General features: G+C 71.5%; 49 protein-coding genes, 1 tRNA gene and 1 other RNA gene (2 of these 51 cut by a window edge). 12 read left to right on the forward strand and 39 right to left on the reverse strand.

Annotation, left to right across the window (positions count from 1 at the left end; translation table 11 throughout):
- Positions 1-301 carry the 3' portion of an SsgA family sporulation/cell division regulator gene (locus ACZ52C_RS24470; RefSeq protein ID WP_469076743.1) on the forward strand. The gene continues 113 nt to the left of window position 1, outside the view, so only the last 301 of its 414 coding nucleotides appear in the window; the start codon falls outside the window, past its left edge; the stop codon is at positions 299-301.
- A 10-nt stretch (positions 302-311) separates the two neighbouring features.
- Here the strand turns inward: ACZ52C_RS24470 and ACZ52C_RS24475 are convergent, their stop codons facing one another.
- Positions 312-1,718 (reverse strand): FAD-binding oxidoreductase, encoded by a 1,407-nt coding sequence (locus ACZ52C_RS24475; RefSeq protein WP_469076744.1) that lies wholly within the window; start codon positions 1,716-1,718, stop codon positions 312-314.
- 89 nt (positions 1,719-1,807) lie between these two features.
- Here ACZ52C_RS24475 and ACZ52C_RS24480 point away from each other — a divergent pair, with 89 nt between their 5' ends.
- Complete coding sequence (locus tag ACZ52C_RS24480) at positions 1,808-3,223, forward strand: tetratricopeptide repeat protein (protein ID WP_469076745.1); 1,416 nt, start codon at positions 1,808-1,810, stop codon at positions 3,221-3,223.
- Between the two features lie 158 nt (positions 3,224-3,381).
- Here the strand turns inward: ACZ52C_RS24480 and hppD are convergent, their stop codons facing one another.
- Positions 3,382-4,554 carry a 4-hydroxyphenylpyruvate dioxygenase gene (gene hppD / locus ACZ52C_RS24485; protein ID WP_469076746.1) on the reverse strand — a complete coding sequence of 391 codons (1,173 nt, stop codon included), beginning with the start codon at positions 4,552-4,554 and terminating at the stop codon, positions 3,382-3,384.
- A 122-nt stretch (positions 4,555-4,676) separates the two neighbouring features.
- Between hppD and ACZ52C_RS24490 the strand changes: the two genes are divergently transcribed.
- Positions 4,677-5,159, forward strand: a complete 483-nt coding sequence (locus ACZ52C_RS24490; RefSeq protein WP_179202737.1) for an Lrp/AsnC family transcriptional regulator — start codon at positions 4,677-4,679, stop codon at positions 5,157-5,159.
- 75 nt (positions 5,160-5,234) lie between these two features.
- Here ACZ52C_RS24490 and ACZ52C_RS24495 read toward each other — a convergent pair whose 3' ends face one another.
- Complete coding sequence (locus ACZ52C_RS24495) at positions 5,235-6,035, reverse strand: S16 family serine protease (RefSeq protein ID WP_469076747.1); 801 nt, start codon at positions 6,033-6,035, stop codon at positions 5,235-5,237.
- Positions 6,036-6,092: 57 nt separating this feature from the next.
- A complete protein-coding gene (locus ACZ52C_RS24500) occupies positions 6,093-6,569 on the reverse strand; it encodes a MarR family winged helix-turn-helix transcriptional regulator (protein ID WP_469076748.1) in 477 nt (158 codons plus the stop codon).
- A gap of 91 nt (positions 6,570-6,660) precedes the next feature.
- Here ACZ52C_RS24500 and ACZ52C_RS24505 point away from each other — a divergent pair, with 91 nt between their 5' ends.
- On the forward strand, positions 6,661-7,509 hold the full coding sequence (locus ACZ52C_RS24505; protein ID WP_469076749.1) for an alpha/beta fold hydrolase: 849 nt from the start codon (positions 6,661-6,663) through the stop codon (positions 7,507-7,509).
- 75 nt (positions 7,510-7,584) lie between these two features.
- On the opposite strand, the gene ACZ52C_RS24510 is transcribed toward ACZ52C_RS24505, so the two are convergent.
- From ACZ52C_RS24510 to ACZ52C_RS24530, 5 genes are all read right to left on the reverse strand, one after another.
- Positions 7,585-8,226, reverse strand: coding sequence for an IclR family transcriptional regulator (locus ACZ52C_RS24510; RefSeq protein ID WP_013003228.1), 642 nt, complete (start codon positions 8,224-8,226; stop codon positions 7,585-7,587).
- A gap of 335 nt (positions 8,227-8,561) precedes the next feature.
- The gene (locus ACZ52C_RS24515) at positions 8,562-10,358 is read right to left on the reverse strand and encodes a DEAD/DEAH box helicase (RefSeq protein ID WP_469076750.1); all 1,797 of its coding nucleotides are present in this window, start codon (positions 10,356-10,358) and stop codon (positions 8,562-8,564) included.
- A 183-nt stretch (positions 10,359-10,541) separates the two neighbouring features.
- Positions 10,542-10,910: a type II toxin-antitoxin system death-on-curing family toxin gene (locus ACZ52C_RS24520; protein ID WP_469076751.1), complete on the reverse strand. Its 369-nt coding sequence runs from the start codon at positions 10,908-10,910 to the stop codon at positions 10,542-10,544.
- On the reverse strand, positions 10,910-11,107 hold the full coding sequence (locus tag ACZ52C_RS24525) for a hypothetical protein (protein WP_188290937.1): 198 nt from the start codon (positions 11,105-11,107) through the stop codon (positions 10,910-10,912). Before ACZ52C_RS24525 ends, ACZ52C_RS24520 begins: the two co-directional genes overlap by 1 nt.
- 32 nt (positions 11,108-11,139) lie before the next feature.
- On the reverse strand, positions 11,140-12,660 hold the full coding sequence (locus tag ACZ52C_RS24530; protein WP_469076752.1) for an MFS transporter: 1,521 nt from the start codon (positions 12,658-12,660) through the stop codon (positions 11,140-11,142).
- A gap of 235 nt (positions 12,661-12,895) precedes the next feature.
- On the opposite strand from ACZ52C_RS24530, the gene ACZ52C_RS24535 reads away from it, so the two are divergent.
- A tRNA-Cys gene (locus tag ACZ52C_RS24535) sits at positions 12,896-12,970 on the forward strand.
- A 78-nt stretch (positions 12,971-13,048) separates the two neighbouring features.
- On the opposite strand, the gene ACZ52C_RS24540 is transcribed toward ACZ52C_RS24535, so the two are convergent.
- From ACZ52C_RS24540 to ACZ52C_RS24595, 12 genes are all read right to left on the reverse strand, one after another.
- Positions 13,049-13,537 carry a DUF6083 domain-containing protein gene (locus ACZ52C_RS24540; RefSeq protein WP_469076753.1) on the reverse strand — a complete coding sequence of 163 codons (489 nt, stop codon included), beginning with the start codon at positions 13,535-13,537 and terminating at the stop codon, positions 13,049-13,051.
- A gap of 133 nt (positions 13,538-13,670) precedes the next feature.
- Positions 13,671-14,087 (reverse strand): hypothetical protein, encoded by a 417-nt coding sequence (locus tag ACZ52C_RS24545; protein ID WP_469076754.1) that lies wholly within the window; start codon positions 14,085-14,087, stop codon positions 13,671-13,673.
- A 92-nt stretch (positions 14,088-14,179) separates the two neighbouring features.
- Complete coding sequence (locus tag ACZ52C_RS24550; RefSeq protein ID WP_469076755.1) at positions 14,180-14,785, reverse strand: SUKH-4 family immunity protein; 606 nt, start codon at positions 14,783-14,785, stop codon at positions 14,180-14,182.
- A 178-nt stretch (positions 14,786-14,963) separates the two neighbouring features.
- Positions 14,964-17,279 carry a xanthine dehydrogenase family protein molybdopterin-binding subunit gene (locus ACZ52C_RS24555; RefSeq protein ID WP_469076756.1) on the reverse strand — a complete coding sequence of 772 codons (2,316 nt, stop codon included), beginning with the start codon at positions 17,277-17,279 and terminating at the stop codon, positions 14,964-14,966.
- Complete coding sequence (locus tag ACZ52C_RS24560; RefSeq protein ID WP_469076757.1) at positions 17,276-19,306, reverse strand: (2Fe-2S)-binding protein; 2,031 nt, start codon at positions 19,304-19,306, stop codon at positions 17,276-17,278. The genes ACZ52C_RS24555 and ACZ52C_RS24560 overlap by 4 nt, the downstream gene beginning before the upstream one ends.
- On the reverse strand, positions 19,303-20,196 hold the full coding sequence (locus tag ACZ52C_RS24565; protein WP_184893457.1) for an FAD binding domain-containing protein: 894 nt from the start codon (positions 20,194-20,196) through the stop codon (positions 19,303-19,305). The genes ACZ52C_RS24560 and ACZ52C_RS24565 overlap by 4 nt, the downstream gene beginning before the upstream one ends.
- Positions 20,197-20,486: 290 nt before the next feature.
- Positions 20,487-22,190, reverse strand: coding sequence for a beta-N-acetylhexosaminidase (locus ACZ52C_RS24570; RefSeq protein ID WP_469076758.1), 1,704 nt, complete (start codon positions 22,188-22,190; stop codon positions 20,487-20,489).
- A 1-nt stretch (position 22,191) separates the two neighbouring features.
- Positions 22,192-23,034, reverse strand: a complete 843-nt coding sequence (locus tag ACZ52C_RS24575) for a carbohydrate ABC transporter permease (protein ID WP_469076759.1) — start codon at positions 23,032-23,034, stop codon at positions 22,192-22,194.
- Positions 23,031-24,011, reverse strand: a complete 981-nt coding sequence (locus ACZ52C_RS24580) for a carbohydrate ABC transporter permease (protein ID WP_469076760.1) — start codon at positions 24,009-24,011, stop codon at positions 23,031-23,033. The genes ACZ52C_RS24575 and ACZ52C_RS24580 overlap by 4 nt, the downstream gene beginning before the upstream one ends.
- Entirely contained in the window at positions 23,989-25,290 is a 1,302-nt protein-coding gene (locus ACZ52C_RS24585) for an extracellular solute-binding protein (protein WP_469076761.1), read from the reverse strand. The genes ACZ52C_RS24580 and ACZ52C_RS24585 overlap by 23 nt, the downstream gene beginning before the upstream one ends.
- A gap of 226 nt (positions 25,291-25,516) precedes the next feature.
- Positions 25,517-25,798 carry a DUF3039 domain-containing protein gene (locus tag ACZ52C_RS24590; RefSeq protein WP_005486786.1) on the reverse strand — a complete coding sequence of 94 codons (282 nt, stop codon included), beginning with the start codon at positions 25,796-25,798 and terminating at the stop codon, positions 25,517-25,519.
- Between the two features lie 29 nt (positions 25,799-25,827).
- The gene (locus ACZ52C_RS24595; protein ID WP_469076762.1) at positions 25,828-26,400 is read right to left on the reverse strand and encodes a YqgE/AlgH family protein; all 573 of its coding nucleotides are present in this window, start codon (positions 26,398-26,400) and stop codon (positions 25,828-25,830) included.
- Positions 26,401-26,711: 311 nt separating this feature from the next.
- Between ACZ52C_RS24595 and murA the strand changes: the two genes are divergently transcribed.
- The gene (gene murA, locus ACZ52C_RS24600; protein WP_045560689.1) at positions 26,712-28,058 is read left to right on the forward strand and encodes a UDP-N-acetylglucosamine 1-carboxyvinyltransferase; all 1,347 of its coding nucleotides are present in this window, start codon (positions 26,712-26,714) and stop codon (positions 28,056-28,058) included.
- Between the two features lie 112 nt (positions 28,059-28,170).
- Here the strand turns inward: murA and ACZ52C_RS24605 are convergent, their stop codons facing one another.
- The 15 genes from ACZ52C_RS24605 to ACZ52C_RS24675 all read right to left on the reverse strand — a co-directional run bounded on the left by ACZ52C_RS24605 (position 28,171) and on the right by ACZ52C_RS24675 (position 47,264).
- On the reverse strand, positions 28,171-28,452 hold the full coding sequence (locus tag ACZ52C_RS24605; protein ID WP_005486790.1) for an HU family DNA-binding protein: 282 nt from the start codon (positions 28,450-28,452) through the stop codon (positions 28,171-28,173).
- A gap of 269 nt (positions 28,453-28,721) precedes the next feature.
- Entirely contained in the window at positions 28,722-30,134 is a 1,413-nt protein-coding gene (locus ACZ52C_RS24610) for an NAD-dependent malic enzyme (RefSeq protein WP_469076763.1), read from the reverse strand.
- A gap of 390 nt (positions 30,135-30,524) precedes the next feature.
- Entirely contained in the window at positions 30,525-32,822 is a 2,298-nt protein-coding gene (locus tag ACZ52C_RS24615) for a HelD family protein (RefSeq protein WP_469076764.1), read from the reverse strand.
- Between the two features lie 124 nt (positions 32,823-32,946).
- Complete coding sequence (locus ACZ52C_RS24620; RefSeq protein ID WP_469076765.1) at positions 32,947-33,735, reverse strand: anti-sigma factor family protein; 789 nt, start codon at positions 33,733-33,735, stop codon at positions 32,947-32,949.
- 29 nt (positions 33,736-33,764) lie between these two features.
- On the reverse strand, positions 33,765-34,340 hold the full coding sequence (locus tag ACZ52C_RS24625) for a sigma-70 family RNA polymerase sigma factor (RefSeq protein WP_013003188.1): 576 nt from the start codon (positions 34,338-34,340) through the stop codon (positions 33,765-33,767).
- Between the two features lie 290 nt (positions 34,341-34,630).
- Positions 34,631-35,221 (reverse strand): CGNR zinc finger domain-containing protein, encoded by a 591-nt coding sequence (locus ACZ52C_RS24630; protein ID WP_469076766.1) that lies wholly within the window; start codon positions 35,219-35,221, stop codon positions 34,631-34,633.
- A 301-nt stretch (positions 35,222-35,522) separates the two neighbouring features.
- Positions 35,523-36,701, reverse strand: coding sequence for a uroporphyrinogen-III synthase (locus ACZ52C_RS24635; protein ID WP_469076767.1), 1,179 nt, complete (start codon positions 36,699-36,701; stop codon positions 35,523-35,525).
- A 233-nt stretch (positions 36,702-36,934) separates the two neighbouring features.
- On the reverse strand, positions 36,935-38,317 hold the full coding sequence (locus tag ACZ52C_RS24640; RefSeq protein ID WP_469076768.1) for a nitrate/nitrite transporter: 1,383 nt from the start codon (positions 38,315-38,317) through the stop codon (positions 36,935-36,937).
- Between the two features lie 202 nt (positions 38,318-38,519).
- Complete coding sequence (locus ACZ52C_RS24645; protein ID WP_469076769.1) at positions 38,520-39,908, reverse strand: serine hydrolase domain-containing protein; 1,389 nt, start codon at positions 39,906-39,908, stop codon at positions 38,520-38,522.
- A 187-nt stretch (positions 39,909-40,095) separates the two neighbouring features.
- The gene (locus ACZ52C_RS24650) at positions 40,096-40,509 is read right to left on the reverse strand and encodes a helix-turn-helix transcriptional regulator (protein ID WP_469076770.1); all 414 of its coding nucleotides are present in this window, start codon (positions 40,507-40,509) and stop codon (positions 40,096-40,098) included.
- 136 nt (positions 40,510-40,645) lie between these two features.
- Entirely contained in the window at positions 40,646-41,503 is an 858-nt protein-coding gene (locus ACZ52C_RS24655; RefSeq protein ID WP_469076771.1) for a hypothetical protein, read from the reverse strand.
- Between the two features lie 118 nt (positions 41,504-41,621).
- Entirely contained in the window at positions 41,622-42,848 is a 1,227-nt protein-coding gene (locus tag ACZ52C_RS24660) for an acyltransferase family protein (protein WP_469076772.1), read from the reverse strand.
- A complete protein-coding gene (locus ACZ52C_RS24665) occupies positions 42,845-45,151 on the reverse strand; it encodes a glycosyltransferase (RefSeq protein ID WP_469076773.1) in 2,307 nt (768 codons plus the stop codon). The genes ACZ52C_RS24660 and ACZ52C_RS24665 overlap by 4 nt, the downstream gene beginning before the upstream one ends.
- The gene (locus ACZ52C_RS24670; protein ID WP_469076774.1) at positions 45,151-46,128 is read right to left on the reverse strand and encodes a hypothetical protein; all 978 of its coding nucleotides are present in this window, start codon (positions 46,126-46,128) and stop codon (positions 45,151-45,153) included. The genes ACZ52C_RS24665 and ACZ52C_RS24670 overlap by 1 nt, the downstream gene beginning before the upstream one ends.
- A gap of 161 nt (positions 46,129-46,289) precedes the next feature.
- Positions 46,290-47,264, reverse strand: a complete 975-nt coding sequence (locus ACZ52C_RS24675) for a LysR family transcriptional regulator (RefSeq protein ID WP_469076775.1) — start codon at positions 47,262-47,264, stop codon at positions 46,290-46,292.
- A gap of 83 nt (positions 47,265-47,347) precedes the next feature.
- Between ACZ52C_RS24675 and ACZ52C_RS24680 the strand changes: the two genes are divergently transcribed.
- Genes ACZ52C_RS24680 through ACZ52C_RS24705 form a run of 6 tightly spaced genes read left to right on the forward strand, consistent with a single transcriptional unit; the run spans position 47,348 to position 55,251 of the window.
- Positions 47,348-48,907, forward strand: a complete 1,560-nt coding sequence (locus ACZ52C_RS24680; RefSeq protein ID WP_469076776.1) for an MFS transporter — start codon at positions 47,348-47,350, stop codon at positions 48,905-48,907.
- Complete coding sequence (locus ACZ52C_RS24685; protein WP_469076777.1) at positions 48,859-50,157, forward strand: ABC transporter substrate-binding protein; 1,299 nt, start codon at positions 48,859-48,861, stop codon at positions 50,155-50,157. The genes ACZ52C_RS24680 and ACZ52C_RS24685 overlap by 49 nt, the downstream gene beginning before the upstream one ends.
- A complete protein-coding gene (locus ACZ52C_RS24690; protein WP_469076778.1) occupies positions 50,154-51,107 on the forward strand; it encodes a carbohydrate ABC transporter permease in 954 nt (317 codons plus the stop codon). Before ACZ52C_RS24685 ends, ACZ52C_RS24690 begins: the two co-directional genes overlap by 4 nt.
- On the forward strand, positions 51,104-51,928 hold the full coding sequence (locus ACZ52C_RS24695; protein ID WP_469076779.1) for a carbohydrate ABC transporter permease: 825 nt from the start codon (positions 51,104-51,106) through the stop codon (positions 51,926-51,928). The genes ACZ52C_RS24690 and ACZ52C_RS24695 overlap by 4 nt, the downstream gene beginning before the upstream one ends.
- Before the next feature lie 27 nt (positions 51,929-51,955).
- A complete protein-coding gene (yicI, locus tag ACZ52C_RS24700; protein ID WP_469076780.1) occupies positions 51,956-54,241 on the forward strand; it encodes an alpha-xylosidase in 2,286 nt (761 codons plus the stop codon).
- Complete coding sequence (locus ACZ52C_RS24705; protein ID WP_469076781.1) at positions 54,238-55,251, forward strand: LacI family DNA-binding transcriptional regulator; 1,014 nt, start codon at positions 54,238-54,240, stop codon at positions 55,249-55,251. Before yicI ends, ACZ52C_RS24705 begins: the two co-directional genes overlap by 4 nt.
- A 74-nt stretch (positions 55,252-55,325) precedes the next feature.
- Here the strand turns inward: ACZ52C_RS24705 and ssrA are convergent.
- From ssrA to ACZ52C_RS24720, 3 genes are all read right to left on the reverse strand, one after another.
- Positions 55,326-55,712, reverse strand: a transfer-messenger RNA (tmRNA) gene (gene ssrA / locus ACZ52C_RS24710).
- A gap of 110 nt (positions 55,713-55,822) precedes the next feature.
- Positions 55,823-56,365, reverse strand: coding sequence for an SsrA-binding protein SmpB (gene smpB / locus ACZ52C_RS24715; RefSeq protein ID WP_045560707.1), 543 nt, complete (start codon positions 56,363-56,365; stop codon positions 55,823-55,825).
- A 72-nt stretch (positions 56,366-56,437) separates the two neighbouring features.
- Positions 56,438-57,039: the 3' portion of a S41 family peptidase gene (locus ACZ52C_RS24720; RefSeq protein ID WP_469076782.1), read on the reverse strand. Its footprint extends 598 nt past the window's final position; only the last 602 of its 1,200 coding nucleotides appear in the window; the start codon falls outside the window, past its right edge; it ends in the stop codon at positions 56,438-56,440.

Below are 57,039 nucleotides of genomic sequence, written 5' to 3' on the forward strand. Positions count from 1 at the left end.
CCACATCACCTTCCACGTCAACTCCGACCGGCCGGTGCACTGGACGTTCGCGCGGGAGCTGCTCGTCGAGGGGGTGTTCCGGCCGTGCGGGCACGGGGACGTGCGGGTGTGGCCGACGAAGGTGTCGGGCCGCAGCGTCGTCCTGATGGCGCTCAGCTCACCGGACGGGGACGCGCTGCTCGAGGCGCCCGCCGCCGCGGTGTCGGCCTGGCTGGAGCGGACCCTGCGGCTGGTCCCGCCGGGCGCGGAGTTCGACATGCTGGGCATCGACGACGGCCTGGCCCAACTGCTCGCCCAGTGAGGGGAGGGCGTCAGAACAGCTTGCCCGGGTTGAGGATGCCCAACGGGTCGAAGACGGACTTCACCGCCCGCTGCATCTCCATGCCCACCGGGCCGATCTCCCGGGCCAGCCACTCCTTCTTCAGGATGCCCACCCCGTGCTCGCCGGTGATCGTGCCGCCGAGTTCCAGACCGAGGGCCATGATCTCGTCGAAGGACTCGCGGGCGCGCCGGGACTCGTCGGGGTCCGCCGCGTCGAAGCAGACCGTGGGGTGCGTGTTGCCGTCGCCGGCGTGTGCGCAGACCCCGATGGTCAGGTCGTACTTCTCGGCGATGCGGTCGACGCCGTCGAGCAGCTCGCCGAGCCTGGAGCGCGGCACGCACACGTCGTCGATCATCGTCGTGCCCTTCACCGCCTCCAGCGCGGTGAGCGACAACCGCCGTGCCTGGAGCAGCAGTTCGGACTCGGCCGCGTCGTCCGCCGGGACGACCTGGGTGGCGCCCGCCGCCTCGCAGAGCGCGCCGACGGCGGCGAGGTCGGCGGCCGGGTCCGGGGTGTCGAAGGCGGCGAGCAGCAGCGCCTCGGTGGTCTCCGGCAGCCCCATGTGCGCGAGGTCGTTGACGGCCTTCACCGTCGTACGGTCCATGAGTTCGAGCAGCGACGGGACGTGCCCGCCGGCCATGATCCGGCACACCGCGTCGCAGGCGGCGGCCGCCGACGCGAACTCCGCCGCCAGCACCAGCTGCTGGGGCGGCTGCGGCTTGAGGGCGAGGGTCGCGCGGACGACGATGCCGAGCGAGCCCTCCGAGCCGACGAAGAGCCGGGTGAGGTCGTAGCCGGCGACGCCCTTCGCGGTGCGCCTGCCGGTGGACATCAGCCGGCCGTCGGCGAGCACGACGTCCAGGCCGAGGACGTACTCGGCGGTCACCCCGTACTTCACGCAGCACAGGCCGCCGGAGGCCGTGCCGATGTTGCCGCCGATCGTGCACATCTCCCAGCTGGAGGGGTCCGGCGGGTAGCAGAGGCCGTGTTCGTTGACCGCCCGGGAGAGGGCGGCGTTGACGACGCCGGGTTCGACGACGGCGATGCGGTCGACCGGGTTGATCTCGAGGATCCGGTCCATCTTCGTCAGGGACAGCACGATGCAGCCCTCGGAGGCGTTGGCGCCGCCGGAGAGGCCGGTGCGGGCGCCCTGCGGGACCACCGGGACGCGTAGTGCGGTGGCGGTCCGCATGACGTGCTGCACCTGTTCGACGGTCCGGGGCAGGACGACGACCGCGGGGACACCGGCCTCGCAGAAGCTCGCCATGTCGTTGGCGTAGGAGGTGGTGACGTCCTGATCGACGAGGACCGCCTCCGGCGGCAGGCCGCTGAGCAGTCGGTCGACGAGGTTGCCGGTCGTCTCGTCGGACGGGGCTTGGATACGGCTCATGATCACAGGTTCGCACTCGCGGCCATCGGTGTGAACCCGTCGGCGCGAGCGTTCGGGTGCGGGATGTGGTCGTCGTATTGACGCACAGTGACGGCATGTCTGTGGAGAACGAGCAGCGGGCGGTGCGGCGGTGGCCCGCCGGGTGGCGGGCCACCGGGCAGGGGTGGCGGGTGGTCTGGGCCGTCGTCGGGTGTTTCGTGCTCGGGGGTGTGCTGATGGTGGTGCCGCCGGACGGGGGTGACGACGGGGGCGGCGGGCGAGAGGCGCGGGTGGTGGGCGTGGCCGGGCCCGAGGGGCGGCGGGCGGGGGCCGTTCCGGCTGCCCGGCTGCTCCCCGGGGTGCCTGCCGCGCTGCCCGACGTGGCGGCGACCGTGCGGGAGCGGGAGGCGCGGGTGCGGGCCCGGCCGCGTGACCATGTCTCGTGGGCGGTGCTCGGCGTGGCGTACGTCGAACGGGCCCGCCGGACCGGTGGCGTCATGGACCACCCCCGGGCCGAACGCGCCCTGCGGACCTCGCTGCGGCTCCGGCCGAGCGGCAACGCGGACGCCCTCGAAGGCCTCACCGCCCTCGCGGTCGCCCGCCGGGACTTCCGGGCGGCGAAACGCCTGGGCGAGGAGGCCGTACGGGTGGCGCCGGGGCGCTGGACCGCGTACGCCCTGCTCATCGACGCGTACGACGGGCTCGGCCGGTACAAGGCCGCCCGCGCGACCGCCGACCGGATGCTCGCCGTCGACTCCGGGCCGGCGGCCAGGGCGCGGGCGGCGCGGGTGCACTGGGACCAGGGGGCGCGCGAGGACGCGGCCGCGGCGCTCTCGGACGCGGCGGCCACGGAGACGTCGGCCGCGGGGCCGTCGGCCGCGGGTGCGGCGTGGTGGGTCCGGGCCGGGGAGCTGGCCTGGGAGCGGGGGGAGGGGGAGCAGTCGTTGCGGTACTGCGAGGCCGGCGGCTCCGGCGCCGCCGGGGGTGAGCCGGAGGCCGACGCGTGCCGGGGGCGTGCGCTGGCGGCGCTGGGGCGGACGGCGGAGGCGGTGCGGGCGTACCGGGTGGCGCTGTCGCGGCGGCCGTCAGCCGAAGTGGCGTTGCGGCTGGGCGAGTTGTACGAGTCGCTGGGGCGGGCGAAGGAGGCGCGGGAGCAGTACGGCGTGGTGCGGACGCTGGCGGCGCGGTCCGCCGCGGGCGGGGTGAACGAGTCGCTCGTCCTCGGGGCGCTGGAGGCGGACCACGGGGATCCGGCGGAGGCGGTGCGGGTGCTGCGGGCGGAGTGGGAGCGGCAGCCGGGGTTGCGGGTCGCCGATGCGCTGGGGTGGGCGTTGCATCGGGCCGGGGCGGACGAGGAGGCACTGGGGTTCGCGCGGCGGGCGACGGATCGGGCGCGGGGTGGGGAGGTGCGGAGTGCGGTGTACGCGTATCACCGGGGGGTGATCGAGCGGGCGGTGGGGTTGGAGGCGGCGGGGCGGCGGCATCTGGAGGAGGCGTGGCGGTTGAATCCGTATGTGGTGGGGGGTGGGTGAGGCGCGGGAGGGGGTGGGGGTGCGTGTTTCGTCGGCGGGTGCGGGTGATTCGTGGTTTCTCGCGCAGTTCCCCGCGCCCCTAAAAGCTGCGCGAGAAGCCCCACCGGAGCCGCAGTCGCCGACGAACCCGCACCCCCGAGCCATCAGGCGCCCCGCCCTCACAAGTTCCCCCTCTTCTCCTGCTCCCTCTCGATCGCCTCGAACAGCGCCTTGAAGTTGCCCTTGCCGAACCCCATCGACCCGTGCCGCTCGATGATCTCGAAGAAGACCGTCGGCCGGTCCTGGACCGGCTTGGTGAAGATCTGCAGCAGGTACCCGTCCTCGTCCCGGTCCGCGAGGATCTTCAATGCGCGGAGGGTGTCCACGGGGACCCGGGTGTCGCCGACCCACTCCCCCAGCGTGTCGTAGTAGGAGTCCGGCGTGGCGAGGAACTCGACACCCGCCGCCCGCATCGTCCGTACCGTCCCCACGATGTCGTTCGTGTTGAGCGCGATGTGCTGGACGCCCGCGCCGCCGTAGAACTCCAGGTACTCGTCGATCTGGGACTTCTTCCTGGCGAGGGCGGGCTCGTTGATGGGGAACTTGACCTTGAGCGTGCCGTCCGCCACGACCTTCGACATCAGCGCGCTGTACTCGGTGGCGATGTCGTCGCCCACGAACTCCTTCATGTTGGTGAAGCCCATGACGCGGTTGTAGAACTCCACCCATTCGTTCATGCGACCGAGTTCGACGTTGCCCACACAGTGGTCGATGGCCTGGAACGTGCGCCGGGCGGGCGGCTCGACGAGGGGGTCCGCGGCGACGTAGCCGGGGAGGTAGGGCCCGTCGTAGCCGGCGCGCTCGACGAGGGTGTGCCGGGTCGTGCCGTACGTGGCGATCGCGGCCAGCACCACCGTGCCGTGCTCGTCCTCCATCTCGTACGGCTCGGTGACGGACCGCGCGCCGTGTTCGACGGCGTAGGCGTACGCGCGGCGGGCGTCCGGGACCTCGATGGCGAGGTCGACGACGCCGTCGCCGTGCTCGGCGACGTGCTCGGCGAGGAAGTGGCCCCAGGTGGTGGCGGGTTTGACGACCGAGGTGAGGACGAACCGGGCCGAGCCGTTCTCCAGGACGTAGCTCGCCGTCTCGCGGCTGCCGGTCTCGGGGCCGGCGTAGGCGACGAGGCGCATGCCGAACGCCGTGGAGTAGTAGTGGGCGGCCTGTTTGGCGTTGCCCACCGCGAAGACGACCGCGTCCATTCCCTCGACCGGGAAGGGGTCCGCCTGCCGTGCGGCGCCGGGGACGTCGTGTGTGCCGTGCGTGCCGTGTGTGTGCGCGGAGGTGGCTGCCATGACCGCAGAGTCCTCCGCGCCCACAAGATGTGCAACAGTTGGCGTATCCGCTGGTCAATCTGTTCAGCGATATATCCTTCTCACGGCTTGTTCCGCACAGCATGACCACCTCGGGAGGTCCGGTGGCGATCGATCATCTGGACGGGCGGTTGATCGTCCTGCTCGCACGCGAGCCCCGGATCGGGGTGCTGGAGATGTCCCGGCGGCTGGGGGTCGCGCGGGGCACGGTGCAGGCCCGGCTGGACCGGCTTCAGTCGAACGGCGTCATCCGCGGGTTCGGTCCGGAGGTGGATCCGGCCGCGCTCGGCTACCCGGTCACGGCGTTCGCGACCCTGCAGATCCGGCAGGGGCAGGGGGCGGACGTGCGGGCGCACCTGGCGACCGTGCCGGAGGTGCTGGAGCTGCACACGACGACCGGCAGCGGGGACATGCTGTGCCGGCTGGTGGCCCGTTCGAACGCCGATCTCCAGCGGGTGATCGACCGGGTCGTCGGGTTCGACGGCATCGTCCGGGCCGCCACGGCGATCGTCATGGAGAACCCCGTTCCGCTGCGGATCATCCCGCTGGTGGAGCAGGAGGCCCTTCGCGAACGCACCGACGGCTGATCGCGGACCGCCTTCGCCGCCCTCCTGGCCGTCCCCCTCAGCATGGTCGAGCCGGGGAGCCTCGGCAGGCGCAGGTCAGCAGCTCGGTACGGACCCCTTGCCCGTCTCCAGCGCGACGAGGGAGCCGACCGCGCCCTTCAGGGTCGTCACCGGGACGAGCCGCAGCCCCTTGGGCAGCTCGGTCTTCGCGTCGGAGCACTCGGCCTCGGGGACCAGGAAGACGGTCGCGCCGTCGCGGCGGGCGGCCTGGGTCTTGAGGGCGACCCCGCCCACCGGACCCACCTTGCCCGAGGTGTCGATGGTCCCCGTCCCGGCGATGACCCGGCCGCCCGTGAGGTCGCCCCCGCTGCCGTCGCCGTCGAGCTTGTCGATGATCCCGAGGGAGAAGAGCAGCCCCGCGCTGGGGCCGCCGACGTCGGCGAGCCGCAGGGTGACCTCGACGTCCCCGGAGTCCTCGCCGAGGTAGGCGAGCGCGGCCTCGGTGGCGGTGTCCTGGGACTCCTTCATCTCGGCCTCGTTGTGCTCCTGGATCTCCTCGGTGGTGTCGCCGCTCGGGTAGACCGCCTCGCGCGGCATGACGGCCTGGTCGGTGCGGAACCAGCCGTCGAGCACATCGCCGAGGCCGACGCGGGCGTCCGGTCCCGTCGCCTCGATCGTCGTCATCCGCAGCTGACCGCTGGTCTTCCGGGCCTGCGCGCCGTTGATCGTGATCACCGGCTCGCCCTTGTTCTCGCCGAGCACGTTCGCCGTCATCCCCGGCTGCGCCACGGAGAACGGCAGCGGCGCGAGCGCCACCGTGACGAGCAGCCCCACCACCGGCAGGGCGCTGATGGCTACGGCGACGGGACGCGAAAGGCTGGAGAGACGAGAGAGCACGGGATCAATCTAACGTGAGGGGCACTTCCGGCCAGGGGGCGGTGGCGCCGCGGGGCCTCAGTTGACGTCCACGTCCTCGAAGAGCGCGAGGAGCTGCGTCAGCACCCGTACGCAGGAGTCGACGTCGGCCGCCGTCAGCTCGCCTCCGGTCTGCTTCAGCAGCGCGCTCTCCCGGGCGACCAGCGCGTCGATGGTCGTACGGCCGGTGTCGGTCAGCCGGATCAGGGAGGAGCGCTGGTGGGCGGGGTTGGGGATGGCCTCGACGAGGTCCCGCCCGGCCGCCTCGTTGACCATCCGCTGCACGAACTGCCTGCTCAGCGCGAGTGTGCGCCCCATCTGCGGCACGGTCATCGGCCGCCCGGCCATACGCAACAGCTCCAGGACCGCGCGTACGCCGACCGGGAAGCCCTCCTTCCGTTCCTTCAGCTCCAGTGCGCGGGTCGTCCGCCGGTAGAGCGGCCCCAGGACGGCGAACACCTCGGACAGCCGCCCGGCGAGCACCTCGGGCGGCAGCGGCTCATTGGTCTCGGTCACGGGCTCATTGTCTTCCACGCCCCATCGCACCCCTCACGGAAAAATGACAACTGGGTTGTCACCCTTCCCTCAATATGACAACTTAGTTGTCATGACTGATGCCACACAGATCCTCACGCACACGTTCGTGTCCGACGACGGCCCCCTGGCCTACCAGGACGCCGGTGCGGGCACCCCGCTCGTCCTGCTGCACGGCGGCTTCACGGACCACACCATGTGGCGCGATCTGGTGCCCGCGCTGACGGCGGCGGGCCACCGGGTCATCGCCCCGGACGCGCGAGGGCACGGCGCGTCCGCCAACGCGAGCAAGCCGTTCCGCTTCACCGACGACCTCGCCGCACTGCTGCGCCACCTGGACACGGGCCCCGCGATCCTGGTCGGCATGTCGATGGGCGGGGGCACGGCGGTCGACACGGCTCTGGAACATCCCGACCTGGTACGCGCGCTCGTCGTCAGCGGCGTCGGCACCAGCGAGCCCGAGTTCACGGACCCCTGGACCAAGGACAGCGTCGCCCGGTACTACGGGACGCTGATGTCCGGCGACATCGAGGGCTGGCTGGAAGTGGTCGGGGAAGGGGTCGCCGGTCCGCACCGCGCGGTCGACGACGTGGACCCCGACATCGTCCGGCGGGTACGGGAGATGAGCCGGGCCACCGCCCTCAAACACACCGTCGGCGAGAAGGACTGGCACGTCCCGGTCACGGACACCTGGGCCCGCGCCGCAGGCATCACCGTCCCCACCCTCGCGATCAACGGCGCCCTGGACGCCCCCGACCTCATCGCCATGGCCGAGCGCCTGGTCACCACGGTCGCCGCGGTCGCCCCGAAGGGCCACGCCATCACGATCGAAGGGGTCGGCCACTACGCGAACATGGAGCAGCCGGACGTCTTCACCGCACACCTGCTGAACTGGCTGGACTCACTGAACCCGCGCCCCTGACCGGCGCGCCCCGCATCACCGGAGGGCGTGTCACCGAAGGGCGTCCCACCGCGGGGAATCTCGGGCACGGGCATGTCACCGAAGCGCGTCGGCGACCTCCCGTGCCGCGTCCATCACCCGCGGCCCCACCCTCTCCGGCACCGCGTCGGCCAGCATCACCACGCCCACGCTGCCCTCGACGCCCGTCACCCCGAGCAGCGGTGCGGCGGCCCCGCTCGCCCCCGCCTCCAGCTCGCCGTGCGTGAGCGTGTATCCCGGCCAGTCCCCCGGCTGCTGCCGCCCCGACAGGATGGCCCGACCCGCGGCGCCCCGGTCGAGCGAGTGCCGGAACCCGGCGCGGTACGCCACGTGGTAGTCCGTCCACGTCGGCTCGACCACGGCGACGGCCAGTGCCTCGGTGCCGTCGACGAGCGTGAGGTGGGCGGTCGCCCCTATGTCCTCGGCCAGCGATCGCAGCGCGGGCAGCGCGGCCTCCCGTACCAACGGATGTACCTGCCGCCCGAGACGCAGCACCCCCAGCCCCACCCGGGCACGTCCGCCCAGGTCACGACGGACGAGGGAGTGCTGCTCCAGGGTGGCGAGCAGGCGGTAGACAACGGTCCGGTTGACCCCGAGCTTGTTGGACAGTTCGGTGACGGTCAGCCCGTGGTCGGTGTCGGCGAGCAGCTTGAGGACGCGCAGTCCCCGATCAAGCGTCTGAGAGGTCTCCGCGGTCACGACGCCCACTCCTTCTTGGTGAGGGCGGCGACCTCTGTCACGGCTGATGCGTCACCGGTCCCGTTCGGCGACGCGCTACAGAGGCCGCCGATCGGCTGAACCCGGATGATCCGGGCGGAGTCGCTTCACGGCTGCGCTCCGCGGCGGCGCTGCCACGGGGCGTGTGCGTAGCGGGACAGTAGACGAGCGGGTTCGCTGAGCGGAAGACTCCGTCCAGAATCCGGGCAGTGACCGGTACGGACTACTTCGCTTTGTCGCGAAATGTACGGGCGCACCGCGCACGCCGAGCTCCCCGGAGCGCGCGCTGCGCGCGAAGAGTTGGAGGCGCCCCGGAGTCACTTCATCCGGGTCGCCCACTCCTGCACCTTGGCGATCCGCTGGCGCAGCTGCCCCGCCGTGGCCTCCGCGCTCGGCGGTCCGCCGCACACCCGCCGTACCTCGGTGTGGATGACCCCGTGCGGCTTGCCGCTCTGGTGGGAGTACGCGCCGACCATGCCGTTGAGCTGCTTACGGAGCTCCAGCAGTTCCTTGTGGGTGACCACGGGCCGCCGGTCGGCCGGCAGCTCCACCAGGTCGGCCTCGGCGTCGGGCTTCTTGCGGCTGTGCGCGATCTGCCGCGCCTGCCGCTTCTGGAGCAGCAACTGCACCTGGTCGGGTTCCAGCAGACCCGGGATGCCGAGGTAGTCCTGCTCCTCCTCGCTGCCGGGATGGGCCTGCATGCCGAACTCGGCGCCGTTGTACATGACTCGGTCGAACACGGCGTCGGACTCGAGCGCCTCGAACGGCAGCATGTCCTGCTCGCCGGTGTCCTCGTCCTGCTGCTTCTCCGCCTCGGCGAGGAGCTTGTCCTCCTCGGCGTACGGGTCCTCCTCGCCCGCCTTCTTCGGCTTGTCGAGGGCGTGGTCCCGCTCCACCTCCATCTCGTTGGCGAAGGTGAGCAGGTCGGGCACGGTCGGCAGGAACACGGACGCGGTCTCGCCGCGCCGCCGGGACCGTACGAACCGTCCGACGGCCTGGGCGAAGAACAGCGGCGTGGAGATGGTGGTGGCGTAGACCCCGACCGCGAGGCGTGGCACGTCGACGCCCTCGGACACCATGCGCACGGCGACCATCCACCGGTCGGTGTTGTGGCTGAACTCGTCGATGCGGTCCGAGGCTCCGGCGTCGTCGGACAGGACGACCGTCGCGCTGGTCCCCGTGATCTCCCGGATCAGCTTGGCGTAGGCGCGCGCGGAGTCCTGGTCGGTGGCGATGACGAGGGCGCCGGCGTCGGGGATGGCCTTCCTGACCTCGGTGAGCCGCTGGTCGGCGGCGCGCAGCACGCTCGGCATCCACTCACCGCGCGGATCGAGCGCCGTACGCCAGGCCTGGCTGACCGCGTCCTTGGTCATGGGCTCGCCGAGCCGCGCGGCGATCTCGTCGCCCGCCTTGGTGCGCCAGCGCATGTTGCCGCTGTAGGAGAGGAAGATGACGGGCCGCACGACGTTGTCGGCGAGCGCGTTGCCGTAACCGTAGGTGTAGTCGGCGGAGGACCGCCGGATGCCGTCCGCCCCCTCCTCGTACGTGACGAAGGGGATGGGGTTGGTGTCGGACCGGAAGGGCGTACCGGTGAGCGCGAGCCGGCGGGTGGCGGGCTCGAACGCCTCCAGGCAGGCCTCGCCCCAGGACTTGCTGTCACCGGCGTGGTGGATCTCGTCCAGGATCACCAGGGTCTTGCGCTGCTCGCTGCGGTTGCGGTGCAGCATGGGCCGCACGCCCACACCGGCGTAGGTGACCGCGACGCCGTCGTACTCCTTGCTGAGTGGGCCCGCGCTGTACTCCGGGTCCAGCTTGATCCCTATCCGCGCCGCGGCCTCCGCCCACTGCTTCTTCAGGTGCTCGGTGGGCGCCACGACCGTCACCTGCTGCACGACGTGGTGGTGCAGCAGCCAGGACGCGAGCGTCAGCGCGAAGGTCGTCTTGCCGGCGCCCGGGGTCGCGACCGCGAGGAAGTCCCGCGGCTGCTCCTGGATGTACTTCTCCATCGCCCCCTGCTGCCAGGCACGCAGCTTGTTGGCGGTGCCCCAGGGGGCGCGGCCGGGGAAGGCGGGCGAGAGGTGGTGGTTCGAGGAGGAGGTGGCGGTGGTAGTCACGGTCTCCGGTCTGGGGGTTGAGCGGCTCGGCGGTGGCTCCGGGGCGACTCGCGCAGCGACGCGGACACCTCGGCTACGTATGACAACCGGGCCACCCTACCGGCGCCCCGGTTCCGCCAACGCGCGAACTGCGCCGAGCCGTCCCCAGGTGGGACCCACCTCACACACGACGGCGACCCGCCGTCATCGCGCGAAGCGCGGCAACTGAGCAGCGATCTTGGGCACGTCCAACGCGCCCTGGCAGACGTCCAGCACGAAGCGCTCCGCTTCGTCCACGTCGAAGTCGGCGTCCAAGGGGTGCCCGTTCATGTGTAGGAAAACCCAGGTCGCGTACCAGGCGATCCGTTTGTTCCCGTCGACCAGAGCGCGATTGCGAGCCAGGGACTCCATCAACGCGGCGGCCTTCTGCCACACGTCCGGGTAGGCGTCCTGCCCGAACACACTCGACTGGGGGCGTGCCAGAGCCGAGTCCAGCAGCCCGTAGTCGCGCACCTCGTCCGCACCGAGCCGCTTCGCCAGATTCAGCACCTCGGGCAGCGTGAGGTAGTGCATCAGGCGAGCCTCCGGTTCAACTCGGCACTGGCCTTCAGCACATGCTCAGCCGCCTCGTTGAACAGTCTCGAATGCTCGTTTATGGCCGCGATCACCGCGTCGTGCGCGAAGGCCTGCATGCTGCGCCCCTCCGCCGCGGCGCGCTCGCGCAGGGCGTCGAGCTCTTCTTCCGTAAACCGCAGGTTCAGTCCAGCCATGACGCAACGGTACTACGTGGTACCGCACGGTGTCACGACCTGTCCGCCGACGGCCCACCCGTAGGTGCCCGCAACCGCGTGGTCACCCAAGCCCCCACCAACGCCACCCCCGCCATCGGCAGGAACACCGCGACGAAGGCCGCCGGATGGGAGGTGCCGGCGGCCGTGGCGGCCGTGTGGCCGACCGCGCCGCCGCCGAGCGCGGCGAAGGCGGCGCCGCCCGCCGCGAGGAGCAGCGCGTTGGTGAGGCCGTCGGAGATCTGGAGCGCGGCGGAGTTGGTCCCCGCCTCCTCGGGGGCGGACAGCTGGAGCAGAAGCACGCTGGTGGAGGAGATCACCAGCCCCATCCCGAAGCATCCGAAGGCCCACGCGACGGCCACGATCCACACCGGGACCGATTCCACCAGCGCCCCCGGCAGCGTGGTGATCGCCGCCGCGACCAGCACCATCCCCACCGTCATCAGCCGCTCCCGGTACGGCTCCACCCGTGCCCGCGCCTGCACCCACGACCCCAGCGCCCAGGTCCCCCCACCGGCCGCCAGCGAGAACCCGGCGAGCGTCGGCGACAGCCCGCGCTGGGTCACCAGCATCAGCGGCACGAACGACTCGGCCGCCACGAACGAGCCCGCCGCCACGCCGCGCAGCAGCACCACCGACGGCAGCCCCCGCACCGCCCGGTACGTCCCCCTCGGCAACAGTCCCAGCACGGCCGGCACCAGCAGCCCGGCGCCCGCGACCGCCGGCACCAGGGACCACCACGACAGATCCTGAGCCGCGTACTGCAACAGCCCGGCCCCCAGCGAGATCCCGAAGGCGAGACGGATACGGCGGCGGTCGAAGGAGGGGGCCGAGGCGGAAGTGGAAGCGGAGGACGGGGACGAGGGCGCGGGCATGGGCGAGGGCGTCACCGGCCCGGAAGCCCTCCGTCGGATCTGCGGCAGGGCCAACGCCAGCGGCAGTACGACGAGCGCCGGAATGCCCAGGAACACCCAGCGCCAGCCCAGTTGTTCGGTCACCGCGCCCGAGGCGAGGGGGCCGACCACGGAGGGGACGACCCAGCTCGCCGCGAAGGCCGCCATGATCGAGGGCCGCAGCCGCTCGGGGTACGCGCGCCCGACCACGACGTACAGCGCGACGATCACCAGCCCGCCGCCGAGCCCCTGCACGGTCCGGCCGAGGACGAAGAGCCACATCGCGCCGGCCGTCCCCGACAGCACCAGCCCGGCCGCGAAGGTACCGATCCCCGCCGTCAGCGCCCCGAGCGGCCCCCGCCGGTCCGCCCACTGCCCCGCCAGCACCATGCCGAACAGGCTCGTCGTGAAGTACGCCGAGAACGCGAAGCCGTACACCGAGATCCCGTCCAGCTCCCGCGCCGCGACGGGCATGGCCGTGCCGACCGCCATGGCCTCGAAGGCGATCAGCAGCACGACGGAGACGATCCCGATACTGAGCCCCCGGTAGGAACGGCTCAGCACACTGTCCTCACCGTCGGCGACCGACGTCGGAGCGGGGCTCTGCGTGACACCCGCGCCACGCGGTTCGGAATCGACCATGCCCGCCAGCGTAAGGGGCACGACAGACTTTCGCCCCTGTCCAAAGCCCCCCACCACCCGAGACCTTGGTCGTACGACCGCCCCGCCCTGCGGCCCCTCCCCGCCCATTCATGAACGGCGTATGGCAGTCCCGTTGCAGCACCCCCACCACCCTTGAGCCCCCACCCACCCCCGCCTACGGTCGACACATCGAGTTCGGAGCACCAGCCCCCACCAGGGCCCACCCTCCCGACCCGGCCGTGTGCCCGAGTGGTTCAGGGACTCGCCTGCAAAGCGAGTTACGTGGGTTCGATTCCCGCCACGGCCTCCACCTGCCGACCAGGCAGAACGACAGGGCGGCACCCCGGAAGGGGTGCCGCCCTCTCGGAGTTCCGGCTCAGGCTGCCGGTCACCCCGTGTCCGGCAGTGCGCTCGGGAGGCCTTCCGCCTCCGCCCTGCGTTGTGCGCGGCGGGCGTTCTCCGTGCGGACGGTGTCCAGCCATCGCCACAGCCCGATCTCCTCCGGCTTCAGGCCCGGGCAGGCGATGCGGTGCGGTATGCGGCAGACGGCCCCTGGTGCGGGCTCGTCCTCCCGGCTGTTCCAGCCGACGCCCTGGGAGTCGACGTACCACCGGTGCCAGGCCGGCACCATGTGGGCCGGCGCGGACAGGTCGGGCTCCAGGAGGACATGGGCGTCGTAGTACGTGGGACGCCGGTCGCCGGTGAGCCCGCAGTCGGGGCAGATGGGCGGGGCCGGCGGTTCGGGGCCCGTGGCGCCTTCCACCGCGGCCTGGGCCCGGTCGGCGTTCTCCCACGGTCGTGGTGTGTCCGGCGGCGGCTGGCGATGTCCGTCGGCGCCCGGCAACCGGACGATGCTCGGCTTGTCCGTGTCCCCCATCGTTCCAGCGTCCGCACGTCACCCGGACACAGGGAGGGCGCAAACAGGGCGCATCAGGGCACGAGGGACGTGGCGGACGTGGCGGACGTGAACAGGAAGCCCGCGCCAGGACCGCCGGACTTGCGGTGAGGTGCTAGCCCGCGGAGCAGAGCCCGTCGTCGGGGCAGAACATCACCCAGGTGTAGTTGTAGCCGGTTCGTACGGTCACGGGGTTCGGTGTGGGGCCGTCGTTGATGAAGGACCCGGTGTCCGGTGTGGCGGTGAAGGTGACCGTCGTGCCGACCTCGAAGGTGGCGGTGCAGGTGCCCGTGGGGTTCGGCTGCGGTTCGTTGCTCGCGTACGGGTCCCACGCGGCCTGGTGGCAGTTGATCCCGGCGGGCTGGCTGGTGATGGTTCCACCGCCCCAGCCGTCACTGACCCACGCGGACAGCTGAGCGGTGGACTGGGCGTGGGCCGGGCCGACGCAGATGATCGCGGCGGCCGTGGCGAGCGCGGAGAGGACTCCCGTCGCACGGAAAGCGCCGTTGCGGTTCTTCCTCATGGGGACCATGAGAACCTCCTGGGGATCGAAGCGTTCTCGACCCCCGCGACCAGCCTATTCGCCCCATCCGGGACATGCCACGGCAGCGGATGCGAGCGCGGTCAGAGCTCGGCGCACGCCTCGTTGCGCAGGCGTTCGACCCAGCAACCCGTCGCCGTTCCCTCGTGGTTCTCGCGGTGGAGGCGCCAGAGGGTGAAGGCGAGGGTGGACAGGTCGGCGTCGAGGGGGCTGAGGGTCGACTCGGGCTCGCTCCAGTTGAGGATCGCGCCGGTGGTGCCGTCGACGACGAGGCTGTTGCCCTCGACGAAGTGGCCGAGGCGGATCAAGTGGGCCGCTCGGGACGGGAGTCGGCTGGCGGCGAACGCGGCGGCGCGCTCGTGCGCGTAGTACTCGGCGAGGGTCGGCAGCGGGACGTCCGTGTCGAGGTGGAAGAAGCCGTGGTCCTCGGGCAGGCCCATGTCCCGCAGGAAGCGGCGGGTCGGCTCGTGCGTGAGCGTGGCCGGGAAGTCGAAGTCCTCGAAGCGCCACACCCTGCTCCGGCCGAACTCCTCGTCCAGCAGCCGGGCCGGCAGGTCCAGCGCCAGGCCGGAGCGGGTGACCGGTCCCCCGGTCAGCACCGCGAGGTCGTCGACGCGGGTCGGATCGTGCAGGTCACGCAGGTCGTTCAGGTCCGTCAGGCCCATGGTTCCCATCGTCATTGTGCTCATGGCTCCCCCAACACATGGTTCTCGATGTGCTGCCCCCACGGGGTCGACCGCGCCGCCGAGCGGTCGTCGTCCCCACTTCGAAGAACCATACGCCGACCCACTGACAACGCCCGTCGTACGCGCGAACGCGCACCTCGGGGGCTGCGCCGGAGGCCGCACGCAGCGGCCTCCCCCGGCGCTACGCCCCCGTCACCACCGCCGCCTGCGGGCGGATCGGCAGCCGGTTCACGGGACGTCCCGTGGCCGCCCGTACCGCCGCCGCGATGGCCGCCGGGGAGGTGACCACCGGCACCGCGCTGGCCGCCTTCGCGCCGAAGGGCGCGACGACGTCCCGTTCCTCCACCAGTTTGACGAGCTGGATGTCGGGGGCGTCGAGGGCGGTGGGCAGGGCGTAGCCGGTCAGGTCGGGGTGGCGGACCAGGCCCCGGGGGGTGCGCAGGTTCTCGGTCAGCGCGATGCCCACGCCCTGGGTGACGCCCGCCTCGATCCGCGCGGTGAGCTGGTCCGGGTTGAGGATCCGGCCGACGTCCTGGGCGACGGCCAGCTCCACGACCCGTACGGAGCCGAGTTCGATGTCGACGTCGACCACGGCCCGGATCGCGCAGAACGCGAGGCCCACGAACGCGTCGCCCTGGCCTGCCTCGTCCAGCGGCTCGGTCGGGTGCGGGCGACACTGGGCGGTGGCCCAGAGTTCCTTGCCGTCCAGCGCCTCCGCGACCGTGGTGGAGAGCACTCCGTCGTACGAGGTGATCTTGCCGTCGGTGATCTGGAGCAGCTCGGTGGACATGCCGAACTTGTGCGCCAGGGGCTGAAGGAGCTGGGTGCGGACCATCTTCGCGGCGCGTTCCACCGCGCCGCCGGAGACCCAGGTGTGGCGGCCCCGGCAGCTGGGTCCGGCCGGGGGCTGGTCGGTGTCGACCTGGGCGATGTGGACCTCGTCGATGCCGAGGGTCTCCTGGACGATCTGCCGGGCGAGGGTGGAGAAGCCCTGGCCGGTGTCGACGGCCGCGCAGAGCACGGTCGCGATGCCGTCGTGGACCTTCACGGTGGCTGTGGAGACCTCGTCCGCGCCCTCTGCGCCGAGCATGTGGACCATGCCGAGGCCGTAGCCGACGCCGCGCCGGACGGCACCCGGCTCGCCCGCGCCCTCGGGGCCGCCCGGGAGCAGCCACTCCTCCTCGGGGGTGTCCTTGGGCAGTGCCGGGAGCGGGAACTCCTGGACGGCCTGGAGGAGTTCGGCGACCGGCGCCGGGCAGGTCACGGACTGGCCCGTCGGCAGCACGTCGCCCGTGGACATCACGTTGCGCATGCGCAGTTCGGCCGGGTCGATGCCGAGCTTCTTGGCGAGCTTGTCCATCTGCGCCTCGTAGGCGGCGCAGACCTGCATGGCGCCCTCGCCGCGCACATGGCCCGACGGCGGGTTGTTGGTGCGGACCGCCCAGCCCTCGATGAAGGCGTTGGGAACGACATAGGGGCCGCAGGCGAAGGAGACGGCGGCGGCCAGCGCCTCCGAGGAGGTGTCGGCGTAGGCGCCCGCGTCGAGCAGGATCTGCGCCTCGACCTTGATCAACTTGCCCTCGGCGTCCGCGTGGTGGCGGTAGCGCAGCAGGGTGGGGTGGCGGTGGGCGTGGCCGAGGAAGGACTCCTCGCGGGTGGCCGTGAGCTTCACCGGGCAGCCGGTCTTCAGGGCGAGCAGGCCGAGCGGGAGCTGGAAGCCCTGGTCCTCGCGGTCGGCGGTGGCGCCGGGGACACCGGTGACGACGATCTTGACGCGGTCGGGGGCCAGGCCGTAGCAGGCGGCGGCCGCGTCGCGGTCGGTGTGCGGGTCGGTGGAGGCGACGTACAGCTCGACGCCGCCGTCGGGGCGGGGCACGGCGAGGCCGGCCTCGGCGCCGATGGGGGCGGGGTCCGCGCGGCCGATGCGGTACTGGCCCTCGACGACGATCTCGCCGGCCGCGTTCGGGTCGCCGTGGCGCAGCGGGATGTGGCGGATGAGGTTGCCGTCGGGGTGCAGGGGCTCGGCCTCGAAGGCCTGTTCCGGGTCGATCACCGGATCGAGCACCTCGTACTCGACGATGACGGCGGCGGCGGCCATCCGCGCGGTGTCGGGGTGGTCGGCGGCGACGGCCGCGATGGGCTCGCCGTGGTGGCGTACGACCTCGGAGGCGAACAGGGGCCGGTCGGCCTTGCCGCGGCCGTGCAGGGCGACGCCCGGCACGTCCTCGTGGGTGACGACGGCCCGTACGCCGGGCATGTCGCGCGCGTGGGACGTGTCGATGGACACGATGCGCGCGTGCGGGTGCGGCGAGCGGAGCACGGCGGCCCACAGCAGGCCCTCGGCCCACAGGTCGGCCGCGTACGGGAAGGTGCCCTCGGACTTGGCCCGGGAGTCGGCGGAGGGCAGGTTCGCGCCCAGGCCGTGCGGGAGTTGCTCCGGGGCGGGCGCGGCGTCGCCGGGGCCCGCGGGCGTCGCGATGACGGTTTCGTTGCTCACGTCTGGCCTCCGTCCTGGCCGAACGACCGGCCCTGACCGCCGTACGAGTCGTCCGGGTCGCCGAAGGACTGTCCCTGACCGCCGTAGGTGTCGCTCTGCCCGGCGAACGACTGCCCCTGACCACCGAAGGTGTCACCCGGACCGGTGAACGACTGCCCCTGACCGCCGTAGGTGTCACCCGGACCACCGAACGACTGATCCTGCCCTCCGAAGGACCGGTCCTGGCCTCCGTACGACTGATCCTGTCCACCGAAAGACTGGTCCTGGCCTCCGTACGACCGGTCCTGACCTCCGTACGACTGGTCCTGCCCGAACGACTGGCCCTGGCCGCCGAACGACTGGCCCTGGCCGCCGTACGAGTCGTCCGGGCCGGTGAACGACAGCCCCTGGCCGCCGTAGGACCGGTCGGGGTCGTGCGGGGCCGGCGGGGGTGCCTGCCGGGCCTCGTACGCCGCCGGGTTGACGCCGCCCGCGCCGGGGCCGGCCTGGTGCGGGATGCGCGCCTCGTCGGCGTCCGCGGCGGCCTCGTTCTCGGCGGCCGTGTTCGCCGCGCGCTCGGCGACGACGTCACGGACGGCCGAGAGGACGCCCCGGTAGCCGGAGCAGCGGCAGAGGTTGCCGCAGAGCGCCTGGCGGGTCTCCAGGTCGGTGGGGGCGGGGTTGCCCTCCAGGAGGTCGTGCACGGTCATCGCCATGCCGGGCACGCAGAAACCGCACTGCACGGCACCGCACTTGGCGAGCGCCCGCTGCACGTCCGAGGGCTGCCCGTCGGCGGCGAGGCCCTCGACGGTGCGCACCTCGCTCCCGGCGGCGGTGACCCCGGGTACCAGGCAGGACGCCACGAGCCGGCCGTCGACCTGCACGTTGCAGGCGCCGCACTCGCCCTGCGAGCAGCCGTCCTTGGCGCCGGCGAGGCCGAGCCGCTCGCGCAGCACGTAGAGCAACGACTCGCCGATCCAGGCGTCGCTGACGGGCCGCTCGGTGCCGTTGACCCGCAGGACGTAGGAGGCGAGGGGGTGGTCGTCGTGCGGGGGCGGGGTCGGGGCGGGCTCCTCGGCGGCGGCCGGGTCGCCCTCGGCCCCGGAGGGCTCGACGGGCCCGGCGGACGCGTCAGTCCCCGCGGACGCGGCCTCCTCGGGCGCGTCGGTGGCCGTCTCCGGCTCCTCGCTCCGCTCGGGGCCGCCCGGCGTCTCGGCATCGGCCCCGACCGGCCCAGCGGGCTCCTGGGCGCCTTCCGGGGCCTCCCCGGCGGTCTCGGGACCCGGGCCGGCGTACGCGCCCCCAGGAGCCGCGGAGGCCTCCCCGGAGGCGTCCGGGGCCGTGCCCGGCGCGCTCTCCCCCGGCGCGTGCCCCTCGGCCGCGCGCTCCTCGGCCGGGTGCTCGTCGGCCGCGGGTTCGTCGGTCCGGGCGGGGGGCGGCGGCGCGGTCCACGCCGTGCCGATCTCCTCCGTCGCCCAGGGCGCGGGAGCACCGCCGGGGAGCGTGGCGGGCGGGGTGCCGCCCCACTGCTCGACCAGGGCCGAGGTGGTGAACTCACCGGACTCGTCCGGAAGATCACCACCGGCGACCGGAATCGACCACTCGCCGGTCACATCGTGACCGGGAGCGGTGCCCTCCGGCGCGGCCGGCTCCTCGAAGGTCCACTGCCCCGTCGAGCCGGGGTTGTACGAGAACCCGTGCTGCGTGGGCGGCGAGGGCTGCCCGGCGTTCGGGTCGTGCCACTCGGCACCCCCGGCCGGCATCGCCCAGGTGCCCGGCACGGACGGGTCGGTCCCGGCGGTGTGGGCCGTGTCACCGACCTGTCCCGTGTGCGCCGGGTTGATGGAGTTCGTCGCTATCTGCGGCGGGACATAGCCGTGGCCGGGCGCGGCCAGCGGGCTGTCGGCGGCGAGCAGTGCGTCGATGCCCCCCTCGGGGAGCTGGACGAACGTGGTGGCGCCGTCGTCGTAGTCGCCCTGCGGCAGCCGCTCCCAGCCGCCCTGGCCCCCCTGCTGCGGGGTGCCCTCTCCGTGCTGGTCGTCGGTCACGACAGTGCCCTCCCCAGTGCTCGTCGGGCCAGCGCGGCGACGGTGCGCCGCAGATGCAGTACGGCGGGCGGAAGCGGTGCCACGGAACCGTCGACCTCGGGGGCCGGGTCCGGGATGCAGGCGGCGGCGACGTACTCGCCGAAGGCCTGGAGCGCCTCGGGCACCAGAGTGCGCTCGCCGTCCCAGTCGATCAGCTGACCGACCCACGCCTCGGCGTCCAGCGGGCGCAGCGGCATCGGCGCTATGGCTCCGACGGCGCACCGCACCCCGCGCCGGGCGGGATCGAGGACGAGGGCGACGGAGGCGACCGCGCGGCCGGGGCCGGTGCGCCCGGTGGCTTTCAGGAAGACCTGGGGCGCGTGCAGCAGCGGCACGCGCACGAAGCCGATGAGTTCGCCGGGGCGCAGCATCTCCATGCCGGCCAGCAGGTGCGAGACGGGCATCTCACGGCGGGCCCCGCCCGGGCCCGCGATGATCAGCGTGGCCTCCAGGGCGGCGAGCACGGGCAGCGCGTCCCCGGTGGGGGCGGCCGTCGCGATGTTGCCGCCGAGGGTGCCGGCGTTGCGGATCTGGGGTGGTCCGGCGGCGCGCGCGGCCGCGGCGAGCGCCGGAATGAGCGCCGCGAAGTCCGGGCGCCCCATCCGGGCGTGCGTCAGTCCCGCCCCCAGGAGTGCATGGCCGTCCTGGTACTGCCAGCCGCGGATCTCGCTGATCCGGCCGAGGCCGACCAGCGCGGCGGGCCTGAGCTGCCCGGAGTTGACCGCGGCCATCAGGTCCGTGCCGCCCGCCACCGGAACCGCCCAGGGCATGGCGGCGAGGGCCGCCACGGCCTCGTCCAGCGAGCCGGGCAGGGTCACGGCCTGCGCCGCCTGCGGTGCGTGCGTGGTCAAACCGGCTGCCCCTTCCCGCTGCCCCACCTGGTCCCCGCCTGTGTTGCCGTACGGTACGTGCTGACAGGGCGGACGTGGCAACTCTGGCACATTCTCGCGAGGCCCGAACGCGGGGGTCCGCTAGGAGGCATTCGCCCACGTCACCCGAGAGATGGTCCGTTTTGGCACGTCATAGCCAATAGGCGCGCATTGACCCCTTCCGGCGACTCTCGCGCCCCTTGCCCCACTCGTTCCCCGTGCCGCCACCGTCGCAGGGCACGCGCTTTCGGTCCTACGCGTTCGCGGCCGCCTCACACGTTCGGGGGCGCCCCCTCGATCGGACGTCCGAGCACCCCGGGTCGCCGCTGCCACGGACGCGGACCCGAAAGCGGCCGATAACCGACCCCCAGGGCGTCAAGTCGCGCGCAGTGGGCCGTCGTCCGCCGCTCGAAGTCGCCGAAGTCACGCTCGGCGGGGGCCGGCAGCCGGCTCCAGGCCACCTCGGCGAAGGCCGCCAGACGCGGGTACGTCTGGTAGTCGACGCGCGCCTGGTCCTCCATCACCTCGGTCCACACATTGGCCTGGGTGCCCAGCACGTGCCGGGCCTCGTCGGCCGTCAACTCCGGCGGGATGGGCTCGAACCGAAAGACGTCCTCCAGGGTGCGCACATAGCCGATGGGCACCGGCTCGTCGGGGCCGCCGTCCTGACGGTGGTCCAGATACACCTGCTGCTCGGGGCACATGACCACGTCGTGCCCCATGCGGGCCGCCGCGACCCCGCCCGCGTACCCCCGCCAGGAGGACACCGCCGCCCCGGGCGCGAGGTTGATTTTCGTCGCCTCACCTCCGGGCGCTCTGCTCCGCCCTTCGGCTCGGCTCCCGCCCTCCAGGATCTCGTCCCATCCGATCAGGCGACGCCCGCGCGCCGTCAGCCAGTTGTCGAAGTGCCGGACGAACCAGTACTGGAGCGCGTCCTCGTCGGCGAGCCCCAGCTCCCGGATCCGGGCCTGCGCGGCGGGCGACGCGCGCCACTGGTCCTTGGGGCACTCGTCGCCGCCGATGTGCACGAACGCCGAGAACGGCGCGGCATCGACCGGAAACAGCTCCAGGACCTCCTCGAACACCCCCTCGTAGAAGCGCAGGGTGCGGTCGGTGGGCGCGAGTACGTTCCTGTTGACGCCCCAGGTGTCCCAGACGCCGAGCGAGGCCGTGTCGACGACGTCGGTGTTGCCCAGCTCCGGGTAGGCGGCGATGGCGGCCTGGCTGTGCCCCGGGATGTCGATCTCGGGGACCACGGTGATGTGCCGCCGCGCCGCGTAGGCGACGATCTCGCGGAGGTCGTCCTGGGTGTAGTGGCCGCCGTGCGGTTTCTCCTCCCACAGGGGCGAGGCGCGATGGCCGAATTTGGTGCGCGCCCGCCATGAGCCGATCTCGGTCAGCCGGGGGTACCTCTTGATCTCGATCCGCCAGCCCTGGTCGTCCGTCAGGTGCAGATGCAGGACGTTGAGCTTGTGCGCGGCCATCAGATCCAGCTGGCGCAGGACCCCGTCCTTGGGCATGAAGTGCCGGGCGACGTCGAGCAGGAGGCCGCGCCAGCGGAAGCGGGGGGCGTCCTCGACGGTGACGTACGGCACGCTCCAGGCACGGTCGCGGCCGAGCGGTGCCCTGCGGTACGCCTCAGGGCCGAGGAGCTGACGCAGCGTCTGGGCGCCCCAGAAGACACCGGCCGCGTCGCCGCCCTCGACGAGGATGCCGGAGGGGTCGCTGACGAGGCGGTACTCCTCGGGGCCGAGCGCGGGGTCGATCCGGAGCCGGATGCCGTCCCCTTGCGTGTCGTCGGGCTCGCGCCCCTCGCGCAGCGGCAGGCCGGTGGCGTCCCGCAGCACGGTGCCCAGCCAGTGGCCGACGTCCTCGGTCCCCTCGCGGGCGTGGAGCCGGGAGCGCGCCGTCAGCCGTACCTCGCCGGCGGCGGCCTCGACGGCGCGGGGCGCCGGGATCAGATCGAAGTTCCGCACATCAGTCCTTGACCGCGCCGCCCAGTCCGGAGACCAGCCGCCGCTGTACGAGTACGAAGAAGACGAGCACCGGAACGGTCATCACCGTGGACGCGGCCATCACGCCGCCCCAGTCCGGATCCTCCGGCTTGTAGAAGACCAGGAGGGCCATCGGCAGGGTCGACTGCGAGGTGTCGCTGATGATGAACGACTTGGCGAACAGGAAGTCGTTCCAGGCGGAGATGAAGGAGAAGACGCTGGTGGCGACCAACCCCGGGAGGACGAGCGGGAAAAGGATCTGCCAGAGGAATCGGGAACGGCTCGCCCCGTCGAGGTGGGCCGCCTCCTCCAGCGCCTCCGGTACGGCCTTCACGAAGCCTCGCAGCATCCAGATCGCGAACGGCAGCGAGAAGGCGATGTGCGGCAGGATCAGCGCGCCCAGGGTGTTGAGTTGGCCGAAGTCCCGCATCTGGAAGAAGAGGGGGATGGTCAGTGCCTCCACCGGAACCATCTGGGCCACCAGGAACATGATCAGCAGGGTGGTCCGGAATCGGAAGCGGAATCGGCTGACCGCCGTCGCGGCGAGAAACGCGATGAGCGCGGAGGCGACGACCACCGTGCCGGCGACGATCAGGCTGTTGGCGAAGTAACGGCCGAATTCCTGCTGCCCGAAGACCCGGCGGAAGGAATCCAGGGTCGGTGCGAGGGTCCACGGCCAGGGCTCGGACGACTCGATCTCACCCGCCGGCTTGACGGCGCTCAGCGCCATCCAGTAGAGCGGGAAGGCCACCACGACCGCGATGACCAGGGCGGACGCCTCCGCGGCGAGCCGCCAGGGCCGCCGCGGGAAACCCGGTGAATTCACAGCTCCTCCCCTTGCCTGCGCAGCAGGCGCAAATACACCAGGGTGACCGCCAGCAGAATCACCAGCATCACCACACCGATCGCCGAACCGAGGCTGTACTGGGAGGACGCGAAGGCCTTCTGGTAGGCGTACACGTTCAGTACGAGGTTCTGGCCGGCGATTCCGCCGCCGCCCGTCATCACATAGATCTGGGTGAAGACCTTGAAGTCCCAGATGATCGACTGAATGGTGACGACGACGAGGATCGGGCGGAGCATCGGCGCGAGGACCGACCGCCAGATCCGCCACTGCGAGGCGCCGTCCAGGGCCGCGGCCTCCAGCACTTCCGACGGTACGGAGCGGATGCCCGCGTAGACGGTCACCATCACGAACGGGAAGGAGCACCAGACCACTTCGAGCAGGACGAGGAAGAAGGCGCTGTACCGCCCGTACGTCCAGGAGTGGTCGCCGATTCCCAGAACGCGGTTGACCGGCCCGAAGTCCGGGTCGAACAGCAGCAGCCAGACCGTGGAGCCGGTGATCGCCGGGGTCGCCCACGCGCCGAGCGCCGCGAGCATCAGCGCGAGCCGCGGCAGGGCCCGTACTCGTGTCAGCAGGACGGCGAGCGCGCACCCGACGGCGAGCGTGGACACCACGCACGCCGCCGCGAAGAGGACAGTGGCCAGCAGCACCCGGCGGAACTCGGCGTCCCCGAACAACTCGGCGTAGTTCCCGACCCCTTGGAAGGTGGCCGGTTCGCCTCCGCTGACCTGCGCCTGCGTGTACTCGAAGAGCGATATCAGCCCGAGCTGATAAATCGGGTAGACGAGCAGCCCACCGAGGACGACAAGGGCGGGGGCGAGGTAGAGCCAAGGGGTGGCGCCCCTACAGGGGTGCGGGGAACTGCGCGAGAAACCACGACGCACCCGAGGCCGCCCACGCTCAGCACCCCCCACCCCACTGGGCGCCCCCCGCTCAACCGGCGGAGCCGAACGCATCGTTCATCCGCCCCGCCGCGTCCTCGGACGCCTTCGCCACGTCCTTCTTGCCGCTGACGACCTCCTGGAACATCGTCGGCAGCACCAGCGACGCGTCGATCTGCGCCCACGCCGGGGAGGCGGGCACGAACTTGGTGCCGGAGGAGAGCGTCTTGACGAAGGGCTCGATGAACGGCTCCTTCTCGGCCGCGTCGGCCCGTACGTCCGTGTACGTCGGCAGGAAGCCCATCGCGTCGAAGAGTTCGCCCTGGGTCTGCTTGGACGTCAGCCGCTTCATCAGGTCGACGGCGAGGGTGCGGTGCGTGGTGCTCTTCAGGACGCCGACGTTGTTGCCGCCCGCGAACGCCGGGGCGACCGAGCCGGACTTCACGCCCGGCAGCGGTACGACCGCGTACTTGCCCTTGACCTTGCCGGCCTCCACGGCCGCGTGGCTGAAGTCGCCGCCGATCGCCATGCCCGCCTTGCCCGCGGCGAACGCGGTGACGGTGTCGTTGCCGCCCATGGTCGCGCACTTGGCGGCGGGGCAGTTGTCGTCGCCGAAGAGCGAGGTGTACGCCTTGATGCCCTTCTGCGCGGCCGCGCTGTCGATGGTGGAGGCGTACGAGCCGCCCTTGCCCTCGGCTATCTCACCGCCGTTGGCCCAGACGAAGGGCATGGCGCCGTAGGTGTAGGCACCACCGACGACGAGGCCGTACAGGTCGGGTTCGGCGGCCCGGATCCGCTTGGCGGTGGTGGCCAGCTCGTCCAGGGTCCTCGGGGGTTCGAGGCCGAGTTCCTCGAAGACGTCGGTGCGGTAGTACAGGGCGCGCACGCCGACGAAGAAGGGCGCCCCGTAGACCTTCCCCTGGACCGTCACGGACGTCTTGGCGGTCGGGTCGGAGGACTTGGCGTCGGACCAGGCGTTGAACTCGGTGGTGACGTCGGCGAGTCCGCCGTCCTTGACGTAGCCGGCGGTGTCCGTGTTGCCGTACTCGATGACGTCGGGGGCGCTCTCGGGGTCGTTGAAGGCGGCCTTGATGCGCTGGGCGCGGGTCTCGACGGGGATGTACTCGACCTTGACCTTCGCGCCGTCGTGGGCCTTCTCGAAGGCGGCGACGACCTTGTCGACGACCTTCTGCTTCGGCTCGTTGCTCACCTCCTGGAAGAGCCACACCCGCAGGGTGCCGGTCTTCTCGTCCCCCTTGGCGGAGGAGTTGTCGGAGGTCTGGGGGGCGCAGGCGGTCAGCCCGGCGAGGGCCAGTGCCGTGACGGGCGCGGCGAGTCGGGCAGCGAGCTTCATCGAGCGAATCCTCCGGAGGGGGGAGCGGAGCGTTGCGTTCTCTGCAACGGGCGTTCTGCTCTACACAACACACCGGAGGCTATGGAGTACATGAACATGACCACAAGAGGTCTCAACCACCTTGTGATCCACAGAAGCGTTCCCTGCAACGGGGTTCAGCACGAAGGGCACGACAAAGCCCGGGGGCGCCTGTTCTCCGACGCTCCCGAGCCGATCGCGCCCTGGGTTACTTCTTGCCGTCGCCCTGGTCGTCGCCGCCCGCGCCGAGGGACTCGAAGATCTCCTTGCACATGGGGCACACGGGGTACTTCTTCGGGTCGCGACCCGGGACCCACACCTTGCCGCACAACGCCACGACGGGCGTGCCGTCGAGGGCGCTCGCCATGATCTTGTCCTTCTGGACATAGTGGGCGAAGCGCTCGTGGTCGCCGTCGCCGTGCGACGTCTGCGGCGTCGGCTCGACGAGGGTCCCCGTACCAGTACCGCGCTCGGGCTCAAGAGTGCTCATGGAGCCAAGGGTACTGAAGCGCACCCGCATCAGTTGAGCGAAGGGTCGTCCGGATAGGTGGCCACCATCGCGAGTTCGTTGCGCTGGCGGCGCAGGACCTCCCGCCAGAGCCGCTCCGGGCAGGGGCAGGAGACGTCGCCGGGTTCGGACTCGACGACGTACCAGGCGCCCTCCGCCAGTTCGTCCTCCAGCTGGCCCGGCCCCCAGCCCGCGTACCCGGCGAAGATGCGCAGCGAGCCGAGCGCGGAGGCCAGCAGCTCCGGCGGTGCCTCCAGGTCGACCAGGCCGATCGCGCCGTGCACCCGCCGCCAGCCGAGCGGGGTCCGGTCCACGGAACCGCCGCCGGGGATCACCGCGACCCCGAGCGCCGCGTCCAGTTGTACCGGACCGCCCTGGAAGACCACCCCGGGTTCGCCGGCGAGATCCGCCCAGCCCTCCAGGATGTCGCCGACGCCCACCGGGGTGGGCCGGTTGAGGACCACGCCGAGCGAGCCCTTCTCGTCGTGGTCGAGGAGCAGCACGACAGCGCGGTCGAAGTTCGGGTCCGCCAGGGCGGGCGTGGCCACGAGCAGCCGCCCTGTGAGCGAGGACACCTCGGTCATGCCAGACATGATCCCGCATCCCGCCCGTGTAGGGGGAGCCAATGTCCGCGATGGAGTGCGCGCAGCTCACGGCGCAGGGGAGCCGACGGGGCGCACGGGCGGCGCGGTGACCCCCCGTGGCGGGTGATGAACGGTTCGTGTTGTGGCGAATCCATGACGTGGCTGAGAAGCACTTGGGCTTACGGAAGGGGGGTGGGCGGCGATTACGCTAGCTCTCCGGCTCGCGCCGCGCCGACCCCCGCACCACGGGTCCGTCGGCCGTTCGCCCACGCCGCACACGCCTCTGCCCAACTCCACGGAACGCGAGATCCATGACCGTCAACGGCTCTGACGACGTACTGCTTGTACACGGCGGCACCCCGCTCAGTGGCGAGATCCGTGTCCGCGGTGCGAAGAACCTCGTACCCAAGGCCATGGTCGCCGCGCTGCTCGGCAGCGGTCCGAGCCGGCTGCGCAACGTGCCCGACATCCGCGACGTACGCGTCGTGCGCGGACTGCTGCAGCTGCATGGCGTAACGGTCCGCCCGGGCGACGAGCCGGGCGAGCTGGTGATGGACCCGACGAACGTGGAGAGCGCGAACGTCGCCGACATCGACGCCCACGCGGGCTCGTCGCGCATCCCGATCCTGTTCTGCGGCCCCCTGCTGCACCGCCTCGGCCACGCCTTCATCCCCGGTCTCGGCGGCTGCGACATCGGCGGCCGGCCGATCGACTTCCACTTCGAGGTGCTGCGGCAGTTCGGCGCGAAGATCGAGAAGCGGGAGGACGGCCAGTACCTGGAGGCGCCGCGGCGGCTGCGGGGCACGAAGATCCAGCTGCCGTACCCGTCCGTGGGCGCCACGGAGCAGGTGCTGCTGACGGCCGTCCTCGCGGAGGGCGTGACGGAACTCGCGAACGCGGCGATCGAGCCGGAGATCGAGGACCTGATCTGCGTCCTGCAGAAGATGGGCGCCATCATCGCGATGGACACCGACCGCACGATCCGCATCACCGGTGTGGACTCGCTCGGCGGCTACAACCACAAGGCGCTCCCGGACCGCCTGGAGGCCGCCTCCTGGGCGTCCGCCGCGCTGGCGACCGAGGGCGACATCTACGTCCGCGGCGCCCAGCAGCGCTCGATGATGACGTTCCTGAACACCTACCGGAAGGTGGGCGGTGCCTTCGAGATCGACGACGAGGGCATCCGCTTCTGGCATCCGGGTGGCCAGCTGAAGTCGATCGCGCTGGAGACGGACGTCCACCCGGGCTTCCAGACCGACTGGCAGCAGCCCCTGGTCGTCGCGCTGACGCAGGCCACCGGCCTCTCCATCGTCCACGAGACGGTCTACGAGTCCCGGCTCGGGTTCACCTCCGCGTTGAACCAGATGGGTGCGCACATCCAGCTCTACCGCGAGTGCCTCGGCGGCTCCGACTGCCGCTTCGGCCAGCGCAACTTCCTGCACTCGGCGGTCGTCTCCGGCCCCACCCGGCTACAGGGCGCCGACCTGGTCATCCCCGACCTGCGCGGCGGCTTCTCGTACCTCATCGCGGCGCTGGCGGCCCAGGGCACGTCCCGGGTCCACGGCATCGAGCTGATCAACCGCGGCTACGAGAACTTCATGGAGAAGCTCATGGAGCTCGGCGCGAAGGTCGAGCTGCCGGGCAAGGCGCTCGGCTAGCCGTACGGCAGGCCCCGGCACGACGATGGGGGCGGCACCTGGAAGACCAGGTGCCGCCCCCATCAGGCGTTCTACGCGCGCCACACCATCCCCGGAAGGACGGACGGCAAGGTTACTTGCCCTTCGCCGCTTCCTTGAGCTTGCTGCCCGCGGAGACCTTCACGCTGTAGCCGGCGGGGATCTGGATCGGGTCGCCGGTCTGCGGGTTGCGCGCGGTGCGAGCGGCACGGTGGGTGCGCTCGAAGGTCAGGAAGCCGGGGATGGTGACCTTCTCGTCGCCCTTGGCGACGATGTCGCCGACGACCTCGGCGAACGCGGCCAGCACGGCGTCGGCGTCCTTGCGGGTCACCTCGGCGCGGTCGGCCAGCGCGGCCACCAGCTCACTGCGGTTCATGTTGTTACTCCCGTGTTCTTCTTGCCGTTGAGGCGGACCCGGGTCCGTCGTCAGACCCTCGCGCCCAGAAACGCATCCTGCACTCACCTGCGGCGGGAAAGCCAATCCGGCACCCCTGGGGAGTCACACGAACACCCTTGGGAGTCAATGCACGCCCATGGGAGTCATGGCAGGCCTGAGCTTGGCCGCCACACTAAAGGGCGGCGCAAGCGCTCCGGCCCCGCGACGCGCCGAGGGCGCGGGGCCGTGGCCACCGTCACAGCGGGGGTTCAGGCCGAGGCCGCCGCCTTCGCGGCCTCGCGGACCGCCCCGGCGACCGCACCCGCGACCTTGTCGTTGAAGACGCTCGGGATGATGTAGTTCGGGTTCAGCTCGTCCTCGGTGACGACGTCCGCGAGGGCGGTCGCGGCGGCGAGCATCATCTCCGTGTTGACGGTCCGGGACTGGGCGTCGAGGAGACCGCGGAAGACACCCGGGAAGACCAGCACGTTGTTGATCTGGTTGGGGAAGTCGGAGCGGCCGGTGGCCACGACGGCGGCCGTCTGGCGGGCGACCGCGGGGTCGACCTCGGGGTCGGGGTTCGCGAGCGCGAACACGATGGCGTCGTCGGCCATGGCGGCCACGTCGTCGCCGTCGAGGACGTTCGGGGCTGAGACGCCGATGAAGACGTCGGCGCCGCGCACGGCCTCCTTGAGGGTGCCCGTGAGGCCCTCGGGGTTGGTGTTGTCGGCGATCCAGCGCAGCGGCGAGTCGGCGGCGGCGTCGACCAGGTCGTCGCGGTCGCAGTGCACGACACCGTGGATGTCGGCGACGACGGCGTTCTTCACACCGGCGGCCAGCAGCAGCTTGAGGATGGCCGTACCGGCCGCGCCGGCGCCCGACATGACGACGCGGATGTCCCCGATCGCCTTGCCCGCGACGCGAAGTGCGTTGGTGAGGGCGGCGAGGACGACGATCGCGGTGCCGTGCTGGTCGTCGTGGAAGACGGGGATGTCGAGAGCCTCGCGCAGCCGCGCCTCGATCTCGAAGCAGCGGGGCGCGGAGATGTCCTCCAGGTTGATGCCCGCGAAGCCGGGCGCGATGGCCTTGACGATCTCGACGATGGCGTCGGTGTCCTGGGTGTCCAGGCAGATCGGCCAGGCATCGATGCCGGCGAACCGCTTGAAGAGGGCCGCCTTGCCCTCCATGACGGGCAGCGCGGCCATGGGGCCGATGTTGCCGAGGCCCAGCACGGCGGAGCCGTCCGTCACGACCGCAACGGAGTTGCGCTTGATGGTGAGGCGGCGGGCGTCCTCGGGGTTCTCGGCGATCGCCATGCAGACGCGGGCCACACCGGGGGTGTAGATCATCGAGAGGTCGTCACGGTTGCGGATGGGGTGCTTCGACGCCATCTCGATCTTGCCGCCGAGGTGCATCAGGAACGTACGGTCGGAGACCTTGCCGAGCGTCACGCCCTCGATGTGCCGCAGCTGCTCGACGATCTCGTCGGCGTGCGCGGTGGAGGTGGCGGCGATGGTGACGTCGATGCGGAGCTTCTCGTGGCCGGAGGCGGTCACGTCGAGGCCGGTCACCGAGCCTCCGTGGGACTCGACGGCTCCGGTGAGCTGGGAGACCGCGGTTCCGCTCGCGGGCACCTCCAGCCGGACCGTCATCGAGTAGGAGACGCTGGGCGCCGTTGCCATGGCCGACTTCCTCTGCTTTCGCGTACTTCTGCTACTGCGTTTGCTGCGTTTTGCCGTCCGATCGTCGCACCTACCGCCGAGTAGGCGTTAGCCGTCCGGGGTTGAGAACGTTTTGTTCTCAACGAGAAGAGGTCCACGTCACATTCGACGTGGACCTCTTCGTACGTTCAGTGGCACCGACCCGCCATGCTCGCCTCGCGGCAAGTGGTCGCTCGTAGCGACGAAGGTTGGGCCCGGGGGCTTGGATCGAGCCGGTGCCACCATCAAGGCTAACAGGCGCCCCGGAGTTCGGGGAGTTGCCGGTGCGTCGGCGGGTGCGGGTGATTCGTGGTGGCTCGCGCAGTCCCCCGCACCCCTGAGAAGCAGGGGCCGCGCCTCCTGCTCCTCGTCTCAGTCCCGCAGCAGGTCGGGGATCCCGTCGGCGTCCGGGTCGTCGCGGTCCGCCGAGACGACCGTCAGCTGCTGCGTCGCCCGGGTGAGTGCGACATACAACACACGCAGCCCCGCCGGGGACTCGTCCGCGATCTCCGCCGGGGAGACGACCACCGTCGCGTCGTACTCCAGGCCCTTGGCCTCCAGGCTGCCGAGGGCGACGACGCGGTCGCCGAGGCCGGCCAGCCAGCGGGCGGCCTCCTCGCGGCGGTTCATGGCGACCACCACGCCCACCGTGCCGTCGACGAGGTCCAGCAGGCGCGCCGCCTCCGCGCGGGCCGTGCGGGCGAGGGTGTCGCGGGCGGCCGTGACGAAGCGCGGCTGGACGCCGGTGGAACGGACCGCCGAGGGGGACTCGGAGCCCGGCATGGCCAACGCCAGCACCTTCGCCGCCAGTTCGGCGATCTCGGCCGGGTTGCGGTAGTTGACGGTGAGCGTGAAGCGGCGCCGCGGGCGGGTGCCCAGGGCCTCGTCGCGGGCCTCGGCCGCCTCGTCGGGGTCGGACCAGGAGGACTGGGCGGGGTCGCCCACGACCGTCCAGGTGGCGTGGCGGCCGCGGCGGCCCACCATGCGCCACTGCATCGGCGTCAGGTCCTGTGCCTCGTCGACGATGACGTGCGCGTACTCGGTGCGCTCCTGCGCCAGCCGCTCGGCCCGCTCCCGCTGGGTCTCCTCGCGTACGGGCATCAGCTCCTCCAGGCCCGTGAGCTGGTCCAGCGGGTCGAGTTCGCGCTTCTTCCTGGGGCGGGCCGGGAGGCCGAGGATCGCCTGGAGTTCGTCGAGCACGGCGATGTCGTGGACCGAGAGGCCGTCCCGCTTCAGGGAGCGGGCGACCCGACGGACCTCGCCCGGGTTGAGGATGCGGCGGGCCCAGCGGCCGAGGCGGCGCTCGTCGGCCATGGCGGTGAGCACCCCGCGCGGGGTCAGCTCGGGCCACCAGGCGTCGAGGAAGGCGATGAACTCGTCCTCGCTCGTGATGTCCTCGTCGAAGGAGGAGCGCAGCTCGGCGGCCAGCTCCGGGTCGGTGTGGCGGCCGGCCGCGCCCGATCTGTCCCAGAGGGCGTCCAGCAGCAGCTTGCGCGCGCGGGGGCGCAGCAGGTTGACCGGAGCCGTGCCGCCGAGCGCGTTGCGGCGGACGCGGTCCAGGTCGGGGGCCTCCAGTTCGAGGCGTCGGCCGAAGGCGACGACACGGAGGCGGGTGGGTGCCTCGCTCGACTCCAGGGCGCCCCGGGCGGCCTTCCGCAGCACCTTGAGCATGCGGTACGAGCCCTTGGCGCGGGCCACGGCCGGGGAGTCGTACAGGGTGGCCTCGGCGCCGTCGACCAGGGAGCCGATGGCGCGGATGGCGACCTGGCCCTCCTCGCCCAGGGAGGGCAGGACGCCCTCGGTGTAGGCGACCAGCAGCGGGGTCGGGGAGACGATCAGGATGCCGCCCGCGTACCGGCGCCGGTCCTGGTAGAGGAGGTAGGCGGCGCGGTGCAGGGCGACGGCCGTCTTGCCGGTTCCGGGGCCGCCCTCGACGTACGTCACGGAGGCGGCGGGGGCGCGGATCACCAGGTCCTGTTCGGCCTGGATGGAGGCGACGATGTCGCGCATGGTGTGGCTGCGGGCCTGGCCGAGGGCGGCCATGAGGGCGCCGTCGCCGATGACGGGCAGCTCCTGGCCGTCGAGGGAGGCCTTCAGCTCGGGGCGCATCAGGTCGTCCTCGACGCCGAGCACCCTGCGGCCCTTGGAGCGGATGACGCGGCGGCGGACGACGCGGCCGGGGTCGACGGGGGTGGAGCGGTAGAAGGGGGCGGCCGCCGGGGCCCGCCAGTCGATGACCAGCGGCGCGTACTCGGAGTCCAGGACGCCGATGCGGCCGATGTGGAGCGTCTCGGCGATGTCGGCGGTCCGGTCGGGGCGGACCGCGCCCTCGGCCGGTTCGACGGCGGTGTAGGCGCCGTCCGGGCCCTTCTTGCCGTCCTTGCCGAGCAACAGGTCGATCCGGCCGAAGAGGAAGTCCTCGAACTCGTTGTTCAGGCGGTTCAGATGGACGCCGGCCCGGAAGACCTGGGCGTCCCGCTCGGCGAGCGCGCCGGGCGTGCCCACCTGACCGCGCTTGGCGGCGTCGTTCATCAGGAACTCGGCCTCGTGGATCTTCTCCTCGAGGCGCCGGTAGACCCGGTCCAGATGTGCCTGTTCGACGCCGATCTCCTTCTCACGCACCGAGTCGTGAGCGGAGTCGAGCGTTTCCTGCTGAACCTGAGCGGCCACCCGGGCCCCCTTCTGACGTGCTGGGCAGCCGTCCACCGTACGCGAAAAGGACCCCGTCAGGCTATGCGCCCGACCGGGGTCCGTCCGCTGCTTGCCGCGAGGAGTGGCGTTTCGCCTCGACGGGCTACGCCTTGACCGAGACGAGCTTCTTGCCGCTGAAGGTCAGAACCTCGAAGTGGTCGATCTCGTCGGGGGTGAAGGCTGCGCCGCCGTGGACGTAGAGCGGGTTCCTCGCCTGCTCGGTCTTGGCGTTCTTGATGCCGTAACCCCACTCCGGGACGGACCAGGAGGTGACCGTCTCCCGCTCGCCGTTCTTGCCGACGGCGATCAACGAGCACTTCTCCGGACCCTTGACGTTCTTCAGCTCCAGGACCGCGTGCGTGCCCCAGGCCTTGGACTCCATGCCGACCGTGGCGGTGACCTGGGTGGACGCGTCGGTGGAGGAGACCTTGTCCTTCGCGCCCAGGTGCGTGAAGGACTCCTGGGCCGCGCTGAAGGTCTGGCCCTCCTTCGGCGCCTCGTCCCCGCCGCCCGTCGTCGCGAACACCGCCGTCGGGCCGCCGACGATCAGGGCGACACCGGCCGCCAGCATGAAGAAGTTCCGTCGGCTCTTCTTCGCGCGGTGCTGGACGACCTCGCCGACCAGCCGGTCCGCGAGTCCGGTGGACGGCTTCGCCGACAGGGACTCGCCGATCGCCGGCGTGCCCTGGGCGGCGGGCAGGTCGGCGAGCGCGGCCAGCATCGGTTCCATGCCGGCCAGCTCGTCGAGCTGTTGTCCGCACCACTCGCACGTGGCGAGATGCATCTCGAACTGTGTGGCCTCGGCGTCGTCCAGTATCCCGAGGGCGTACGCGCCGACGGTCTCGTGGATGTTGTCGCCGGAACCTTGGGCTCCTTGCACAGATCCGGGCATTCCCGGTCCATACCCCCCGTAGATGTTGCTCATGCCGTCACCCCGCGCTCCTCTAGAGCCAGCTTCATCGACCGCAGGGCGTAGAACACCCGGGAGCGGACGGTGCCACTGGGGATGCCAAGCGTCTCGGCCGCCTCATTGACCGTACGCCCTTTGAAATAGGTCTCGACCAGGACCTCCCTGTGGGCAGGGGTCAGGTCGTCCAGCGCGTCCGACAGTGTCATCAGCCACAACGCCTTGTCGATCTCGTCCTCCGCGGGGATGACCTCCAGCGGCGACGGGTCGACCTCCTGCGGCCGGGCCTGCCGGCTGCGGTGGCCGTCGATGACGATGCGACGTGCGACCGTCACCAGCCAGGGGCGTACCGATCCGGTCGCTCGATTGAGCTGACCGGCGTTCTTCCAGGCCCTGATGAGAGTTTCCTGCACAACGTCCTCGGCACGCTGGCGGTCGCCCGCGACCAGACGCAGCACGTACGCGAGCAAGGGTCCAGCGTGCTCGCGGTACAGCGCGCGCATCAGCTCCTCGTCAGGCTCTGAGGGCTGCGATGCGCGATGTCGTGCCCTGTGCGGGCGTTCATCGGCCACAGCGGAATCCTTGCGCACGGCTACCTCCGGTGTCCGGGGGTTCCCCCAGTCGGTCGCTCACATCGGGATACGTAGGTAACCAGTTGTGTGTTCAGAGTTGAGCCACAACTTTCTCGATTAAACGCGGGAAAGATGAGGCTGGTGAGGGACAAGTGCTCCCATATCCGCGCTTAAACCGGCACGCATGGACGGGAATTGTGAAGACAGCCGCACCGTGATGTGAAAAACAGCACTGCTGCTTCTTTACGGCTGGCTGGGGTTTGCCCAACTCCCCGACCGGGTAAGGCGGGTGGCCATTTCGGGGCCAACTACGCGCGGGCGCGGGCCAGGTCGGCCCGGCGGCGGTGGCGGGCCACGCGTTCGCGGTTGCCGCAGATCTCGCTGGAGCACCAGCGGCGGCGCCGGCCGCGGGAGGTGTCGACGTACACGACGGGGCAGTTGTCGCCGGCGCACTGGCGCAGGCCGGCGCAGGCGTCCGGGTCGGTGAGCAGCTCCACGGTGTCGCGTGCGATCAGGGCGAGCAGGGCGGCGCGGTCGGGGGTGCGGTCCAGTGCGCGGACGAGGGTGCCGTCGGCGGAGCGGACGGCGCGGGGGGCCGGAGTCGCCGCGCGGGCCAGGTCGTTGACCCTCGCCAGGGAGAGGTCGAGGGCGCGGGGGTCCGGGGCGCGGTCGGGGGTGGGGCGGACCAAACGGGCGATGTGGCCGCGCAGTTCTCTGAAGCCGAGCAGCCAGTGGGGGGTGATGTGGTCGAGGGGGGTGCCCTCGGGGACCAGGTGGGCGGCGGTGATCCAGGTGCGCAGGGCGGCCGGGGTGTGGAGTTGTTCCTCGGGGTGGGTGGTGGTGAGGAAGTCCAGGCAGAGGTGGCCGCAGTCGAAGCGAGGGGGTTGGGGGTGTGCCATGTGCCTGTCACCGCCCTTGGGTTGCCGGCCGGCAGGGGTGCGCTTGGGGGGTACGTACCCCTTACAGCGCCTGGGCGCACCTGGTGGGGGAACCTCCGGTGCGCGGTTGGGTTCGGTCGCCCCCGCCGCCCCTACCCGTCCCATCCTGAAGGGGCTGCGCCCCTTCGACCCCCAGGCGTCCGTCCGGTGGGGGCTTCTCGCGCAGTTCCCCGCGCCCCTGAGACGGCCGCTGGCCCTCAGGGGCGCGGGGAACTGCGCGAGAAGCCCCACTCAGCCGCGGACGAAGAGCGTGGCCCACCCCTCACGCGTCATATTTCGCGTCCGCCGCCGGGTCCAGGGCCAGGCGGTAGCCGCGCTTGACCACTGTCTGGATCAGTTTCGGCGTGCCCAGGGCCGTGCGGAGGCGGGCCATCGCCGTCTCCACGGCGTGTTCGTCGCGGCCGGCGCCGGGGAGGGCGCGGAGGAGGTCGGAGCGGGGGACGACCCAGCCGGGCCGGCGGCAGAGCGCGCGGAGCAGGGACATGCCGGCCGGCGGGACGGGGCGCAGGGCGCCGTCGACGAGGACCGCGTGGCCCCGGATCTCCACATGGTGGCCGGCGATGGGCAGCGTCCGGGCGCGGCCGGGGAGTTCCTGGCAGAGGAGCTGGACGAGCGGGCCGAGGCGGAAGCGTACGGGCTGGACCGTGTCCACTCCGTGGGCCTGGAGCGGCAGGGCGGTCACCGGTCCCACACAGGCGGGGAGGACGTCGTGGTTCAGCGCGTTGAGCAACTCCGGGAGCAGGCCCCGGTCTTCGGCGCGGGAGAGCAGGGACGCCGCCGCGGGGGCGCTGGTGAAGGTGAGGGCGTCGACGCCGCGGGCGACCGTCACGTCGAGGAGGCGGTCCATGGGGGCGATGTCCTCGGGGGGCATCCAGCGGTAGACGGGGACGCCCACCACCTCCGCTCCCCCGGCACGCAGGGACTCCACGAAACCGGGGAGCGGTTCGCCGTGCAGCTGGACGGCGACCCGGCGGCCCTCGACTCCGTGCTCCAGCAGCCGGTCGAGCACCTCGGCCATGGATTCGGAGGAGGGGGACCACTCCTCGGTGAGACCGGCGGCGCGGATCGCGCCCTTCACCTTCGGGCCGCGCGCCAGGACCTCGACGCCCCGCAGCCGGTCGAGCAGGGCCTCGCCGAGGCCCCAGCCGTCCGCCGCCTCGATCCAGCCGCGGAAGCCGATGGCCGTCGTCGCCACCACGATGTCGGGCGCCTGGTCGAGCAGGTCCTTGGTCGCGGCGAGCAGTTCGCTGTCGTCGGCGAGCGGCACGATGCGCAGGGCGGGGGCGTGCAGGACCGCGGCTCCGCGGCGCTGGAGCAGCGCCCCGAGTTCGTCGGCCCGGCGCGCGGCGGTGACGCCCACGGTGAACCCGGCGAGCGGCCCGTGTTCCGTCCGCGCCGCCTCCGTGCCCTCGGTCCGGTCCGTCCGGTCCATCCGATCCATCAGAACCGTCCTGTCTGGTCGATCGGCTCGATCTGATCGCTCGGGTCGCTGCTGTTCGTCGTACATGGCTCTCGTCCCGCAGTCGAGTCGTTGCACTCAGTCGAAGCTCTGTGCGTGCGGGTGCACCGATTGACGCGCCCACATGCCGAACGAGCCTGTCAACGGTGCATGACAGGCTCGGTTCGGCTTGATGTCGCTGGTGTTACGTCACACGTGTCACGGCATGGGCGATGTCACACCTCGGCGTAGCTGAGCTGCGGCTTCGACTCCGTCGCCGTCGTTGTCGCAGAGGCGTTCGAGGCCGGGCGGCGAAGGTATACGGCCCAGGTCACCGCGAAGCAGACGCCGTAGAAGGCGAGGAAGGTGACGAAGGCGCCGGTGCCGGAGCCGACCGTGAGGAAGGACTGGCGGAAGGCCAGGTTGATGCCGAGGCCGCCGAGCGCGCCGACCGCGCCGATGATGCCCATGGAGGCGCCGGAGAGCCGGCGGCCGTAGGCGGCGGCCTCCTCGCCCTCCAGGCCCTTGGCGAACGCCTTGGCCTGGAAGATGCCCGGGATCATCTTGAAGGTGGAGCCGTTGCCGAGGCCGCTGAGGACGAAGAGCACGATGAACGCGGTGGTGAAGAGCGGCAGCGACTTCTGCATGGAGGCGAGGACGATGATCCCGGTGGCGGCGGCCATGCCGACGTAGTTCCACAGGGTGATCTTGGCGCCGCCGTACTTGTCGGCGAGTGCGCCGCCCACCGGCCGGATCAGCGAGCCGAGCAGCGGGCCGATGAAGGTGACGTACGCGGACTCCAGGGGCGTACGGCCGAACTGGGTCTGCAGGACGAGGCCGAAGGCGAAGCTGTAGCCGATGAAGGACCCGAAGGTGCCGATGTAGAGGAAGGACATGATCCAGGTGTGGCCCTCCTTCACGGCGTCCTTCGCGGCACCGGTGTCGTTCTTCACGGACGCGATGTTGTCCATGTAGACGGCGGCGAGGACCGCGGCGATGACGATGAAGGGGATGTAGATCCCGAGCAGCACGCGGGGGCCGCCGGCGGCACCGATGACGGCGAGACCGATGAGCTGCACGACCGGGACACCGATGTTGCCGCCGCCCGCGTTGAGACCGAGCGCCCAGCCCTTCTTCCTGAGCGGGAAGAAGGCGTTGATGTTCGTCATGGAGGAGGCGAAGTTGCCGCCACCGATACCGGCGAGCATCGCGCAGATCAGGAACGTGTTGAACGAGGTCCCCGGCTCCATCACGACGAAGGCCGCGATGCTCGGGATCAGCAGCAGGCTCGCGGAGACGACCGTCCAGTTGCGTCCGCCGAAGATCGCCACCGCGAAGGTGTACGGGATACGGACGACGGCGCCGACCAGCGTGGCCATCGAGACGAGGAAGAACTTGTCGGCCGGGGTGAGCCCGTACTCGGGGCCCATGAAGAGCACCATCACCGACCACACGGTCCAGATGGAGAAACCGATGTGCTCCGAAAGGACGGAGAAGAGGAGGTTACGACGGGCGACCTTCTCGCCGGTCTCGTTCCAGAAGGCTTCGTTCTCGGGGTCCCAGTGCTGAATCCAGCGGCCTCCCCTGCTCGATGCGGGGGCAGTGCTCGGGGCTGTCATGACGCCTCCACGTTCTCCGGGCTCCGGTGTCGCGATGCGGTGATGAGGGGTGATGAGTACCGAAGGTAGGGAGGGCGCGTTTCCTGGCTGTGGCACCGGGTGACCGGAAAGGAACTTTGCTCTCACGAGCGGGCGGCCCGGCCGGTGAGGAATCGGTGAGCAGGGCGTCATACCGGGTGGACACCTGGCGGATACCCGGTGGTCACGCCACTTTCGGCGCTGCCCTCATGCCAATGTAGGCGCACCGGGTGCCGTCGCTCAGCGTGGCGAAGACCACAGGCATCCAGTCCTCGGCGAACGAGGCACCGCCGCCCGCCCCGGCGAACACCGTCTCCGACAGGGGCACGAGTTCCATCTCCAGGTCCGGCGAGTAGCCGACCATGCCGTCCACGAAGGCGTACGTGAGGTGCGGTGTGCCGTTCCTCTCGCTGATCGTGATGACCACTCCCTCCCTCTTGTACGTACCGGTCCAGGGCGTGATGTCGACGACGGGCGGCTCGGCCGGCGGGGCGAACGGGGCCGGCAGCGTGATCCCGGCCAGCTCCGCCAGCAACTCGCGCAGCAGATCGGCGTAGAGGAGGCGGGAGGAGCCGCCGTTGGTGAGCAGCGCGACGGCGACGCCCTCGGTGGGCACCACACGGAGGAAGGCGTACTGGCCGGTCGCGGCGCCGTCGTGGCCGTAGCCCGGGACGCCGTCCCAGTCGTAGAGCGTCCAGCCGAGGCCCCAGCCGTCGGCGCTGACCGTCCACTTGTCGGGGACGTCGGTCTCGCGGGCCTGCATGGCCGTCACCGTCTCGGGGCGCAGGACGCCGGCGCCCCCGTCGAGGTGGGCCTTCGCGTACCGGACGACGTCTCCGGCGGTGGCGAGCACCCGGGCGCCCGGTCCGGCCGCGCGCGGCATCAGGTCCCAGACCGGGGCCGGGGTCTGTGTCCCGTCCTCCCCGGCGAGGTGGCCCATCGCCGTGCGGAACGGCAGCGCCTCCTCCGGCAGGGTCATGGAGTGCGTCAGGCCGAGCGGCGCGAACACCCGCTCCTTGAGCGCCTGGTCCCAGGTCAGCCCGGTCAGCACCTCGACGATCCGGCCGAGGACGACGTATCCGATGCCGCTGTACGACACCGCCGTACCCGGCGGGCAGTCCATCGCCACGCCCTTCGCGGCCTCGACGTACCGGGCGATCGCGTCGTCGCCGCGCCCGGTGTCGATGTGGAAGTCGCAGGTCAGGCCGCTGGTGTGGGAGAGCAGCATGCGGGGGGTGATGACCTCGGTGGCGGCCGGGTCGACGGTCGCGAACTCCGGCAGCACCTGCACCACCGGGACGTCCAGGTCGAGTTCGCCGGACTCCACCAGCTGCATGACGAGGGCGGCGGTGTAGACCTTCGCGATCGAGCCGAGCTGGAAGACCGAGTCGGGGGTGGCCTCCACGCCGGTCGCGCGGCTCAGCACACCGCTCGCGAGTTCGTGCACCGCACCGCCGACGACGAAGGCGAGGCTCGCGCCGGGCACGTCGTGGGCGGCACGCAGGGTGTCGAGCCGACGCTGCCAGTGGGCGAGGTCGAGGGAGGGGGCGGGGGTGGCGGTGGGCTGAGACATGGCGGGTCCTCCGGAAGCGTGGTGAGGGGCTGCCGCTGCGGCTCGCGGCGACCTGGAACACCGTACGCATTGCGCACAGTGTGCGCAAGCCTGGAACGATGTTCCGGCGCGGGTATGCGAAAGGCCGCACGGCGCGGCTGCCGTGCGGCCTTGCGGCGGACTCGGAAGAGTTCCGGAGAAGGGGACGTCAGGAAGCGGGAGGCGGGGGCTGTCTGAGTCGTTCGGTGAGCTGGATGAAGGCCGTTCTGCGGTGTTCCGGGATGCCCAGGGCGGACGCCGCCTGCTCGGGGGAGAGTGTGGGGGTGCCCGTCCCGGGCGGTGCCGGGTGCAGGGGCAGGTCCTGCTCGGTCAGCTTGCCCGAGCGGATCAGGACGTCCCGCACCGGGACGCCGAGCGCCCGGGACAGGCCGCGCATCGTCTCCAGATCGGGCATGCTGCGCCGCTGGAGCAGCCGGGTGACGGCCGCCCGGTGCACCCCCGCGTCCTCGGCCAGCCTGGTCTTCCCACCACCGCGCGGGCTGTCGATGTCGTAGCCGCGGGCCCGCATCAGGCCCGCCATCCAGGCCGCGAACTCGTCGAGGTGCCCGGCATCGCTCTTCATGGTGGACGCTCCTCCTCCGACGGCGCGGCCCGCCTCCCCCCTCAGTCGCCACCGCCCCACCACTTGGTTGCCCGGGACACAGCGATGGGGGTGGGCCACGAGTTCCGGGCCACCCCCACCGACGTACCGGAGCGTGTCAGCTCGTCGACTCGCCCACGTAGCTGAGCCGGTCCGTGCCGCCCGCCTCCCAGGTGATGATCACGTCGTCGCCGGAGCGGCGGACCGTGGCGAAGGTGACGTCCTCGTCGCTGACGTCCTTGGAGGCCATGGGGGTCAGGGCCATACGGAAGTTGTTCTCGTCGCGGTAGGCGCCGACGCCGGTCATGATGCCCTTGCCGCCGACCATGTCGATGTAGGACAGCGGGTGCTGGCCCTTGCCGTCACCGCTGGTCTGCTCGGCGCCGATGGTCAGGGTCCGGGCATCGTCGTCCTGCCACTGGCCCTCGACACCCTCGGCGGGCGCGGTGCTCGAGCCGCCGTCGTCCAGCCCGCCGTCGGGCGTTCCGGTGGCCTCCTCGCCGGCGTCGTCCCCGGCGGCCTCCTCCGTCGGGGTCGCGGAGTCGGTCTCCGTGGCCGAGACGGTCTGCTCGGGCTTGGCCGTGGTGTCGTCGTCCCCGTCGGCGGTGAGGAGGAAGACTCCCCCGCCGATCACCGCGAGGGCCGCCACCACGGCCACGATGATCAGCGCGACTTTGCCACCGCTACCACCGGAGGGCGGGGGCGGCGGGTAACCCCCGTACTGGGGACCGTAGTTGGGTGCCCCCGGCGCACCCGGCGCACCCGGCGCACCAGGCGCACCCGGCATCCCCGGCGCACCCGGCGCCCCGTACGGCTGCTGCCCGCCGGCCCCGTACGGCTGCTGCGGGGCCGTCGCGTACGGGTTCGGCGGCTGGCCGGGCACCTGGCCCGGGGGCGGGTACGACCCCGGGTACGGCTGCTGCGGCGGCTGGGTTCCGTAACCGTCGTACGGCGGCTGGCCGGGAGGCTGGGTCATCGGCGGGTGTCACTCCTTGAGTCGCTTCGACGAGGCGAGAAGTGCGAGGAACACCTGCCTCAAGCGAGCCCAACATCCAACACCCGGTCAGTCGTACGCAAGTGCGTATCCCGGTTGGTTACCGGGTCAGTACACGACGGCTCGGCCACCACCGCGGTCTGCGCCGGGCCGCCAGGTCCTCCGCCCAGCCGAAGGCGACGACACAGACGGCGATCAGCAGCCAGGTCACGACGAGCACGGGCCAGACGCTCTCCAGCAGCCATGGCACGTGTCGTTCGAGGAACACCACGCTCCACAGCCGGTCCCACTGGGTCGCGGCGATCAGGATGCAGGTGTTGTGCCAGAGGTAGACCGTCACCGCACGGGCGTTGAGGAGGGCGATCAGCCCGTCCCAGCGGCGCAGCCGGTCCGGCCACTCCTGCCACGACGGGCTGATGTGCAGCAGCAGCGCCACCGTGCCGGCGGACCAGAGCGACTGGGCGAACGGCATGCTGTCCAGGTCGTTGCCGGTGCCGAAGCGGTGGTTCAGGGCGTACCAGAGGCCGGTCAGGGCGACCGCCGGAGCGACGGAGGGGACGAGATAGCGCGGGAGGCGCGCGAGGATCCCCTCCTGGTGGGCCATGCCGAGGATCCAGCAGGCGCCGAACGTGCTGAAGTCCGTCAGCCCCGACGCGAACCGCTCGCCCGGCAGTTCGAGCAGGCCCAGCTCGAACATGCCGGCCAGCGCGATCGGCGCGAGGACCGTCACCGCCGGCACCGCCCGCAGCGCGCGGAGCAGCAGCGGGGAGAGGACGACGTACCAGATGTAGGCGCGGACGTACCAGAGCGGTCCGGCGAGTTCGCCGGCCCAGTCGGCGCCGACGATGCCGTGGAGCCCGGGCAGACCCTCGGCGTACGGCGGGTCGCTGATCGGCAGGATCCAGAACGTGAGGTGGAACCACCACCAGGCGGGGTGGCCGTCGGCGTCCGGCCCCCATCCCTGGGCCACCATCGCCGTCACGCCGACGACGCCCAGGAGCCAGACCGGCGGCAGCAGTCGGCGCAGCCGGCCCCGGACCACGCCCAGGGCCGGGCGCTTCAGCGAGCGCGCCATGAGGTTGCCCGCGAGGGCGAACATCACGCCCATGGAGGGGAAGAGCAGCGGCAGCCAGGCCCAGCCGGTGAGGTGGTACAGCACCACACGGAAGAGGGCGAGGGCCCGCAGGAGGTCGAAGTAGCGGTCCCGGCCGGGGGCCTTGGCGGGCGGTCCCTGCGGGCCGGCGCCGGCCTGCGGGGGCACCCCCGGCGCGGCGGGGCCGGGTGGCGTGGAGTCGGGCGGCGTGGAGCCGTGGGCGAGGGTGCTCATCCGACCGGCCTCCGCTCACCCGTCTGCTGCTGGGGCACGGCCGCCTCCGGGGCACCGGGCAGCCCCACGGCACCCGTCCGCCGCAGTTTCTGCCAGCGCAGCCGGCCGCCGGTCAGCGCCGTGATCCAGGACTGGAGCAGGACGACGTACATGAGCTGGCGGTAGAGGAGTTGCTGGAGCGGGAGGGAGATCAGATGGGTCATGCGCTCCTTGTCGAGGTGGAACGCCAGGGCGGCGCACACCACCTGGACGGCCAGGACGCCCAGCCAGGCGCCGATCGTCTTCTCGGTGGGGCCGAAGATCAGCCCGTAGAGCAGGAACACGTCGATGAGCGGGGCGAGCAGGGGCGCCACGACCATGAACAGCGAGACCAGCGGCAGGCCCACGCGGCCGAAGCGGCCGGAGGGGCCCCGGTCGAAGAGCGAGCCGCGGTGCTTCCAGATCGCCTGCATGGTGCCGTACGACCAGCGGTAGCGCTGGGACCACAGCTGCTGGACGGATTCCGGGGCCTCGGTCCAGGCGCGCGCGTTCTCGGCGTAGACGACGTGCCAGCCGTCGCGGTGCATGGCCATGGTGATGTCGGTGTCCTCGGCGAGGGTGTCCTCGCTCATCCCGCCGACGCGTTCGAGGGCCGTGCGGCGGAACGCCCCGACCGCGCCGGGGATCGTCGGCATGCAGCGCAGGACGTCGTACATCCGGCGGTCGAGGTTGAAGCCCATCACGTACTCGATGTGCTGCCAGGCGCCGATGAGGGTGTCCCGGTTGCCGACCTTGGCGTTGCCCGCGACCGCGCCGACGCGCGGGTCGGCGAAGGGCTGGACCAGTTCGCGGACGGTGGCCGGTTCGAAGACCGTGTCGCCGTCCATCATGACGATGATCTCGTGCCGGGCGTTGGCGATGCCCCGGTTGAGGGCGGCGGGCTTGCCCGCGTTGAGCTGCCGTACGACGCGGACGCCGGGCAGGTCCTTGCCGAGTTCCTCGACGATGCCGGCCGTGCCGTCGCTGGAGCCGTCGTCGATGACCAGCACCTCGATGGGATGGTCGCTCGCCACCAGAGAACGGACCGTCTTCTCGATGCACTTGGCCTCGTTGTACGCGGGGACGAGCACCGAGACGGGTTCCGTGACCGGCCCGTCCGGGCCCCAGCGGAAGGTGCGGCGGCGGACCTTGCGGGCGTGCGCGATCGACAGGATCAGCATCAGGCCGAAGCGGGCGAGGACGAGGACGCCGACGACCGCGAGGGCGACGACGAGGATGCTCGTGGTCTTCTCGGAGACCTGTACCAGGGTGACCCAGACCTTGCCCTTCACCAGGCCGAGGCCGGTGGCCGGGGTGTGCGCGCTGGGGGCCTTCAGGGCGCCGGTGAGGGTGTCGAACTTGTAGCCCTTGACCTGGAGCCGGGGGATGTAGCGGTCCAGCGCGGCGACGGTCTGCGAGCGGTCGCCGCCGGAGTCGTGCATCAGCACGACCGCGCCCTCACCGCGCTCGGGCGTGGACCGGCGGATGATCTCGGCGACGCCCGGCCGCTGCCAGTCCTGGCTGTCGGTGTCGCTGACGACGGTGATGTAGCCGCGGCTGCCGATGTACCGGGTCACCGGCCACGTCCGGTTGTCCATGCGCTCGGAGAACGAGGAGTACGGCGGCCGGAACAGCGAGGTGCGGATGCCGGCGGCGCCCGCGAGCGCCAGCTGGTTCTGGGAGAGCTCCCAGTCGATGCGGTCCTTGGTCTGGAGCGAGAGGTCCGGGTGGTTGAAGGTGTGCAGACCGATCTCGTGGCCCTCGTCGACCATGCGCTGGACCAGGTCGGGGTAGCGGGAGGCCATGGTGCCGGTGATGAAGAAGACGGCCTTGGCGTCGTGCTTCTTCAGCATGTCGAGGACCTTGGGGGTCCACCGGGGGTCCGGCCCGTCGTCGAACGTCAGGACCAGCTCGTAGTCGGGGACGTCCAGGCTGCGCCGGCGTTCCGAGCGGGTGTCGATGACGGGCCCGCCCTTCAGTATGTCCTTCGGCACCCGGTCGTTGGAGACGGGCGGCTGGACCCGGTGGTCGGCGAGGATCTCGCTGTGCACGTATCCGCGCAGCATGAGCATGGCCATCAGGGCGAGGAGCAGCACACAGGGCAGCAGATAGCGCAGCGGCAGCCGCCGCCCGGAACGCTTCCTCGGGCTCTTGCGCGCACGCTTCGCGGAGCCGTTCCCGGTGGTGTCGACAGGGTCGACCGAACCTGTGTTCGAGGACGGTGATGAGCGGGTGGGGCGCTTGGCGGCACGCGAAGGCGTGCCGCCGCGCTGGGAGCGGGTCATCAGGCGGGTGTCTCCGGGTTCTGCGGGTCCTGCGGGCCCGCCGACGGCTCCTGCGGGCCCTGCGTGCTCTCCGAGGTCGCCGGGGCCGGCTCGACGGGCGCCGGGGAGGCCGGACCGCCGGCGACGGTGTCCGTGCCGCCGCCCGGAGCGGGACCGGGGTCGGTGGTGTCCGAGGGCGCGGGCGAGGGCGATTCCGAGGGGCTGGGGTCGACCTTCGGCGGCTCGGACGCGGAGGCGGACGGCTCGGGGTCCTCGGCGCTGGTGCTCGGCTTCGGCCTGGGCACCACTCCGGCGCTGGGCTCGGCCGTGGGCTCGGTCGCGGCGGACGACTCCGGCCGCTTCGCCCGGCCCGCCGCGCCGGTCGGCGACTTGCCGCCGGGCGAGACCGTCGCTCCCGCGCGGCCCCCGCCCGGACCGGCGTCCGGCACGAAGCCGTCGGCCGTGTCGGCCAGGTCGTCCGACTCGACCGGCACCGGAGGTGTGTCCACCTTGCCGGCCGGCTTGTCGTCCTTCTGCATCGGCACCGGCAGCCAGGGCGCGTCGGAGTTGCCCGACACCAGGGTGCCGACGATGACCACGGCGTACGCCGCGCAGGCGGTGCCGACGGCGATGCCGAGCCGCCGGTAGAGGTTCCGGCGCCGCCCCGACTCGTCGACGAAGACCGGCCCGTCGGAGTCCTGGCCGGCACCCGCCGCGTCCCCGCTCCTGCCGGTGTGCTTGCCTGACCCCTCCTCCACCTCACGCCCGACACCGTCGAGCTGGACGGTCACCTCGTGCGGATCGTGGTTGCGCCCGGGCTGGTCGGGCCGCTCCCAGGGCGCCGCCTCCACCTGGGAGACCGCTCCCGTTCTGCCGGCGGCGTCGGGCCAGACCACCTCGTCGGCCGTACCGCTGCCACTCCCACCACGGCCCGGACCCGGGCCCTCGCCCTCGGTCCGCTTCGGCTGAATGCCGTTGGGCCAGTTCTCGACGTGCACGCACTTCCCCCCACGGGATCGTTCCAGGTGCGTGTTCGATGCCGGGCTGTCGCACTTTCCTGTACCGGACCGGGCCCCCACCCGATCCGGGGCGCCCCACCCATTCACACGCACCCGGGCCAACGAATGTATGGGCGGGAAAGATGTGCATGTGTGTGACGTCAGGTGAAGGTCATCATGATGAGTGCATCTGTGGGCGGAATCCACCCGTCCTCCGGATGTGACAGCCATACTTCCGCCCGCGCCAACTCGGCGGCGGCCCGCCGCAGCGCGTCGAGTCCCGGATGGGTGAGCCCCTCGCGCCACACCAGCGAGACCGGCGACAGCGGCACGGGGTCGACGAGCGGCCGTGCCACCGTGCCCGGCATGGGCGGGAAGTCCACCACCGCCAGCACCGGCGACCTGGTCTTGGCCATGATCCGCTGGAACTCCTCCTCCCCCACGGCCAGCGGGGCGGGCGCCGCGACCTCGATCCCCCGCCCCGCGAAGAGCCGCTCCGCCAGCTCCGTCCACTCCCGCGTACGGGGGTTCCCGGCCCCCGCGTACACCCGCTCGCCGGCGAGCTCCGCCAGCGGTACGGCGTCCAGCGCGGCCAGCCGGTGGTCCTCGGGCAGGATCACGGTCATCGGCGCGTACCGCACCGGCTGCTGCGCGAGCCGCGCCCGCACCGCCGGTTCGAGCCCCGCGAACCTCCCGAACGACACATCCAGCCGCCCCGCGAGGATCTCGGCCGCCGCATGGGTCAGCCCGCTCTCGTACCGGGCCATCAGCTCCAGCTCGGGCGCGAGTTCCCGGGCCCGGCGCAGCACCCGTGCCCCGGTGGCCAGTCCCGGCGAGTTGAGGTCCACCAGCAGGGGCCGGGCCTGCCGGAACGCGGCCAGCAGCTCCTCCTGCGCCTCCAGCACCCGCCGCGCGTGGGGCACCAGCCGCTTCCCGTCCTCGGTCAGCGCCACCTGCCGGGTGCTGCGCACGAACAACTCCACCCCCAACTCCCGCTCCAGCCGCCGCACATCCCGGCTGAGCGCCTGCTGGGCGACATAGAGCCGAGCGGCGGCCCGGGTGAAGTGCAGTTCTTCGGCGACGGCGAGAAACCCGCGGAGCAACCGGGGCTCGACGGCAGAGGGCGTGGTGGACATCCGCCGAATTTACAACCGGGGTGCGTGAATCACCACGGAGCAGGTGTTGGACGGTTGATCACGCCCCGGGCGACGGTATCCGCATGCCGCACCCCGACCCCGCCAAGCAGCCCGGCCCCCTGTTCACCGTCACCGCCGACACACTGGTGGCAGCCGACTTCTCATCTCGTCGCCGCCCAAGAACACCGCCCCGAAAGGGGCGCGAGGAACTGCGCGACCAGCCGCACCCGACCCGCACCCGCCGACGCACAAGCACCCCCACCCCCTACCGCTCCCTGTTCCAAACCCCGGGCACCCTCCGCTTCACCGCCGGAGGCCTCCTCGCCCGCCTCCCCATGGGCATGTTCAGCGTGAGCGCGATCCTGATGATCGCCGGTGCCCGCGGCTCCTACGCCCTCGCCGGCGCCGTCGTCGCCACCGGCCTCGCCGCCACCGCCCTGGTCGCCCCCTGGACCGCCCGGCTGGTGGACCGCCACGGCCAGGCCAGGATCGCCGTCCCCGCCACCGCCGTCGCCCTCCTCGGCGGCCTCGCGCTGATCGCCTGTGTCCGCTGGAACGCGCCGGACTGGACCCTGTTCGCCTCCTACGCGGCCACCGCCACGACCCCCAACACCGGCGGCATGTCGCGCGCCCGCTGGGCCCACCTCCTGAAGGACGACCCGGCCGCCCTGCACACCGCCAACTCCTTCGAACAGGCGGCGGACGAACTCTGCTTCATGCTCGGCCCGGTTCTCGCCGCCGTCCTCTGCACCACGCTGTTCCCCGAGGCCGGCACCCTGGTCGGCGGCCTGCTCTGCATGACGGGCGTCCTGCTCTTCGCCGCCCAGCGCGCCACGGAACCGCCTCCCACGGGCCGTACGCGCGCGGGGTCGCCGCTGCGCGCCCCCGGCATCCCCCCGCTCCTCGCCGTCTTCCTCGCCACCGGCGCGGTCTTCGGCTCCCTGGAGGTCGTCACCATCGCCTACGCGGACGCCCGGGGCCACGCCTCCTCGGCGGGGGTGATCCTCGGCCTCCAGGCGGCGGGCTCCTGCGTGGCCGGCCTGGCCTACGGCGCGCTGCGGGTGACGGGCCCGGCGGAGCGTCGTTTCCGGCGGTGTCTGGCCGCGATGGCCGTCCTGATGGCCCTCCCCTGGCTGACCGCGACCGCCACCGGGTCGCTGCTGTCCCTCGCCCCGGCCCTCCTGCTCGCCGGCATGGCCACCGCCCCGACGATGGTCACCGCGATGGCACTGGTCCAGCAGCGCACCCCGCGGGGCCGGCTGAACGAGGGCATGACCCTCGCCGTCACCGGTCTGCTCGGCGGAATAGCGGGCGGCTCGGCCCTGGGCGGCTGGGTCGTGGAACACGCCCCGGCGGCGGGCACCGGCCCGGCCGCCGGCCCGACCGGCTTCGCGGTGCCGGTGGCCGCGGCGGCCCTGGCCCTGCTGATCGCGGCGATCCGGCCGAATTCCCGCGCACCCATTGACGCACTCCGAACCCACCCTTACCTTCCGTCGAAGCGCTTCGACGCCAGTCGTCGAAGCGATTCGACTGCACCGTTCGACGACGATCCATCCGAGTCCGATGATCCATCCGACTCCCCTGGAGGCGCGGGATGTGGGCGGCACGAAGGCGTATCACGGCGGTCGCGGCGGCGGCCCTGAGCGGGGCTCTGCTCCTGACCTCCTGCGGCGGTTCGGACGGCGGCGGTGGCGGGGACGGAAAAACGCTCCGCCTCTGGCACTACGAGGGCCCCGACAGCGCGATGGGCGTGGCCTGGAACGCGGCGATCGAGGAGTTCGAGAAAACCCATCCGGGCGTCGAGGTGGAGTTCGAGGAGAAGGGCTTCGAACAGATCCGCAAGACCGCCCCGATGGTCCTCAACTCCTCCGACGCGCCCGACCTGATGGAGTACAACAAGGGCAACGCGACGGCCGGGCTCCTCTCCAAGCAGGGCCTGCTGACCGACCTCACCCCGGAGGTCACGGCGCGCGGCTGGGACAGGAAGATCGGCGCGGGCATCCGTACCACCAGCCAGTACGACACCGACGGGGTGATGGGCTCCGGCAAGTGGTACGGCGTGCCGAACTACGCCGAGTACACGATGGTCTTCTACAACAAGGACCTCTTCGCCGAGCACGGCATCGCCGAGCCCACCACGCTCGCCGAACTCACCGCCGCCATGGACGAGTTCGTGAAGGCGGGCATCACCCCGCTGGCCAACGCGGGCGCCGAGTACATGGCGCAGCAGTACCTGTACCAGCTGGCGCTGAGCAAGGCGGACCGTGCCTGGGTGAACGCCTACGAGCTGTACCAGGGCGAGGCCGACTTCCACGACGCCGCGTGGACGTACGGGGCGCGGACCTTCGCCGACTGGGTGGAGAAGGGGTACATCAGCGAGAAGTCGACGGGGACGAAGTCCGAGGACGCGGGCGTCTCGTTCATCCAGGGCAAGGCGCCGATCCTGTTCTCGGGGAGCTGGTGGTACGGCCGCTTCAAGGCGGAGAACACGTTCGACTGGGGCACCTTCCCGTGGCCCGACACCGACCTCACGCTCGGCTCGGGCGGCAACCTCTGGGTCGTCCCCGAGGGGGCGAAGAACAAGGAACTCGCCTACGACTTCATCGACATCACCCTGTCGGAGAAGATCCAGAACCTGCTGGGCGACGAGGGCGGGGTCCCGGTGGCCGCCGACCCGGCCGCCATCACCGACCCGCGGGCCAAGGAGCTGATCGCCGACTTCAACACCCTCGCCGAGAAGGACGGTCTGGCCTTCTACCCCGACTGGCCCGTCCCCGGTTTCTACGACGTCCTCGTCGCCGAGACCCAGAAACTGATCACCGGCGACGCGGACCCGGACGCCTATCTGGACGCGATCGGGGAGGCGTACGAGAAGGACGCGCCGAAGCGATGACGGTGACCGTCGAACGGAGGCCGGCGGCCGGTGCGGAGCGCCGCGCCGACCGCGGCCGCCACCGCCCCCGCCGCCCCGGTGACTCCTACGCCCTGTTCCTCCTGCCCGGCGCCCTGGCCTTCTTCGCCGTGGTCGTCGTGCCGTTCCTGATGAACACGGGGGTCAGCTTCACCGACTGGCAGGGCGTGGGCGGCCCCGTCTGGTCCGGCCTCGACAACTACCGGGAACTCGCGGGCGACGAGGACTTCTGGGCGTCGTTCCGGCACAGCCTGTTCATGGTGGTCGCGATGGCCGCCGTGCCGACCGCGCTCGGGCTGGTGCTGGCGGCCGCCCTGTTCGACTTCGTCGGCAAGCACTTCGGCGGCCGGGTCACCGCCGTGCTCCGCGCCTGTTTCTACCTCCCGCAGGTGCTGCCGATCGCGGTCGCCGGCATCGTCTGGAGCTGGATCCTCGCCCCGGAGAACGGCTCCCTGAACGAGCTGCTGAAGGCGGTCGGGCTCGGCGGATGGCAGCAGGACTGGCTCGGCGACCCGGACCTCGCCCTCTACACCGTCATGGCCGTGATGGTGTGGGTGCAGCTCGGTTTCCCGCTGGTGGTCTTCATGGCGGGCCTGCAACGCGTCGACCCGGCGCTGTACGAGGCGGCCGAGCTGGACGGCGCCGGCTGGTGGCGCCGCTTCCTGCACATCACGCTGCCGCAGATCCGCCCCGAGATCCACGTCGTCCTCCTCTGGTGCACGATCGCCGCGCTCAAGGTGTTCGGCGCGGTGTACGTCCTGACCAAGGGCGGCCCGGGCGGCGCCACGGACGTGCCGTCCTACTTCTCCTTCACCACGTTCTTCGAGAAGACCCAGGTCGGCTACGGCGCGGCGATCTCCACCGCGCTGACCGTGCTCGTCCTCGCCCTGGCCCTGGCCGGCCTGAGGCTCCAGGAGAGGACCGAGCGATGACCACCGCCCTGCGCCGCTACCCGGTGCTGATCGCCCTGTGCGTCGCGGCCCTGTTCATGATCGTGCCGTTCCTGATCGTCGCGCTCAACGCGGTCAAGTCCCCGGCGGAGTACGCCCAGAACGGACCCCTCAGCCTCCCCGAGGGCTTCTACACGGACGGCGTCAGGGACTTCTGGGAACGCGTCGACTTCGGCCGGAAACTCGTCAACTCGGTGCTGATCAGCGGCTCGGTGGCGGTGCTCGCCGTGGTCCTGTCCGTCCTGAACGCGTACGCGATCGGCATCGGGCGGATCAGGGGCCGGACCTGGATCCTCGCCTTCTTCGTCCTCGCGAACGTGCTCCCGCAGGAGGCGCTGGTCTATCCCGTCTACTACCTGAGCAAGGAGGCCGGCCTCTACGACACGAGGCTCAGCGTGATCATCGTCTTCACGGTGATCCAGGCGGCCTTCGGCACCTATCTGCTCTCCTCGGTCCTCGGGCAGTTCCCGCGCGAGATCGTCGAGGCGGCCCGGATCGACGGCGCGACCAAGTGGCAGGTGCTGTGGCGGATCGTCGTCCCCGTGAGCCGTCCCACCCTGGGCGTGCTCCTGGTCTTCTTCTTCATCTGGACCTGGAACGAGTTCCTGCTCCCCCTGGTCATGCTGATCTCCAACGACAACCAGACCGTGTCCGTGGCCCTCGGCGTCCTCCAGGGCCAGCGCCTCATGGACGCCACGATGACCAACGCGGCCGCCCTGCTCGGGCTGCTCCCCGCCCTCGTGTTCTTCCTCCTCTTCCAGCGCACGCTCACCCGCGGCATCGCCGTGGGAGCCGTGAAGTAGGCCGTGACGTAAGGAGATCGCCCCCACATGAAGTTCACCGACGGCTACTGGCTGCTCCGCGAGGGCGTCACCGCCGCGTACCCGGCCGAGGTCCTCGACGTCACCGCCACGGACGGCGGCGCCCTGGAGGTGCACGCCCCGACCCGGCCCGTCCGCCACCGCGGCGACCTGCTGAAGGGACCGGTCGTGACGATCAGCGCCCACGCCCCGATGCCCGACGTCATCGGTGTCACCTTCACGCACTTCGCGGGCGAACGGCCCCGCGGCCCGCGCTTCGAGCTGACGACCGAGGAGTTCACCCCGCACACCTCCTACGACGACGAGCACGCCACCCTCACCGCCGGAGAGCTGTCGGTCCGTATCTCGCGCGGCGGCCCCTGGCAGGTCGACTTCCTCGCCCACGGCCGCACGCTCACCTCCAGCGGCCCCAAGTCGATGGGCATCATGCGCGAGGCGTCCGGCGCCCACTACCTGCGCGAACAGCTCAACCTGGGCGTCGGCACCTCGGTGTACGGCCTCGGTGAACGCTTCGGCCCACTGGTGAAGAACGGCCAGGTCGTGGACATCTGGAACGCCGACGGCGGCACGGCCACCGAGCAGGCGTACAAGAACGTGCCGTTCTATCTCACCGACGCGGGCTACGGCGTCTTCGTCGACCACCCCGGCAAGGTGTCCTTCGAGGTCGCCTCGGAGGTGGTGTCGAGGGTCCAGTTCAGCGCGGAGACCCAGCAGCTCACGTACTACGTCATCTACGGCCCCACCCCGAAGGACATCCTCCGCAAGTACACGGCCCTCACCGGCCGCCCGGCCCTCCCGCCCGCCTGGTCGTTCGGCCTGTGGCTGTCGACGTCCTTCACCACCTCCTACGACGAGGAGACGGTGACCTCCTTCATCGAGGGGATGCGGGACCGCCGGCTGCCGCTGTCCGTCTTCCACTTCGACTGCTTCTGGATGCGCGAGTTCCAGTGGTGCGACTTCGAGTGGGACCCCCGGGTCTTCCCCGACCCGGAGGGCATGCTGGCCCGTCTGAAACGCCGGGGCCTCAGGATCAGTGTCTGGATCAACCCGTACATCGCCCAGCGCTCCCCGCTCTTCGAGGAGGGCAGGGCCCTCGGCCATCTCCTGCGCCGGCCGGACGGCAGCGTCTGGCAGTGGGACCTGTGGCAGCCGGGCATGGCGCTGGTGGACTTCACCAGCCCGGCGGCCCGCGAGTGGTACGCCTCGAAGCTGGAGGCGCTGCTCGCCCAGGGCGTCGACTGCTTCAAGACCGACTTCGGCGAGCGGGTGCCCCTGGACGTGGCCTGGTCCGACGGCACGGACCCGGAGCGGATGCACAACTACTACACCTACCTCTACAACCGCACCGTCTTCGACGTCCTGCGCAAACACCGGGGCGAGGGCGAGGCGGTCCTCTTCGCCCGCTCGGCGACGGTCGGCGGCCAGCGCTTCCCCGTCCACTGGGGCGGCGACTGCGAGTCCACGTACGAGTCGATGGCCGAGTCCCTGCGGGGCGGCCTGTCGCTCGGCCTGTCGGGCTTCGGCTACTGGAGCCACGACATCGGCGGCTTCGAGGGCACCCCCTCACCCGCCCTGTTCAAACGCTGGATCGCCTTCGGCCTGCTCTCCTCCCACAGCCGGCTGCACGGCTCGTCGTCGTACCGGGTCCCCTGGCTCTTCGACGACGAATCGGTCGACGTGCTCCGGAAGTTCACCCGGCTCAAGCTCGCCCTCATGCCCTACCTGTACGAGGCCGCGCGCACCGCCCACACCGAGGGGGTGCCGCTGATGCGGGCGATGGTGCTGGAGTTCCCGGACGACCCGGGGTGCGCGCATCTGGAACGGCAGTACATGCTCGGTCCCGACCTCCTCGTGGCGCCCGTCTTCAGTGACGAGGGCGATGTCACGTACTACGTCCCCGAGGGCACCTGGACCCGTTTCCCGGACGGCGGCACGGTGACCGGCCCCCGCTGGGTCCGCGAACGGCACGACTTCAGAAGCGTTCCCCTCCTGGTCCGGCCGGGCGCGGTCGTCCCGGTCGGCGCGACGACGGACCGCCCGGACTACGACCACGCCGACGGGGTGACCCTGCACGCGTACGGCCTCGCACACGGCGCCCAGGTGACGGTCCCGGTGGGCGGGGTGACGTTCACCGTCGTCCGGGAGGGCGACGTGCTGCGGGCGTCCTGCGCCGACCCGAGGGCGCCCTGGGGGCTGGCGGCGCAAGGGCGCGAGGTCCGGGCGGAGGCGGGCACGGGGTTCCTGACGATGGATCTGGACGGGGAGTCCGCTCCCCCGGGAACGAGGGCGATGTGACGGTGAAGATCACGGACGTGGCCCGGCACGCGGGCGTCTCCCCGAGCACCGTCTCGTACGCGCTGAGCGGCAAGCGCCCGATCTCGGCGGAGACACGGGCCCGGGTCGAGGCGTCCATCCGCGAGCTGGGGTACCGCCCGCACGCGGGTGCCCGTGCCCTGGCCAGCAGCAAGTCGAACGTGCTCGCGATGGTGGTGCCGTTACGGGCCGGGATCCATGTGCCGGTGGTCATGCGGTTCGCGGTCTCGGCGGTCACGACGGCCCGCGCCCACGACCACGACGTCCTGCTGCTGACCCAGGAGGAGGGCGACGAGGGCCTGCGGCGGGTGGCGGACTCGGCACTGGTGGACGCGCTGATCGTGATGGACGTCCAACTCCACGACCCGAGGCTGCCGTTGCTGCGCACCCTGGACCGCCCCTCGGTCCTGGTCGGCTTTCCCGCCGACCCCTCCGGCCTGACCTGCATCGACCTGGACTTCAGGACGGCCGGCGAACTGTGCGTGGAGCATCTCGCCGGTCTGGGCCACCGTGTGGTGGGCCTGATCGGGTCCCCGCCGGAGGTCTACGTCCGCCAGACGTCCTTCGCGCAGCGGGTCGTCCAGGGCTTCACCTCGGCCGCCACCCGCAACGGCATGTCCTCCACGGTCCACCCCTGCGAGGCCACCCCGGCGGCGGCCCGCGCGGTCGCGGAACGCCTCCTGCGCGAGCAACCGGCGCTCACGGGTGTGGTGATCCACAACGAGGCGGTCCTGGAACCCCTCGTCGACGCGTTCGAGCAGCTGGGTCTGCGCGTCCCCGCCGACCTCTCGATCACGGCCCTGTGCCCGGACGACGTCGCCGCGGCCCTCCCCGTGCCCGTCACCTCGATCGCCATCCCGGCGGCGGAGGTGGGTGAACAGGCGGTGGCCCTGCTGATGAGGAAGCTCTCCGGCACCCCCGTCCCCGAGGCCACCCTGCTACCGCCCCGCCTGACGGTGCGGGCGAGCACGGCGCGCCGGGTGGCCGGATGACCGGGCGCGGGCCGGCCGAGAAATGACGAAAGCCCCGCTGCCTCACGGCAGCGGGGCTTTCGCCCACATGGGAATTGTGGAGATGGCGGGAATCGAACCCGCGTCCAACGGTGCTAAATCAGGGCTTCTCCGTGTGCAGTTCGCTGTGATTTTCTCGGCCCCGGCGATCACGCGAACAAGTCGCCGACGGGCCCAGTCACTGTTTGATTTCCCATCGAGCCCCGTGACCGGGCTCAATGGTTTAGTTCCCTAGATTATGCCAGGATCCGGGCCGGGAACACTCCCGGGCTGACACCCATTAGGGCCTTCGATCACTGCTTATCAGGCAGCGAGAGCGAAGGTCTGGGAATCGCGCTTGGTGTTGGCGATTATTTGGTGCGACATATGGTTAACGAGATCATTGCCGCTTCCTCGACACGCTTCCCCTGCCTCAACATCCGCTGTCGAAACCGATCATCCCCATGTTGTTTTTTCAACGCCCCCGAGGGGGCCGGCGCACCCGCTGTGAGGTGCAGAGCCATCGTACGTGACCAACGGGAGCGCGTGCCACCGTATTCCCGGCGGCCTCGCGCTACTGGCCCCGCTGCTTCCGCTTCGCCGCCGCGATCGCCCGGTCCGACTCCCGCCGGTCCTGCTTCTCCCGCAGCGTCTGCCGCTTGTCGTACTCCTTCTTGCCTCGCGCGAGCGCGATCTCGGCCTTGGCCCGGCCGTCCTTGAAGTACAGGGCGAGGGGCACGATGGTGTGACCCGTCTCCTGCGCCTTGGCCTCCAGCTTGTCGATCTCCTCGCGGTGCAGCAGCAGCTTCCGCTTGCGGCGCGCGGAGTGGTTGGTCCAGCTGCCCTGGTGGTACTCGGGGATGTGGGCGTTGTGGAGCCACGCCTCGCCCCGGTCGATCTGGACGAAGCCGTCGGTCAGCGACGTCCGTCCCTCGCGCAGCGACTTGACCTCGGTGCCCATGAGCACCAGACCGGCCTCGTAGGTGTCGATGATCGCGTAGTCGTGCCGGGCCTTCTTGTTCTGGGCGACGATCTTCTTCTTGCCGCCCTTCTCGCCGTCCCGGCCCTTGACGGCCGCCCCGCCCTGCTTGGGCTGGGATTCCTTCGGTACGTACATTCCCTTGCTCATAGTGCCGTCCATTTTGGCACCACGCGGGGGGTGTGAGGGAAGCCGATTAACGGGAGCGGCTCACTGCCCGAGTCCGCTGAGCACCGTCTCGGCCCGCCGCAGGGCGTCCTCGTCCGCCTCGAGGTCGGGGGTGATGCCCCGGCCGTCGACGCCGCGGCCGGAGGGGGTGCGGTAGTGGCCGACGGTCAGTTCGGCGACGGAGCCGTCGGGGAGGCGGCTCGGCATCTGCACCGAGCCCTTGCCGAAGGTGCGGGAGCCCACGACCACCGCGCGTCCCCGGTCCTGAAGGGCTCCGGTGAGCAGCTCGGCCGCGCTCATCGTGCCGCCGTCGACGAGCGCGACCAGGGGCCTGGTGGTGTCGCCGCCGGGTTCGGCGTGCAGCGCCCGCTGCCTGCCCTTGACGTCGTACGTGGCGACGAGGCCCCCGTCGAGGAAGGCGGAGGCGGCGGTGACGGCCTCGGAGACCAGACCGCCGGAGTTGCCACGGAGGTCGAGGACGAAGCCGGCGGCGTCGGCGGACTGCTCGACGGCGGCTCGTACGAGATCGCCGGAGCCCTTGGTGAACGCGTCGACCGTGATGACGCTGACCCCGCCGGCGGTGCGGCTCACCGTCACGTCCTCGGTGGACAGGCGGGCCCGGCGCAGGGTCGCGGACCAGGTCC

Source organism: Streptomyces sp. NPDC034049 (assembly GCF_055575575.1).

What these genes read in the sequence shown, in the direction of transcription:
- ACZ52C_RS24480 (WP_469076745.1), top strand. Translation starts at nt 1,808, where the DNA reads ATGTCTGTGGAGAACGAGCAGCGGGCGGTGCGGCGGTGGCCCGCCGGG.
- hppD (WP_469076746.1), bottom strand. Translation starts at nt 4,554, where the DNA reads ATGGCAGCCACCTCCGCGCACACACACGGCACGCACGGCACACACGAC.
- ACZ52C_RS24505 (WP_469076749.1), top strand. Translation starts at nt 6,661, where the DNA reads ATGACTGATGCCACACAGATCCTCACGCACACGTTCGTGTCCGACGAC.
- ACZ52C_RS24520 (WP_469076751.1), bottom strand. Translation starts at nt 10,910, where the DNA reads ATGCACTACCTCACGCTGCCCGAGGTGCTGAATCTGGCGAAGCGGCTC.
- ACZ52C_RS24525 (WP_188290937.1), bottom strand. Translation starts at nt 11,107, where the DNA reads ATGGCTGGACTGAACCTGCGGTTTACGGAAGAAGAGCTCGACGCCCTG.
- ACZ52C_RS24530 (WP_469076752.1), bottom strand. Translation starts at nt 12,660, where the DNA reads ATGGTCGATTCCGAACCGCGTGGCGCGGGTGTCACGCAGAGCCCCGCT.
- ACZ52C_RS24540 (WP_469076753.1), bottom strand. Translation starts at nt 13,537, where the DNA reads ATGGGGGACACGGACAAGCCGAGCATCGTCCGGTTGCCGGGCGCCGAC.
- ACZ52C_RS24545 (WP_469076754.1), bottom strand. Translation starts at nt 14,087, where the DNA reads ATGGTCCCCATGAGGAAGAACCGCAACGGCGCTTTCCGTGCGACGGGA.
- ACZ52C_RS24550 (WP_469076755.1), bottom strand. Translation starts at nt 14,785, where the DNA reads ATGAGCACAATGACGATGGGAACCATGGGCCTGACGGACCTGAACGAC.
- ACZ52C_RS24580 (WP_469076760.1), bottom strand. Translation starts at nt 24,011, where the DNA reads ATGCGTTCGGCTCCGCCGGTTGAGCGGGGGGCGCCCAGTGGGGTGGGG.
- ACZ52C_RS24585 (WP_469076761.1), bottom strand. Translation starts at nt 25,290, where the DNA reads ATGAAGCTCGCTGCCCGACTCGCCGCGCCCGTCACGGCACTGGCCCTC.
- ACZ52C_RS24590 (WP_005486786.1), bottom strand. Translation starts at nt 25,798, where the DNA reads ATGAGCACTCTTGAGCCCGAGCGCGGTACTGGTACGGGGACCCTCGTC.
- ACZ52C_RS24595 (WP_469076762.1), bottom strand. Translation starts at nt 26,400, where the DNA reads ATGACCGAGGTGTCCTCGCTCACAGGGCGGCTGCTCGTGGCCACGCCC.
- murA (WP_045560689.1), top strand. Translation starts at nt 26,712, where the DNA reads ATGACCGTCAACGGCTCTGACGACGTACTGCTTGTACACGGCGGCACC.
- ACZ52C_RS24605 (WP_005486790.1), bottom strand. Translation starts at nt 28,452, where the DNA reads ATGAACCGCAGTGAGCTGGTGGCCGCGCTGGCCGACCGCGCCGAGGTG.
- ACZ52C_RS24610 (WP_469076763.1), bottom strand. Translation starts at nt 30,134, where the DNA reads ATGGCAACGGCGCCCAGCGTCTCCTACTCGATGACGGTCCGGCTGGAG.
- ACZ52C_RS24620 (WP_469076765.1), bottom strand. Translation starts at nt 33,735, where the DNA reads ATGCCCGGATCTGTGCAAGGAGCCCAAGGTTCCGGCGACAACATCCAC.
- ACZ52C_RS24630 (WP_469076766.1), bottom strand. Translation starts at nt 35,221, where the DNA reads ATGGCACACCCCCAACCCCCTCGCTTCGACTGCGGCCACCTCTGCCTG.
- ACZ52C_RS24635 (WP_469076767.1), bottom strand. Translation starts at nt 36,701, where the DNA reads ATGGATCGGATGGACCGGACGGACCGGACCGAGGGCACGGAGGCGGCG.
- ACZ52C_RS24640 (WP_469076768.1), bottom strand. Translation starts at nt 38,317, where the DNA reads ATGACAGCCCCGAGCACTGCCCCCGCATCGAGCAGGGGAGGCCGCTGG.
- ACZ52C_RS24645 (WP_469076769.1), bottom strand. Translation starts at nt 39,908, where the DNA reads ATGTCTCAGCCCACCGCCACCCCCGCCCCCTCCCTCGACCTCGCCCAC.
- ACZ52C_RS24650 (WP_469076770.1), bottom strand. Translation starts at nt 40,509, where the DNA reads ATGAAGAGCGATGCCGGGCACCTCGACGAGTTCGCGGCCTGGATGGCG.
- ACZ52C_RS24655 (WP_469076771.1), bottom strand. Translation starts at nt 41,503, where the DNA reads ATGACCCAGCCTCCCGGCCAGCCGCCGTACGACGGTTACGGAACCCAG.
- ACZ52C_RS24660 (WP_469076772.1), bottom strand. Translation starts at nt 42,848, where the DNA reads ATGAGCACCCTCGCCCACGGCTCCACGCCGCCCGACTCCACGCCACCC.
- ACZ52C_RS24665 (WP_469076773.1), bottom strand. Translation starts at nt 45,151, where the DNA reads ATGACCCGCTCCCAGCGCGGCGGCACGCCTTCGCGTGCCGCCAAGCGC.
- ACZ52C_RS24675 (WP_469076775.1), bottom strand. Translation starts at nt 47,264, where the DNA reads ATGTCCACCACGCCCTCTGCCGTCGAGCCCCGGTTGCTCCGCGGGTTT.
- ACZ52C_RS24680 (WP_469076776.1), top strand. Translation starts at nt 47,348, where the DNA reads ATGCCGCACCCCGACCCCGCCAAGCAGCCCGGCCCCCTGTTCACCGTC.
- ACZ52C_RS24685 (WP_469076777.1), top strand. Translation starts at nt 48,859, where the DNA reads ATGTGGGCGGCACGAAGGCGTATCACGGCGGTCGCGGCGGCGGCCCTG.
- ACZ52C_RS24690 (WP_469076778.1), top strand. Translation starts at nt 50,154, where the DNA reads ATGACGGTGACCGTCGAACGGAGGCCGGCGGCCGGTGCGGAGCGCCGC.
- ACZ52C_RS24695 (WP_469076779.1), top strand. Translation starts at nt 51,104, where the DNA reads ATGACCACCGCCCTGCGCCGCTACCCGGTGCTGATCGCCCTGTGCGTC.
- yicI (WP_469076780.1), top strand. Translation starts at nt 51,956, where the DNA reads ATGAAGTTCACCGACGGCTACTGGCTGCTCCGCGAGGGCGTCACCGCC.
- smpB (WP_045560707.1), bottom strand. Translation starts at nt 56,365, where the DNA reads ATGTACGTACCGAAGGAATCCCAGCCCAAGCAGGGCGGGGCGGCCGTC.